This is a genomic window from Pseudomonas sp. RIT623 (genome assembly GCF_004519305.1).
GTDB lineage: Bacteria > Pseudomonadota > Gammaproteobacteria > Pseudomonadales > Pseudomonadaceae > Aquipseudomonas.
On the sequence record NZ_SOZA01000022.1, the window covers coordinates 1 to 57,671 of the forward strand.

46 protein-coding genes and 5 pseudogenes (1 of these 51 running past the window's edge) are annotated in these 57,671 nt (G+C 60.3%); 31 read left to right on the top strand and 20 right to left on the bottom strand.

Annotated elements, in window-relative coordinates; translation table 11 throughout:
- Positions 1-195 precede the first annotated feature (195 nt).
- Together E3U47_RS15535 and E3U47_RS15540 are read right to left on the bottom strand one after the other, a co-directional pair.
- Positions 196-465, bottom strand: coding sequence for a DUF3077 domain-containing protein (locus E3U47_RS15535; RefSeq protein WP_134692573.1), 270 nt, complete (start codon positions 463-465; stop codon positions 196-198).
- A gap of 140 nt (positions 466-605) precedes the next feature.
- Complete coding sequence (locus tag E3U47_RS15540) at positions 606-851, bottom strand: hypothetical protein (RefSeq protein ID WP_134692574.1); 246 nt, start codon at positions 849-851, stop codon at positions 606-608.
- A gap of 622 nt (positions 852-1,473) precedes the next feature.
- On the opposite strand from E3U47_RS15540, the gene E3U47_RS15550 reads away from it, so the two are divergent.
- The gene (locus tag E3U47_RS15550) at positions 1,474-2,049 is read left to right on the top strand and encodes a hypothetical protein (RefSeq protein ID WP_134692575.1); all 576 of its coding nucleotides are present in this window, start codon (positions 1,474-1,476) and stop codon (positions 2,047-2,049) included.
- 263 nt (positions 2,050-2,312) lie between these two features.
- A pseudogene (locus tag E3U47_RS25245) lies at positions 2,313-2,549 on the top strand (DNA adenine methylase); the annotation flags it as partial.
- Positions 2,550-2,965: 416 nt separating this feature from the next.
- On the opposite strand, the pseudogene E3U47_RS15560 reads toward E3U47_RS25245, so the two are convergent.
- Positions 2,966-3,453: pseudogene (locus E3U47_RS15560) on the bottom strand (SOS response-associated peptidase family protein); the annotation flags it as partial.
- On the opposite strand from E3U47_RS15560, the pseudogene E3U47_RS15565 reads away from it, so the two are divergent.
- The 6 genes and pseudogenes from E3U47_RS15565 to E3U47_RS15590 form a co-directional block, all read left to right on the top strand.
- Positions 3,438-3,794, top strand: a pseudogene (locus E3U47_RS15565) (LexA family protein); the annotation flags it as partial. The pseudogenes E3U47_RS15560 and E3U47_RS15565 sit on opposite strands and share 16 nt — an antisense overlap.
- Positions 3,784-3,900 (top strand): annotated as a pseudogene (locus E3U47_RS15570) (hypothetical protein); the annotation flags it as partial. The pseudogenes E3U47_RS15565 and E3U47_RS15570, both read left to right, overlap by 11 nt.
- A 117-nt stretch (positions 3,901-4,017) precedes the next feature.
- Positions 4,018-5,175: a site-specific integrase gene (locus E3U47_RS15575; RefSeq protein WP_134692576.1), complete on the top strand. Its 1,158-nt coding sequence runs from the start codon at positions 4,018-4,020 to the stop codon at positions 5,173-5,175.
- Between the two features lie 146 nt (positions 5,176-5,321).
- A complete protein-coding gene (locus E3U47_RS15580) occupies positions 5,322-6,767 on the top strand; it encodes a phage integrase SAM-like domain-containing protein (protein WP_256660292.1) in 1,446 nt (481 codons plus the stop codon).
- 22 nt (positions 6,768-6,789) lie between these two features.
- The gene (locus E3U47_RS25100; protein WP_177414242.1) at positions 6,790-8,634 is read left to right on the top strand and encodes a tyrosine-type recombinase/integrase; all 1,845 of its coding nucleotides are present in this window, start codon (positions 6,790-6,792) and stop codon (positions 8,632-8,634) included.
- Positions 8,624-9,058 carry a TetR family transcriptional regulator gene (locus E3U47_RS15590; RefSeq protein WP_177414244.1) on the top strand — a complete coding sequence of 145 codons (435 nt, stop codon included), beginning with the start codon at positions 8,624-8,626 and terminating at the stop codon, positions 9,056-9,058. Before E3U47_RS25100 ends, E3U47_RS15590 begins: the two co-directional genes overlap by 11 nt.
- 100 nt (positions 9,059-9,158) lie before the next feature.
- On the opposite strand, the gene E3U47_RS15595 is transcribed toward E3U47_RS15590, so the two are convergent.
- On the bottom strand, positions 9,159-12,062 hold the full coding sequence (locus E3U47_RS15595) for a TrlF family AAA-like ATPase (RefSeq protein WP_134692577.1): 2,904 nt from the start codon (positions 12,060-12,062) through the stop codon (positions 9,159-9,161).
- Positions 12,063-12,414: 352 nt separating this feature from the next.
- Here E3U47_RS15595 and umuC point away from each other — a divergent pair.
- Together umuC and E3U47_RS15605 are read left to right on the top strand one after the other, a co-directional pair.
- Positions 12,415-13,575: pseudogene (gene umuC / locus E3U47_RS15600) on the top strand (translesion error-prone DNA polymerase V subunit UmuC); the annotation flags it as partial.
- Between the two features lie 278 nt (positions 13,576-13,853).
- The gene (locus E3U47_RS15605; RefSeq protein ID WP_134692579.1) at positions 13,854-14,654 is read left to right on the top strand and encodes a hypothetical protein; all 801 of its coding nucleotides are present in this window, start codon (positions 13,854-13,856) and stop codon (positions 14,652-14,654) included.
- A 216-nt stretch (positions 14,655-14,870) separates the two neighbouring features.
- Here the strand turns inward: E3U47_RS15605 and E3U47_RS15610 are convergent, their stop codons facing one another.
- Positions 14,871-15,557 (bottom strand): hypothetical protein, encoded by a 687-nt coding sequence (locus E3U47_RS15610; RefSeq protein WP_134692580.1) that lies wholly within the window; start codon positions 15,555-15,557, stop codon positions 14,871-14,873.
- A 768-nt stretch (positions 15,558-16,325) separates the two neighbouring features.
- Here E3U47_RS15610 and E3U47_RS15615 point away from each other — a divergent pair.
- From E3U47_RS15615 to E3U47_RS15635, 5 genes are all read left to right on the top strand, one after another.
- Positions 16,326-17,159, top strand: a complete 834-nt coding sequence (locus E3U47_RS15615) for an aminoglycoside phosphotransferase family protein (protein WP_134692581.1) — start codon at positions 16,326-16,328, stop codon at positions 17,157-17,159.
- A 134-nt stretch (positions 17,160-17,293) separates the two neighbouring features.
- Positions 17,294-17,809 (top strand): sigma-70 family RNA polymerase sigma factor, encoded by a 516-nt coding sequence (locus E3U47_RS15620; protein WP_134692582.1) that lies wholly within the window; start codon positions 17,294-17,296, stop codon positions 17,807-17,809.
- On the top strand, positions 17,806-18,726 hold the full coding sequence (locus tag E3U47_RS15625; protein WP_134692583.1) for a FecR domain-containing protein: 921 nt from the start codon (positions 17,806-17,808) through the stop codon (positions 18,724-18,726). Before E3U47_RS15620 ends, E3U47_RS15625 begins: the two co-directional genes overlap by 4 nt.
- A 173-nt stretch (positions 18,727-18,899) precedes the next feature.
- Positions 18,900-21,311 (top strand): TonB-dependent receptor, encoded by a 2,412-nt coding sequence (locus E3U47_RS15630; protein ID WP_134692584.1) that lies wholly within the window; start codon positions 18,900-18,902, stop codon positions 21,309-21,311.
- Between the two features lie 168 nt (positions 21,312-21,479).
- A complete protein-coding gene (locus tag E3U47_RS15635; RefSeq protein ID WP_134692585.1) occupies positions 21,480-22,058 on the top strand; it encodes a hypothetical protein in 579 nt (192 codons plus the stop codon).
- Positions 22,059-22,089: 31 nt separating this feature from the next.
- Here E3U47_RS15635 and E3U47_RS15640 read toward each other — a convergent pair whose 3' ends face one another.
- Together E3U47_RS15640 and E3U47_RS15645 are read right to left on the bottom strand one after the other, a co-directional pair.
- A complete protein-coding gene (locus tag E3U47_RS15640; protein WP_134692586.1) occupies positions 22,090-22,671 on the bottom strand; it encodes a hypothetical protein in 582 nt (193 codons plus the stop codon).
- Between the two features lie 102 nt (positions 22,672-22,773).
- Complete coding sequence (locus tag E3U47_RS15645; protein WP_134692587.1) at positions 22,774-23,214, bottom strand: hypothetical protein; 441 nt, start codon at positions 23,212-23,214, stop codon at positions 22,774-22,776.
- A gap of 171 nt (positions 23,215-23,385) precedes the next feature.
- On the opposite strand from E3U47_RS15645, the gene E3U47_RS15650 reads away from it, so the two are divergent.
- Both E3U47_RS15650 and E3U47_RS15655 read left to right on the top strand, forming a co-directional pair.
- A complete protein-coding gene (locus E3U47_RS15650; RefSeq protein ID WP_134692588.1) occupies positions 23,386-23,643 on the top strand; it encodes a hypothetical protein in 258 nt (85 codons plus the stop codon).
- A gap of 60 nt (positions 23,644-23,703) precedes the next feature.
- Entirely contained in the window at positions 23,704-24,867 is a 1,164-nt protein-coding gene (locus E3U47_RS15655) for an AAA family ATPase (RefSeq protein ID WP_134692589.1), read from the top strand.
- A 2-nt stretch (positions 24,868-24,869) separates the two neighbouring features.
- On the opposite strand, the gene E3U47_RS15660 is transcribed toward E3U47_RS15655, so the two are convergent.
- Complete coding sequence (locus E3U47_RS15660; protein WP_134692590.1) at positions 24,870-25,661, bottom strand: response regulator transcription factor; 792 nt, start codon at positions 25,659-25,661, stop codon at positions 24,870-24,872.
- A 138-nt stretch (positions 25,662-25,799) separates the two neighbouring features.
- Here E3U47_RS15660 and E3U47_RS15665 point away from each other — a divergent pair, with 138 nt between their 5' ends.
- Positions 25,800-26,903: a polyamine ABC transporter substrate-binding protein gene (locus E3U47_RS15665; protein WP_134692591.1), complete on the top strand. Its 1,104-nt coding sequence runs from the start codon at positions 25,800-25,802 to the stop codon at positions 26,901-26,903.
- 172 nt (positions 26,904-27,075) lie between these two features.
- Positions 27,076-27,948, top strand: coding sequence for a contractile injection system protein, VgrG/Pvc8 family (locus E3U47_RS15670; protein ID WP_134692592.1), 873 nt, complete (start codon positions 27,076-27,078; stop codon positions 27,946-27,948).
- 73 nt (positions 27,949-28,021) lie between these two features.
- Here E3U47_RS15670 and E3U47_RS15675 read toward each other — a convergent pair whose 3' ends face one another.
- The 9 genes from E3U47_RS15675 to gloB all read right to left on the bottom strand — a co-directional run bounded on the left by E3U47_RS15675 (position 28,022) and on the right by gloB (position 39,281).
- The gene (locus E3U47_RS15675; RefSeq protein WP_134692593.1) at positions 28,022-28,495 is read right to left on the bottom strand and encodes a GNAT family N-acetyltransferase; all 474 of its coding nucleotides are present in this window, start codon (positions 28,493-28,495) and stop codon (positions 28,022-28,024) included.
- Positions 28,496-28,671: 176 nt separating this feature from the next.
- A complete protein-coding gene (locus E3U47_RS15685; protein ID WP_256660293.1) occupies positions 28,672-28,908 on the bottom strand; it encodes a DUF3077 domain-containing protein in 237 nt (78 codons plus the stop codon).
- Positions 28,909-29,468: 560 nt separating this feature from the next.
- Complete coding sequence (locus tag E3U47_RS15690; RefSeq protein ID WP_134692595.1) at positions 29,469-31,079, bottom strand: ABC transporter ATP-binding protein; 1,611 nt, start codon at positions 31,077-31,079, stop codon at positions 29,469-29,471.
- Between the two features lies 1 nt (position 31,080).
- Positions 31,081-32,100, bottom strand: a complete 1,020-nt coding sequence (locus E3U47_RS15695; protein ID WP_134692596.1) for an ABC transporter permease — start codon at positions 32,098-32,100, stop codon at positions 31,081-31,083.
- Position 32,101: 1 nt separating this feature from the next.
- Positions 32,102-33,175 carry a microcin C ABC transporter permease YejB gene (locus tag E3U47_RS15700; protein ID WP_038706480.1) on the bottom strand — a complete coding sequence of 358 codons (1,074 nt, stop codon included), beginning with the start codon at positions 33,173-33,175 and terminating at the stop codon, positions 32,102-32,104.
- Position 33,176: 1 nt separating this feature from the next.
- Positions 33,177-35,009: an extracellular solute-binding protein gene (locus tag E3U47_RS15705; protein ID WP_134692597.1), complete on the bottom strand. Its 1,833-nt coding sequence runs from the start codon at positions 35,007-35,009 to the stop codon at positions 33,177-33,179.
- Entirely contained in the window at positions 35,006-36,781 is a 1,776-nt protein-coding gene (locus E3U47_RS15710; RefSeq protein ID WP_134692643.1) for an extracellular solute-binding protein, read from the bottom strand. Before E3U47_RS15710 ends, E3U47_RS15705 begins: the two co-directional genes overlap by 4 nt.
- A gap of 189 nt (positions 36,782-36,970) precedes the next feature.
- Positions 36,971-38,401 carry a lytic transglycosylase domain-containing protein gene (locus tag E3U47_RS15715; protein WP_134692598.1) on the bottom strand — a complete coding sequence of 477 codons (1,431 nt, stop codon included), beginning with the start codon at positions 38,399-38,401 and terminating at the stop codon, positions 36,971-36,973.
- 100 nt (positions 38,402-38,501) lie between these two features.
- Entirely contained in the window at positions 38,502-39,281 is a 780-nt protein-coding gene (gene gloB / locus E3U47_RS15720; protein WP_134692599.1) for a hydroxyacylglutathione hydrolase, read from the bottom strand.
- Positions 39,282-39,365: 84 nt separating this feature from the next.
- On the opposite strand from gloB, the gene E3U47_RS15725 reads away from it, so the two are divergent.
- The 4 genes from E3U47_RS15725 to E3U47_RS15740 all read left to right on the top strand — a co-directional run bounded on the left by E3U47_RS15725 (position 39,366) and on the right by E3U47_RS15740 (position 43,872).
- The gene (locus E3U47_RS15725) at positions 39,366-40,139 is read left to right on the top strand and encodes a methyltransferase domain-containing protein (protein WP_134692600.1); all 774 of its coding nucleotides are present in this window, start codon (positions 39,366-39,368) and stop codon (positions 40,137-40,139) included.
- A 13-nt stretch (positions 40,140-40,152) separates the two neighbouring features.
- Positions 40,153-40,599: a ribonuclease HI gene (rnhA, locus tag E3U47_RS15730; RefSeq protein ID WP_134692601.1), complete on the top strand. Its 447-nt coding sequence runs from the start codon at positions 40,153-40,155 to the stop codon at positions 40,597-40,599.
- A 144-nt stretch (positions 40,600-40,743) separates the two neighbouring features.
- A complete protein-coding gene (dnaQ, locus tag E3U47_RS15735; RefSeq protein ID WP_134692602.1) occupies positions 40,744-41,499 on the top strand; it encodes a DNA polymerase III subunit epsilon in 756 nt (251 codons plus the stop codon).
- A gap of 150 nt (positions 41,500-41,649) precedes the next feature.
- On the top strand, positions 41,650-43,872 hold the full coding sequence (locus E3U47_RS15740; protein WP_134692603.1) for an arginine/lysine/ornithine decarboxylase: 2,223 nt from the start codon (positions 41,650-41,652) through the stop codon (positions 43,870-43,872).
- Here E3U47_RS15740 and E3U47_RS15745 read toward each other — a convergent pair.
- Positions 43,856-44,074 (bottom strand): hypothetical protein, encoded by a 219-nt coding sequence (locus E3U47_RS15745; RefSeq protein ID WP_134692604.1) that lies wholly within the window; start codon positions 44,072-44,074, stop codon positions 43,856-43,858. The two genes, E3U47_RS15740 and E3U47_RS15745, sit on opposite strands and share 17 nt — an antisense overlap.
- A gap of 158 nt (positions 44,075-44,232) precedes the next feature.
- Here E3U47_RS15745 and E3U47_RS15750 point away from each other — a divergent pair, with 158 nt between their 5' ends.
- A complete protein-coding gene (locus E3U47_RS15750; protein WP_134692605.1) occupies positions 44,233-44,793 on the top strand; it encodes an NADPH-dependent FMN reductase in 561 nt (186 codons plus the stop codon).
- A 78-nt stretch (positions 44,794-44,871) separates the two neighbouring features.
- Here E3U47_RS15750 and phnX read toward each other — a convergent pair whose 3' ends face one another.
- Both phnX and E3U47_RS15760 read right to left on the bottom strand, forming a co-directional pair.
- Positions 44,872-45,699, bottom strand: coding sequence for a phosphonoacetaldehyde hydrolase (gene phnX, locus E3U47_RS15755; protein WP_134692606.1), 828 nt, complete (start codon positions 45,697-45,699; stop codon positions 44,872-44,874).
- Positions 45,700-45,732: 33 nt separating this feature from the next.
- Entirely contained in the window at positions 45,733-46,839 is a 1,107-nt protein-coding gene (locus tag E3U47_RS15760; RefSeq protein ID WP_134692607.1) for a 2-aminoethylphosphonate--pyruvate transaminase, read from the bottom strand.
- Between the two features lie 113 nt (positions 46,840-46,952).
- Here E3U47_RS15760 and E3U47_RS15765 point away from each other — a divergent pair, with 113 nt between their 5' ends.
- From E3U47_RS15765 to E3U47_RS15795, 7 genes are all read left to right on the top strand, one after another.
- Positions 46,953-47,816 carry a LysR substrate-binding domain-containing protein gene (locus E3U47_RS15765; protein ID WP_134692608.1) on the top strand — a complete coding sequence of 288 codons (864 nt, stop codon included), beginning with the start codon at positions 46,953-46,955 and terminating at the stop codon, positions 47,814-47,816.
- A gap of 57 nt (positions 47,817-47,873) precedes the next feature.
- Positions 47,874-48,896, top strand: coding sequence for an AraC family transcriptional regulator (locus E3U47_RS15770; protein WP_134692609.1), 1,023 nt, complete (start codon positions 47,874-47,876; stop codon positions 48,894-48,896).
- Positions 48,897-48,986: 90 nt separating this feature from the next.
- Positions 48,987-53,348, top strand: a complete 4,362-nt coding sequence (locus tag E3U47_RS15775) for a dermonecrotic toxin domain-containing protein (protein WP_167659493.1) — start codon at positions 48,987-48,989, stop codon at positions 53,346-53,348.
- Between the two features lie 122 nt (positions 53,349-53,470).
- Complete coding sequence (locus E3U47_RS15780; RefSeq protein ID WP_134692611.1) at positions 53,471-55,117, top strand: AMP-binding protein; 1,647 nt, start codon at positions 53,471-53,473, stop codon at positions 55,115-55,117.
- A gap of 12 nt (positions 55,118-55,129) precedes the next feature.
- Entirely contained in the window at positions 55,130-55,897 is a 768-nt protein-coding gene (locus E3U47_RS15785) for an SDR family NAD(P)-dependent oxidoreductase (RefSeq protein WP_134692612.1), read from the top strand.
- 12 nt (positions 55,898-55,909) lie between these two features.
- Positions 55,910-57,103 (top strand): acetyl-CoA C-acyltransferase, encoded by a 1,194-nt coding sequence (locus E3U47_RS15790; RefSeq protein WP_134692613.1) that lies wholly within the window; start codon positions 55,910-55,912, stop codon positions 57,101-57,103.
- 8 nt (positions 57,104-57,111) lie between these two features.
- Positions 57,112-57,671, top strand: partial view of an acyl-CoA dehydrogenase gene (locus tag E3U47_RS15795; RefSeq protein WP_134692614.1) — the 5' portion only. The gene runs 568 nt beyond the window's last position; only the first 560 of its 1,128 coding nucleotides appear in the window; it begins with the start codon at positions 57,112-57,114; its stop codon lies off the right edge, out of view.

A 57,671-nucleotide genomic window follows, 5' to 3' on the forward strand; every position in this document is an offset into this window, starting at 1 on the left:
AGGATTCGTCCGGTTTGATCGGCGATCAAGTGCCGGCCGGTTCGAATGTGAGCAGCGTTACAAGCGTTACGCGTATAGAGCGGGCTTGTCCGCCAAACCAAACATCCCGCGCAAACCGTCCCTCGGTAGCCGTGGGAACCGGCTTGCCGGCAGCCGGTGCCTTGGCTTCTGGCACCGGCCGATCAGCCTTTTTGCCTAGCGGCTCATTCCCAACTCCGCATCGTCCATCAATGCCTTGGCCAGCGCGCTCAGGTAGTACGACGCCCAGAGCAGTTGGGGCTTTTCCTCCATGATGCCGGCGATGGTCAGGTCGCGTACGCAGCCCATTAATTCCGAAGCCTGGTCTCGCGCATGCTGGCAAGGGATGCCGGGTTCGATGCAGAACAGCGGGTCGGTCTGGCCTTCGCCCTGGTAGAACTTGGTCTTGCCCACAGTGGTGTGGGGCGGGGTGATAGCTGTGGTCATTGTTGAATCTCCCTGAAGTGTTCCGCTGCCTGGTCTTCCGCTATCGCGGGGCAAGCCCGCTCCCACGTCGGGACGCAACGTGGCGTGGGAGCGGGCTTGCCCCGCGATGACGTCAGCTCAGGCGTCACGTGCCTTGTGATTTAGTGCAATGGGCGCGACTGCGTGTTCTGCATCTGTACCTGGATCAATGCCGACTCCAGCAGCACGCGCAGTGCCTCCATCTCATGCATGGAAGCCAGCATCAGAATCGAGGCGGGTGACTTGGGCTGCAGCAGAACAGCCTGATGCGCCACGCTCTGCGCGCACAGGGCGTGCTCGGTGGCCTGGATAAGGGTGTCTTCGAGAGAGTGCTTGTTGTGGGGTGGGTCGGGGACGATCTTCAACATCACGATTTTCCTCAATGATGCGGTCACCTGCCTGCTGTCAAACAGAAGGGTGGCAGCTGTACGTGGGTTGACAGACCGGCGAAAATCGTAAAATTCCGGCGCACGCAAGCGTGCCCGCACGTACAGCCGCCATAAAGGCAAGCTATACACGATTTTTCGTCACAGCCTGTCAAAGCTGTGTCGTTGATGTGCAACGACAGGCCGAGACTAGAGCGCCCATAGAGCAGCCGCAACGGAAAACAGGCGGCAGAAGTATGTTTGGGAAATGGACTACAAGGAAGGGAGAAAATCTGATTGTTGATGACATTCATCGACTCTTTTCTGGCCTGTTCGCTTTGTAGGAGAGCTTGACCCTTGGGGGCAGGCAACTGCTGGCTGTGCCTGTGCTTGCAGGTTTGAAGCGCATAGCAGAAAAACAAGTCTGTCCCCGTTTTCCTTCAAAAATTCTCGCGATCACCGATCAACGCGATCGGGGGCTAATCGCGCTCAGGGCCTGCCAGGCACACGTTAATGAGATCGCCAGGTAGCGAGAGGTTTTGTTCGTCGAGGTGGCCATCTTGTACGATGGATCGCCTCAAGGGCATCACCTTGGGATTAGGGATAATTAGAAAAGGTAGGGAATGTGAAGAAGAAGCATCAACGTCCTGTTTTTTGGGCCTCTGCAGCCCTCTTGGCAACAGCGGCATTGGTCGGTTGCAATGACCAAGGCTACAAGGTCACTGGCGACAACAAGAAAGAGATCACTCAGTATCAGGAGCAACGCGGGGACGCGATCGCCTACCTCCTGAAGACTACAGTCTACGTCGGTGAAATCCGAGGGCTGGCTGCTCTGCCAGTGGGCCCAGAGTTAGTTGCTAAGAGTAAAAAGATGTTGGCTCTCAAATCAGAGGGGGATGCATTCGGTATGCTCTCTCCGCTGTCCCAGTGTCGTGGTATAGGGTACAAAGCCCAAGAGTATTGGTTGACGGTGGCAGGAACTATACGCACGCAAACGCCAGAAGACGCTTTGAATGCATACGTGAAGGAAGCGCAGGGCTGTCAGGAGCAAATTGACACGGCGCCGGCCGCAGTCACCTACATTGAAACCTCCCTCGGCAAGAATCCGCCAGTGGACGGCTGTTTGAAGGTGATTTCTTTGGGTGAGGAAGAGAAAGTACAAAATTGGAGTTGCCCTGCTCAGTTGCTTTCCAAACAGTAGGAACGTTGCGTCGAGCCAGTGCTTTTACAGTGCTGGCTTGAAATCAACCTCCGATCCAGAATGCCCGCGGCGGGGGCCTTCGCTTCGTGGCCATCTCTGCTTGCTCGCTTGAGTAGCTTTCCAGCACTTCAAGTGTGTTGTTCTTCGCCGTAAAGAGGCGATCCGGCTGGTTGTGCCAACGTCCAGCCCGGCCCGGCGAGCCCGCAGCCCATTCCTGCAAGTCCAGCTGCGGCATCTCCCTTGCACGCAAAGCGAGCTAGCGCGTTGACTTCCCGTTCGAAGAGCGCGAGCGGTTGGCCGACTGCATGAGGTGCTGCAAAGGCCGGGGCATGGTCAGCATCAACGACTACCCAGACATTCGGCGCGTCTTCGACGGCTTCCACTTCGAGTCCCTTGACATTCGCTGTAGCAGCACCAACCAGCGGCAGTGAAAGGCCGAGGTGACTGGCGAGCTGGTGAGCATGAATTGGCAGTCTTCAGTACTGGAGCAACTTTTCTAGTTGTAGTAGGTGAAGCCATCGAACAACTTCAATGCAAAGAATAAGAAGCAAGTTGAAGGTCGACATACTTTCTCCAGGATGAGCTAAAGCGCTCAGCGGTTGTGTGAGATGGTTTTATCCTGCGTTGGTGGTGGATTTAATATGAGTTTTTGATTTCTTGTCAATGGTTATTTGTTTGGGGTAGTCGGTGGCTGCGGTATTGCCGCTAGCCGCATAGCTGTGCTTCGGGGGGCTATAAAGTTAAACGGTTAAACGGTTAAACGGTTAAACGGTTAAACCGTGCTTTTCGTTTGAAAATGGTCGGGAGGTGGGTTTGAATATTTCTTCAATTCTTTAGCTAAACGTGTCGCTAGTAGGTGGCGGTATCATAATTTTAGCCGCTAAAATTTCCTGTTCGAAGTTTGGCTGCGGTTCATTCAGCTCGCAGGTATTATCAATTCAGGTCCTTGGTTACGGACACTGCCCACCTCCTTACGAACTGCATGCCACTTGAAATCACCGGCGGCTCGGCAACCGGTTCTTACTATCTCTTCTGCGCGCTCAATCGAGGTACTTGGCGAGATCCACTCACAAGCAACGTCAGGCGCGAGCACAAGCGGTTTGCGGTCGTGTATATCGACAAGGCCTTGGTCAGCTGCTGCGGTGATGATCACGAAACCATCGCGCTCATCTGGCCCGCTACCGGGGTGGACTTCAGCCAGCGTCGCGAAGAACAGCGGGGCCTCGTCCCTGCATGGATGTAGTAGGGTTGCTTGCGCTTCAGGTCCGCAGGATCGGGTATCCACTCGAACCAGCCATTAGCCGGCGCCAAGGCTCGGCCATTTAGCCAAAGCGACTTGAAGAACTTCCCCGTCATCACCGTCTCGGCCCGCGCATTGAGCGGGTCGGGCCGCTTCCCCTTCGCCGGCGGCGGATCATCTGGAGCGCCATATTTCCCTGGACGAGCTGTTCGACCTGCGTGCCCCGCACGTGTACCTGGTCCAGGTGGAGGGTGACAGCATGCAGGGAGCTGGAATTTACTCGGGCGACCTTCTCATCGTAGACCGCAGTACCGAAGCCGAGCATGGCGATATCGTGATTGCCGCGATCAACGCCGAGCCCGTCTGCAAGCGCCTGTACCGGCGCAATGGGGTGCTGATCCTGCAATCGGAGAATCCCGCCTACCCACCGCGGCACGTCATGGAAGGCGACGACCTGGTCATCTGGGGTGTGGTTCGCTACAGCGTGCGCGATCATGCCCAGTGACCAGGTGTTCGCCCTGATCGATTGCAACTCGTTCTACGCGAGCTGCGAGCGCGTGTTCCGGCCGGATCTGGCCAAGACTCCCATCGTGGTACTGAGCAACAACGATCTGAGGGGTGGTAACCGTTAGTAAATCCTGTACAGTCCGCGCCTCCTTCTGAACCGTCTGGGACAGCCGTTTCCCGCCTCCTAGAGGGAACCATTAGCACTGGCTTAAGGCAGCGGCATGAGGCTCGTATTCGCTACAAAAGACCTAACCCTGGCAGGTAGATCCTTCGAAGGCTTTCCGTTGCTGATTGGGCCTGAGGGATGGCCAGTTGAGCCAGCACAAACCTTTCTTTGGCAAGCACTCATTGAGTCAGGGGAGTCTCTGAGCGATCTGACGTGGGAAGCCTACGGACGCCGTCTATTCGATTACTTCGCCTTCCTAGACGCCAATGGTTTGGCATGGAACGAAGAAAGCCCGGCCCATGGGCTCAGCGTTCTCTCCAGGTACAGGGATTGGTCTAGCGGAGAATTATCTCTTGATCCTGGCACAGTGAATAATCGCCTCGCTTTGGTAGTGAGGTTCTACCGATGGGCCAAACAGCGCGGCCTTATCACCATTCTTCCCTTTGGAGAGAAAAGGGTGAGAGCGGCCTCTCACCACGGACTCCTTTCGCACGTTGCGAGGCCAGGAGCCGAGAATACTAAAGTGTCGGTGATGGTGCGTGACCGTAAGCGACCGACAAAATTTTTGACCAAAGATCAGGTCAAGGTATGCCTTGCAGCAGATACTGACCCTAGTCACCAAATACTGTTCCATCTCATGGTTCGTACTGGGCTTCGCTCCTGCGAGGTAAGGTCATTCCCCCTAAAGTACGTTTTCAATCCTAGATTAAAAAAGGGGCTGCGCGCTGGGCAGATGATAAGCATTGCTCTTGATCCTTCTGACATGCATATCAAGTACGACCGCCCGAGAACCATTGATGTGCCTTGGTCGCTGATGGAGGACATGTGGTCTTATTCCCTTCATCAGCGTGCGATTCGTAAATCGCAAGGTGATGGATCTGTGACGGCGCTCTTGCTTACCAATGAAGGCAGACACTACTCCAAGGATTCTGTTGTGGATGTCATGAAGTCTTATGAGCGTAAGTGCGGCTTCTATGTCCGTGCACATATGCTTCGCCACACCTATGGTACTTACACGCTGCTAGCTCTTCGGAAAAGTAAAGACTTTGAAGGGGAGCCGTTGCTGTACGTAAGAGACAGATTGGGCCATTCCGACGTCCAAACAACAATGATATACCTTCATCTAATCAATCAGCTTGAGGCTCAATCCGTCCTTGCGCATGAGGACGAGATTGACATGATGTTTATGGCTAGTTCTATGAGGCAGAACTGAGGTAGTTACATTGGCAAGGCAAAAAACTACACGGCATCGTTGAAGTCTGTCACAGAGGGATTCGAGGCTGTTGAAAACAATATCTGCATTGATCTTCCGAAAACCCTAGAAACCATAAAAAACTAGACCATGAAAAATACCTGGGCATGGGTTTTGATGCCTGGGCAATTCAGAGTCTGCATGTAATAAGGATATTGCTTCACGGAGGAAATTTCTCTGTGGCGACCTTGATAGGTTACTCTTCAAATGGGCTGCGGTATTTTTTAACGTTCTTGGCCGGTGGAACGGTCGAGCCACCTCCTGCTACACCTAATAATCTAACCAAGCGTCATTTGGAGCGTTTCGTCTCTTGGCTTAAACTGAAATATCCGAACGGATCGACAGCCAAGAACTACTACACTAGCTTCAAGTCGCTCGTGATTGTCATGGCTGATTACGGTTTCGTAGAAGGCGATCTTGATGACCTGCTGCCACCAAACCCGTTTCCAAACAATGCTAAAGTCACCAAAGATGCAGACCCCCTAACCATTGGGGAAATGCAAAGGCTGCTAGGTGCATTGAAGACCGATCTCGTCGCGATTCATAAAGGAACCTTTTTAGGTAATGGCGCCGAGGCGATGACAGTGATGTTAATAATTATCGCCGCAAGATCGGGCATCAATACTACGCCACTGCTAGAAATGAAAAGGGATGCTTTAAAGCCTCACCCATTTGTTCCTAGTCTGCGTTTGATTACTACGATAAAGCGACGGGGCAACGGTGCGCAGAGCAAAACGATACGCCAAACCAATCTGCTGGATGAGTACAGCGCTATACCACTAGATGGCGTTGCTGTCCTGAATAAAGCTCTTGAGATGAGTAAAACGCTTGTGCCGCTCGCATCGAAGGATATCTCCTCATGCGTATGGTTATACCGTTCTGGCCAGCCGGGCCGCTTTGACGAAATTGTAACTCTAACTCCAAGTGCAGTTTTTTCGTCGACCAGGAGTATTTGCGAACGACATGCGCTCCAAGATGATCAAGGAAATCGATTGAATGTCACCCTCAGCCGATTGAGAAAGACAATGGAAAGCCGTCTTTGGAAGCTAAGCGGAGGGAACATTCTCGAAGTTTCATCAGTCATGGGACATACACCACAGGTTGCAGATAACCACTATTTAAAGATCAGCGACGAAATCAAGGCTGAGGGAGCTATTTTTGTTGGTGAAGCCTTTCCTGACAAGCTACGTGGAACCCACGTTACACCTACTCCTCCTGGAGGTTGCCAAGACAGCCTGTACGGCAATATGGCACCTAAGGATGGGATAAATCATTGCTCTGAATTCATCCACTGCCTTGGGTGCCCTAGCTATGCCATCGTCGGGACACTTGAGGATTTGTATCGCCTATTCAGCTACCAGCAATTCCTCTATGCGGAGGTTGAATACTATCTGACGGATGAGTGGGAGGCATGGCGCAAGCGCCAGTTCAACTACATACAGCTAATAGATACATTTACTCTACAAAAATTTGATCCGGCTTTGGTTGCCCGAGCAAAGGTTAAGGCGGAAGTATCTCCGCATTTGTTTTGGGCAAAAAAATTGAGTTCATGAAAAAAAGAAGGGATGGCAGGGTTTGAATATCAGGAGCTCGAATGCGGTTTTGAAGGCGTATGATGTCCTCATTGCGCAGCCAGTTACAGCCAATGGCCTGAGTCCCGCAGAGCGAGACGCTATTATCGTGAGCGCAATTGTTGACGAACATGGTGAAACGCTAGTTCTCAGCAGGCTCGGGGATTCCAAGTGGGATCTTCGACCGTTTTTTGATCAGGCCAATGTTGCCGAATACTTTAAATTCATAAACTGGGATACGAACATTCCTCAAGCGCTCATTGATGATTGCAAAGCCGTGACTTATGCGTGGTTTAAAAGGGGTATGCCCAGTTCAAAACCACCTATCGCCAGAGGTATTACAACTTTGGCGGTAGGAAGCGTTATGCCGTTTTTGCGCTGGCTTAAAGAACTTGGTATCGCGAGATTCTCTGATGTCCGTCCAATCCATATCAGTAATTATATCCATCATTGTAAGCATGATCTGAAATTGAGACCGCTACCGTTGAATGGGCGACTACGTATTATTGATTTCCTTTGGGTTTTCGCTGCCGATATGCTGTTCCCGCTTCAGAGTTATCCGTGGGGTAACTCTACACTATGGCGAATATGTGGAATTGGTAAGATAAAAGGTCTTGGCGCTGCTAACAAGAACTTAGGTCGAACCAGTATAATTCCGCCTGAAGATCTATCGAAAATATTCAATTTTTCCGAGACTGTCGTTCAGGGTATGAAAACCGAGCTTTCGCTAAATGGCATTGGATACAACCCTAGCGATGATCAGCTATCAGTGCTTTGCAGAGATGCGGTACTTTTTATAGTTTCAATAACTAGCGGCATGCGTAATGATGAGGCTATTGGGATCGAAATTGGAGCTTGGCGCCGTGTTGTTAAAGACGGAGTTTTGTTTTGCTGGGTTTCCACGATAGAGCACAAAACCGGGAAAGGGCGTGTAGAGTATCTCGTCCCTGAGTTAACTCTGAACGCGCTTGAAATCTTAGCAAAATATTCAGTAACTATCAGAAAGGAACTAGATCAAGAGATCAGGCTTCTTGAAAAAGTTACCGATCCAGATGCCCCCGCCGAACACCTGCTCCGGCTGGAAAAGGCGAGAAGGGACTCGAAAAAGCTATTTCTTGGACGGCACGCTCCGGGCGGAAGACTCCAGGATCAATATGTTGAAGCCCTTAGCGGGCAAGCATCCAATTATGCATTTGATCGGTTAGCCAAAGCTGCTGGGAGCAGTTGGCCACTGAGGACGCACCAATGTAGACGAACTTATGCTCGATGCTTTGTGGAATCCCGTATGGGTCGCACCTCATTGATCTATTTAAAATGGCAGTTCAAACATACCAGCATGAGCATGACTCAACTCTATGCATCGAATCCGCAACAAGATCTAGGCCTTTTTGACGAAATCTTCCAGCAAATGACCGAATTCAAAATCGACCTGATCGAGTCATGGCTCGACGATCAGCCATTAGCTGGCGGGGCGGGCGAAAAGATCGTGGAGATGCGGGCTATCCCTATCAAAGACAGGGCCGCTCTACTTGCCCAAACGGCCCCACATGCCAACATTCGTGCAACTGGCCACGGCTGGTGCATTGCGACGGAGCGGGGCTGCGGTGGAGCTGGGCTATACGAAGCTACACGCTGCCCTGGATGCAAAAGCTCGGTGATTGATGAGTTTTTCGCTGGCACGTGGCAGGATATTTACAGCCAACAGCTGGAGCTGATCAAAATCGTAGATGCAGGCCCTGCTGTCAGGCAGCGAGCAGAGCGCGACATGCAGGTTGCACTGGATGTCATCAAAAGCTTAGGCCTATCTCCCATCAATAACGACATTAACGAGGCTGGGAATGCCTATTAAGCCGACTGAGGGGCAGGCCCCTGGCCGTTCGCGGTCAAAAACACTAGATGCGCTTGATAAAGTCATTGATGGCCTCGTCGCGGGTAACGAGAAGATTTCCATCGCGTCGGTTGCCCGAGCAGCAGGGGTTACACCTGGCCTCATTCACAACACGTACCCTGCGGTAGCGGAGAGAATTCGCACGCTCATGGGCAAGTCAGTACGCGCCCAGCGTGATTCGAAACACCAGGCGCTGATGGTTGAGAAGGAGAAAAATCGTGCCCTCCGTGCGGAAAACGAGCAGCTTTTGGAAGAGCTCGCCCGATTGGCATCTGTAAATCAGGTTTTGATACTTGAAATGGCCCACTTGAAGGGGGTCGTTGACGGTAAAGTTGTCACCTTTGTACCGAAGTCAGGGCCCCCTAACGGAAAGGCCCCTGATTGAGTGTGTTGTTCTTCCTTTTTATTTTTCCGTTTTTAAACTTAACAGATCTGCGATCAGACAAAGGTAAAGGAAAAATGCTTCACGTCTTATTTGATAATAGCTAAATTTTAAAGCCATATTTTAGTTCCCGTTCCTTGAAGGCCGTAACTCCGCCTTCCAGGATCTCGCATACATGCTGACGGATGCCCTGAGATCTCAATGGGCCGCCTGTCAGCGGTGCCTCATAAGAGCACTCTAAGCTTCCACTGAAGTATTCGAATCGATAGTTGTCTACAGTGCTGTCCGATTGTTGGCCTGCTTGGTTCGCTACAATTACGCACTCCGCATCAGCTGCTACCACTAGGTTCGCGTTGTGAGTGACCATAATTATTTGGCGTTTTCTTTTTTTCTGTCTGATAAAATCTTTCAGTTGGTCGTAAATGGTTCTGTTATCTAAGTTGTCTTCTGGCTGATCGATAAGAATTGGATGTGATGCGTTGCTTAAGTGCAAAATCAAATTTAATAGCACCAATCCACGCTTGCCTGGTGACATGGTTGCAATATCATCGCTTTTATAATGAACGACATAGTTTATATAAAAGCAATCGCTATAAAGCTTTCTAATTACCTCAATGTCTTCTATGCCTTTTCGAGTCGCGGGAATATTGATCTTTTTGATGTAGGTAGAGTGTGTGTTTGTGATGCGTTCTGCATGAGTTTCGATATTGAAGTTTAGCTCGCCCGTGGGTAGTACCAGATCACCTAATAAAGCACCCATATTACCGCGCCGATCAAATAACAGGGAGAACTCGTTGAATTTATCCTCGTTCAGCATGACTTCTGCTGATACCGCAATGTCGTCTTCAAATTGATAATCCGGCTTTGAGGTTTCTTTAGCATAATCGTAATAGGTCTGTATAAGTTGGGTGTATAGATTGGTTAGCTCTTGCTTGCAATCTAGTCCTTGTGTTTTTATTGATGTTTGTTTCTCGGCAATATCATCTAGCTGTTTTAGCTTTCCTTCCTCTACTTTTAGCTTTTTGGTTGCAAGGTCAAGTGTTGCCTGGTCAGTGATTTTAATTAAAAGAGGTTGAAGTTCTTTGTCGATTTTGCTGGATTCAGTTGCTATTTTTGTATTTAATGCTGGTATGCTTTGAATGCTGTGAGATAGTTCTTGCTTAAAGTTTTCGACTGCGCGCAAGAGTTTTTGCTCTAAAGAATCAAGAGCATTGCTTGCAAACGTTGACTCGCTTGGCAGATCTATATCAGCAAGTATCGAGTCTTTAAGGGTTTCGATTTGGGCATTAAATCTACTTGTGACAGACGCGGTTATCTGCTGACACCCAGTCTCAATTTTGGAAATAATAGCTTCCCGCTTATCAAGGCTTGATTTGCGAGTCGAAAGACGCTTGTATTTTTGCTCCTCCAAATCGGAGAAGCCGGATTTTTCGCGCAAAGTTTTAATTTCAGCCTGCAATCTTTCGATCTCGGCCGTAATAGCAGGTCGCGTTCCAATTGCTTCTGCCTCCTTATTTAGAGAGCTGTACTTGGCTCTAAGCTCAAAAAAAGAGTCGATCTTTTGATTTATATCTTTGTTGGTTGTAGCTATTTTTCTTTCTTGGTTTTCAGAAAACTGTTGAAATGTTGAGTTTTGTAGAAGTATGTCCTGAACTAGCGTGTTGAGCTGGGATCTTCCATCTTCCTCGGCGAGATGGTTAATATAGAGCTGAGGTATATATGTTATGGGCTTTTTCTCTGAGGTTTCTGAAAGCCGGCTAACATCACCGTTAGACCAGTGCACTTCAAAGTCAAGAGACGGTAATCCCGTGTAAGTCGACGCCTTGGCTAACTGTATTTTACTGTCAACTTCTTCTGCATTTACCGCTTTGGCAATATGATAGAGCAATAAAGATTTTCCGGAAGATTTTCCTCCTATGATCGTATTCAGATCTGGATTGAGTTCTTGCCATTTCTCGCTGAATAGCTTTTGCTGCCCATTGTTTAAGAAGCGAACTTTTTCAATGGTCTGGTACGGGCTTTTTTGCTGCGGTGAGAGCTCTTGTATCGCAACCCTTGAGCTAGGATCGTAAATTACCTGTTTTAAGCCTGAAAAAGTTAAATCACCTTTGACCCATGTATGTCTTTTTTTGGCGGGGTTGAATAGCTCATCCCATTTATGTGCGTCGGAGCCCCATAAACAAGCTTTAATTGCTCCAAACTCTTTTATGAAGGAGGCTTTTTCTTTGCCACCAAGAAAGAATGCTGCGGTTTTTTGATTTGACGAAAATATGAAGTGCGCCTGTTTTATAAGGTTTTTGCGTAAATTGTGTCCCTGTGAGTTCCAGTTGACATCGCTAAGGTCTTCGTCGCACGGAAGAGCTGTCAGGTACCTTTCTCTAAAAAAAGCATTCTGATTAAGAAGCTTCGAAATTTCATCTTCATCTACAGATGCGCACATCATTCCAACGAATAATGCGCTACCACTCGTTGCGAATGGTGGGTGTTCTGCAATCAGACGCTGACCGAGTTCTTCAAGATTAGATCTTGTAAGTGGACGGCGCTCAATTTGGCTGCCAACGGTAGCATTGAAAAAAATCTGGATCTGCGAAATGAAATCGCTTTCAATTTTTTCTACAGGTATTTCATCGGATAATAGAACGTGGTAGTTAACCTTTCGATTCCAGGAAAGATCGGATTCTTTGCCAATAACCAATTTGTTAATTCGGAACTCTATGTTGGGGAATACTTTGATTTCGTTAATAGCAAGAAGAGCTTGGGCATCAAAAAGTTCCTGCATCTTTTCAGGGTTGTCTAAATAATTCTGTTTAAGAATCTTGTACCCTTCTGGTAGATAATAATCGGTAACACCAATTGCGCTAACTCCGGATGCAATAGCCCGCGTGAAGAGTTCAGTTACATATCTGTCCCAATCTTGGCCAAATTCATTTCTGAGCACAGAGGCAGGGGTGTGCACGTGAAGATCCCATTTGCGCCATTCCGATCCTTTTGGGTAAGTCTTATTCACTTCAAATCATCCATTTTAGAGTTGCAAGCTTTCGAGTTTGGCTGTTTTCTACTTCCGGTGCGGGTGGCATTGAGCCATCAATGCTATTGAAGCCGATTTCGAGGCGCCTGCATATGTGAACGTTGTTTGGATGGGCATTTCTCTAGAGATGGGGAAGCATGATCCGTTCGACAGGAACACGGGTTGGCAGGCGTCTGCTACCCACCTGTAGAAACATTGCGCGAGCTCTTACTCCTTCGAGCGCGTCACCTAGACGGTAGCGTCGATACTAAATTCTTGAAACTGTTAGATAGACAATTTGTATATAAATCAATGACTTATATGTTGCTAACTGTTAGTGTCATTCAGATATTCAGACGGCTGTGTGATCGCCCGGTCATATGACGCCAAGCCCTACGTGAAGATGGGCGAGCCCTATTTCCAGGCCAAGGAGAAGCTGCGTCGGCATAGCATCGTGGCATTCTCTTCGAACTACGCGCTTTATGGCGACATGAGCGAGCGAGTGATGTCGCTGATCGAGTCGATGGTACCCGCAGCCGAGGTCTACTCGATCGACGAATGCTTCGCTGACCTCACTGGCGTGCGTGGGAGCCTGACACAGTTCGGCCGGGATGTCCGTGCCAAGGTGCTGCGTTGCACCGGCATCCCTGTAGGTGTGGGGATCGCCCGCACTAAGACCCTTGCGAAGCTCGCCAACCACACGGCCAAGCGCCTGCAGGCGCATACGGGCGGGGTGGTCGATATCACTGACGATTTCAAGCGAGATTGGGTACTGCGCAACACCGAGGTGAAGGAGGTGTGGGGCATTGGCCAGCGGATGACGGTGCACCTCGAGGCGATGGGCATCCGCACGGCCATGGACCTGGCGAAGGCAGACCCGCGGGTGCTGCGCGACAAGTTCAGCGTGGTGGTGGAGAAGACTGCGCGCGAGCTCGCCGGGACCCCTTGCCTCGAGCTGGATGAGGCTGACCCTCCGAAACAGGAGATCTGCTGCAGTCGGATGTTTGGCAAGCGGCTGACGGCGCTGGCACCGATCAAGCAAGCGGTGGCCACCTACACGGCGCGAGCGGCGGAGAAGCTGCGCGCCCAGGGATCGGTATGCAAGCGCATGCGGGTCAGCATCCGCACCGGGATGTTCAATCCGGACGAAGCCAAGTATGCCAAGGGCGCCTTGGTCGAGCTGCCATATCCAACCAACGACACGCTGCTGCTCACCAGGGCGGCCACCGAAGCGGCGGCGCAGGTCTACCGCTCGGGTTTCCGCTATAGCAAGGCCGAGGTATTGCTGATGGATCTGCGTCAGCCGGGGGAGTTCAGCGATGATCTGTTCGCAGTGACTCAGCCGGCGGCTTGCGATCGGTTGATGTCGATGCTGGACGAAATCAACGGCAAGTACGGCCGAGGAACGATGCGCACGGCCAGCGTCCCCGGCACCCCTGACTGGGGGATGCGGCGCGAGATGATGAGTCGTTCTTATACAACGCGGATCGATCAGCTATGGCGAGTCAGGTAGAAGGGCCAGATCATGGGGCAAAAATGGGGCAAACTGGGCGCCATTCCATGCCCCTCTATGCCCTTTAGGATCTTCACCAGCAGGTATAGAAAAGCGCCCAAGCCCTTTGTACGTGGGGCTTTGGCGCTTGTTCTCGTCAATACTCCAGCACAATCGGGGTGTGGTGTGAATTACTGGCTGCACTCGTAATATGAAAAGCATGATGGCAAAATGCCTATCTGCTTGTAGGGGTGCGTGGCTTTAAATCCACATTATTTATAAATTTACGTGAGTGAATCATGAAGGCTTATTTGGAAACCAGTTTCAAAAAAGGTTTTTTATTAGAGGAGGAAGGCCTGATAAAGCTTGATGATATTGTCAGGAAGCGGCTTTTTTCCACTGAGCCTTCTAGAACTCTCAAGTATAAAGTGTTTCGTGTTGATGGGATGTTGCTTGAGTTTGATACTCCGGCTGAAGTGGTGTCAGAAGAGAACTCTAGTAGAAATGCCATTAGTAGATTGGAGGTGTCATATTCAGAGGGGAGTAAGTTCCAGCTGATTTTTGATCCAAAAAAAGCGGTTGAGCTAGAGATTGAATCTGATGATCGTGATTTGGCCTATCTTCTTTTTTCTGATATTAAAGAGTATCTGAATTCGGAAATTCTTAAGTTTCGGTCGGCAAGTTTTGAAAGCTTGCTGGGTTCGAAGCTTATGGCTCCATTGTTTATGATGTTGATTATGGTGGCAATGACGTTCGGCGCGGTCTCTGGAAGTCACGAAAATGAGGCTGCTAGAGTTGTTGCTTCAGATGATATAGCAGGTAAGCTCAATTACATTATTGAGTCGAGGCAGCAGCTAAGCGCCGGTCGTATGCTCTACCCTATGCTGGGTGTCCTTGGTCTATTTCTTTGCGTAATTTTCTCAGGTTCATTTTTTGATAAAGTTTTTCCTAGAAATATCTTTTGTTGGGGAAAGGCGGCTTCTTCCCACCATAGCCTTGTGAGAGTTCGTGAGAAATGGCTGTGGGGTGTTGCGATAGCCTTTGTTATTAGTGTTTTGGCTACATTCGCAACCGACGGTTTCAAGCGTTTTATCTCTTGATTAATCGCTATTGATACGTGCCGCCTTACATTGTCTTCGCTTTGTTATAAGCATAGCACTAGTATTGCGGCGGAAGTGGGGAGAGCCGCATGCCATCCTATGCCGGTCGACGTCCAGTTATGAAATTATGCTAAAGTGTAGATGTCGCCCAAGCCCGACGAGTTCCAGGGCTTAGGCGCCATTCTTCACATGCAGCAGCACAATCGTGGTAGGCAGTCAGATTCCTAAGCTCTGTTTGACAATTTCTCCGAGAATTGGCCACATTACTGGTTGTGCTGCGTCCCATGCAGGGCCGCAGACTTTTTCTAGTAGCGACTTAGCAGCTTTGCCGTTGCCGTCTTTCGCCTGTTCTATCGCTGTGAGTAAATCGCGCTGCTGCTCTTCGGTTACTGAGCGGCCATGGCCTTCTAGAATAGATATGAGCTTAACTAAAGTTTCCGAATCAGTCTCGGAGGTTATTTGTAATTTTTGTGAGATTACTTCACCTGCAGCAAGCTGCATATTATTAAAGTTTCCGCCTGAAATGTGTACGTTGTTGACTATTCGCTGAGATTTGGTTGGGCGATTAGGCGGTTGCTTGGCAGTTTTGTACCCTTGTTCAGTAAGGCTGGCATATTCTCTTAGGCTGTAACCTCCCATAATGAACATCCCGCTACCAGGTTTGTTGCTATATGCTTGATAAGGCCCGGTTTTGATTAGTTTTTTCTTTTCTAGATCTTTGATTGCTAGGTCAAAGTCGACGCTAGTTATTTCTTCTCCGGTGCAGATGGCATTAGATAGATCGGAAACTTTGGGGCCTTCATAGAGTCTTTTAAGTGATTCGGCACTAAGTGCGCGCTCGGTGAAGTCTGCAAGTAGAGCTCCGAGAATCTGTTTTTCGGCTTCATCTAAATGTACAGCCATATCATGCCCCATGTGTGAATATTTGTTGGTTTGATTCGATGGCTTTGGCAGTGTATTTGACGCCGGTTAGAGTGCGAAGCTTTGAGCATCGCCTCCAAGGATGTCGATTATCAGTGAGTGCGCAGTGCCAGTCAGGCCATTGACGTGATGCGTCTGCCAGGGGCCGATGGTAACCGAGCGGACGAATGAGCGGGCATTCTTAGGGCAAATTTCGGGTAATAATTGGGTCGCTCAAGGCCATAATAGGCCGATGAGCAAGCGCCGGAATAACGGCAGAAAACTGATTGTTCTCCCCGTTGTTAAAGCAGTGATTGGTACATAATTGGTACTGACTGATATGCAGTGTGCTAGAGGCCTTGTAAATCAAGGGGGGGTGGTAATGCCTGCCCAATCCATCATCGGCGCCACGGAGAAGCGGCGGGAGGGCCCGGGGCGCGGGGCTGTGGGTGTAACGGCTTGAGAATGCATAAGTGTGCGGGACGAACTCAGCGAAGCCAGGCGGCGGGGCGCTGGCAGGCGATGGGAAGAGTGAATGGTCGCCAGTTTACCAAGCGTGGCGTGATTCGTCCGAACCGATCGACGATAAGGCGTTGTCATGCATCGGCACCAGGGGCCAATTGCCATGCGGCGTTCGACTACTGCCCCGAAATGCCAGGTTATTGGCCCGCGCCCGCGTGGAATGGTGTCTTGCGCTCGGCATGTCGTTCGATCTGTGCTGCAATGCTTCGGTAGCGAACAGTCGTTGGGCATAAGTGAGTAATAGCAGCCATGTTTGAGCAATACCTGAAACGATGGCGGCTCACCGTCGATGGGGAAGCGTTCGTTTCGTTGAACGGCAATCTTCTCCCCGTACGCCAGGGCGACACGCCCGCCATGCTGAAAATCGCCCAATCTGCGGAAGAGAGGGCCGGTAACCAGTTGATGGCCTGGTGGGCAGGCGAGGGTGCGGCGCCCGTGCTGGCTCACGATGACGAAGCGTTGTTGATGGTGCGCGCGCAAGGCTCGGCATCGCTTGCACAGAAGGTCGCAGGTGGCCGGGATGACGAAGCCACTCGCATCCTCTGCGCGGTGGTGGCCCGTCTTCATGCGCCACGCCCGGCATCACCGCCGGTGCTGGTGCCGCTGGCACAATGGTTCGAAGCACTGTGGGGCGCGGCGGCGGCTCACGGTGGGGTGCTTGAATACAGCGCAAGGGCGGCGAGGGCGCTTTTGGCTGCTCCGCGCGATATGGTGGTGTTGCACGGTGACATGCATCACGGCAATGTCCTGGATTTCGGGGCGTGCGGTTGGCTTGCCATCGATCCCAAGGGGCTATGCGGCGAGCGAGGTTTCGACTACGCCAATATCCTCTGCAACCCGGACGATGCAAGCGCGCTGGCACCGGGGAGCTTCGCGCGGCGGATAGCGATCATCTCGGACGCTGCCGACCTTGATCGCCACAGGCTCTTGCAATGGGTGCTGGCATGGGCTGGGTTATCGGCAACCTGGATGATCGAGGATGGTCTCGAGCCGGGCAGCAGGCTTGAGGTAGCCAGGCTAGCGGCTGCGGCGCTTGATAGCGGTGTTCATGCTGCCTCTGATTGTCGAAACCCTGGCCTGTAGGGGTATGGCTCACCCACATGGGGTTACAAATCAGTTCACGCACGAATTGCGGCATTCCCAATTTGCTCCTCTCTGAGTACACTTGCGATACATTCTTATTTGCATCTGTAAATCTTTCGAGGGGAAGCGGCACGATGTCCACCGTTGCTACCGACGGCGCTGCGCACAAAGGCCTGGAAACGCTCTACCGGGAGCACAACAGCTGGCTTCATGGCTGGCTGCGGCAACGCCTGAACAACGCTGCCGATGCCGCCGACCTGGCCCAGGACACCTTTATCCGGGTACTGCTGGCCCGCACTGCCGCCACCCTCAACCAACCCCGTCACTACCTGGCCACCATCGCCCGGGGCCTGGTTATCGATCTTTACCGCCGGCGCAGCCTGGAAACCGCCTACCTCGACACCCTGGCCCTGCAGCCGGAGCACTACGCGCCTTCCGCCGAAGCCCGCGCGGCCATTCTCGATACCTTGATGGCCATCGACCGCATGCTCGATGGCCTCGGCCCGCGTACGCGAGCGATTTTCCTGGCGGTGCAGCTCGATGGTCTGAGCTACGAGAAAGCCGCTGAGCGTCTGGGCGTGTCGGTGAGCACGGTGCGCAAGCACTTGGCGCGCGGGCTGATGCACTGCCTGTTGTTCGAGGACGCATGAAGGCGATTCTCAGCGATGCCGTGGACTGGTACGTGCGCTTGCACGACAGCCACGTCGACGTCGCTACCCACGCCGCCTGGCAGGCCTGGCATGGCGCCGACCCGCGCCATGCCGCGGCCTGGGCGCGGCTGGAGCAGTTGCAGGGTCGGCTGGACAATGCCCCCAGTGGCGCCGCGCGCACATTGGCGAGCGCCCGACGCGATCGCCGCCACGCGGTCAAGGCCTTGGCCCTGTTGCTTGGGGTCGGGGTGGTGGGGTGGCAGGGCTACCGGGTTTCGCCCTGGAGTGCCGATTACGCGACGCGTATCGGCGAGCGCCGGCAACTCACCCTGGCCGATGGCACGCGCCTGGACCTCAACACCGACAGCCGTGTGGATATCCGCTATGACGCGAGCCAGCGCCTGATCCACCTGCGCCGGGGCGAGATCCTGGTGGAAACCGCCAAGGATCCGCGCCCTCTTAGCGTGCGCACTGGCGAAGGCGAGGTCCTTGCCCTGGGCACGCGCTTCAGCGTGCGCCAGGGCGCCGGGGTGAGCCAGGTCGCGGTGGCCGCCCATGCCGTGCAAGTGCGGCCCAGTGGCACCTCGCAGGTGGTGCGCATCGATAGTGGCTACGGCTTGCAATTCAGTGCTGACGCGGTGGGCCCGCTGCTGCCCTTGGCGCCGGGAGCACAGGCCTGGGCGCAGGGCATGCTGGTCAGCGTCGACTGGCGCCTGGGCGATGTGGTCGAGGCGCTGGCGCGTTACCGCCCCGGTTACCTCGGCTGCGCGCGGGAGGTGGCTGGGCTGCGGCTGTCTGGCGCCTTCAACCTTGACGATACCGATATTGCCCTGGCCAGCCTGGAAGATGCCTTGCCGGTGCGTGCGCGGCGGCTGACCCGTTATTGGGTGCGGTTGGAGCCTGTCGAGGTCGGTTGAAACCGCCATTGCATCGAAGGCAAGCCCGCTGCCACGGCAAACCGCGCTCGCCACTGATTCAACTTTTCGAGAATTTTTCGCATTTGGGGTAGCAGATTTTCTGTCCTGCTTCGGCTCTTCAGGGCGCGCGCATCAGCCGTGCCCAAGCCCACCCAGTACAGGAACCCCTTTTCATGTCCGCACGCCGTACTTCGCTAGCCTGCTGCATTCGCCAGGCGACCCTCGCGCTGAGCCTTTGCGGTACCGCGCTGGCGACCACCACTGCCTGGGCCGCCGCGCAGCGCTACGATATTCCGGCCGGTAGCCTGGCCGCCGCGGTCAGCCAGTTCGCCGCCGCCAGTGGCGTCACCATCAGCTTCAGCCACAGCGAAACCAGCGGGTTGCAGTCGTCCGGGTTGCAAGGCAGCTTCGAGCTCGAGCAAGGCTTCGCTGCCTTGTTGCGGGGCAGTGGCTTGCGCGTGCTGCAGGTGGGGGAGAAGCGCTATGTGCTGGACAAGGTGCAAAGCGGCGATGCCATCGAACTGGGTGCGACCAGCATCGATGCCACAGGCCTGGGCAGTACCAGTGAAGGCACTGGCAGCTACACCACCGGCGCTGCCAACACCGCCACCGGCTTGCGCCTCTCTGCCCGCGAAACGCCGCAGTCGGTCAGCGTGGTCACTCGCCAGCAGATCGAAGACCAGAACCTCACGGATGTGACCCAGGTCCTGGAGCAGACGCCGGGCGTGGTGGTCGACAGTATGGGGCCGGCGGGTAGCGATGCCAACCACATCTATGTGCGCGGTTTCGAGGTCAGCAGCATCCAGGTCGATGGCCTCAACCGTCCCGACTCCTTCGGCTTTCGCGACGACCTGGCCGACATGGTGTCCTATGACCGGGTGGAGGTCGTCCGTGGGGCCACGGGCCTGATGTCGGGCACCGGCGACCCGGGCGCGACCATCAACCTGATCCGTAAGAAACCGACCTTCGACACCCAGCGCAAGCTGACCCTCAAGGCCGGCTCCTGGGACAGCTACCGCACCGAACTGGATGTGTCTGGCAAGTTGTCGCAGAGCGGCCATGTGCGCGGGCGTTTCGTCGCCTCGACCACCGACAACAAGAGCCACATCGATCGCCAGTCGCTGGAAAAGCAGGTGGCCTATGGGGTGGTTGAATGGGACCTCAGCGACAGCACGATGCTGACCGTGGGCGCGGAATATTCCGAGATGGACAACGACGGGGCCGGCAACCATGGCTTCCCGCTGTTCAATACCGATGGCAGCCACTTCAAGCCGTCGCGCTCGTTCAACTCGGCGGCGGACTGGAGCTACCACAAGCGCCGCAGCAAAACCCTGTTCACCACCCTGGAGCACCAGCTGGACAACGGCTGGCAACTGAAGCTGAACGCCGAACACAGTCGCCGCCACTACGACGACACCTTCGCCACTGCCGCCGCCGGTACCGTCAACCCCGACGGCAGTGGCCTGAAGACCTGGAGTGGACGCTGGGCTGGCGACCCGCGGCAGACCTCGTTCGATCTGTCGGCTGCCGGCCCGTTCGAGCTGTTTTCCCGGGAACACCAGGGCTATCTTGGGGCCAGCCACTATCAGGCGTACTACCGTAACCCCGGTTACCACCTGTGGACGAGCCAGGCTATCGACAATATCCATACCTGGGACGGCTCGCTGGCGATCCCGGATGCCATCTACAACAAGACCACCGAAGATGCCCTGGATGAAACCCAGGACGGCCTGGTGGCCTCGGTGCGCTGGAGCCTGACCGACGACCTGTCGCTGATCACCGGCGCGCGGGTGATCGACTGGAAGCGCGACGAGAGCCATACCACCTTGGCCACAGGCGCCACCACGCGCACCTCGCGTAGCGAGAGCGGGGTGGTCACGCCGTACCTGGGGCTGGTCTATGACATCGACGAGCACTGGTCGGCCTATGCCAGCTACACCACCATCTTCAAGCCACAAAGCAAGCAGGATGCCACGGGGGGCTATCTTGAGCCGCTGGAGGGCGTGAACTATGAGTTGGGGGTCAAGGGCGAGTTCTGGGACAAGCGCCTGACCACCGGGCTGAGTGTCTTCGAAGTGCAACAGGACAATCTCGCGGTGGCTGACGGTGACAAGCTGGCGCCAGACGGCAACCAAGCCTTCCGCGCCGAGTCCGGCACCACGACCCGTGGTTTCGAGATGGAAATGGCCGGGCAGATCCTGCCCGATTGGCAGGTCTCCGCCAGCTACACCTATGCCCAGGCCGAGGACTCCGACGGCAAGCGCCTGCTCACCGAAGTGCCGCGCGATACCTTCAAGCTGTTCACCAGCTATCGCCTGCAATCCTTGCCGCAACTGAAAATCGGCGGTGGGGTGCGCTGGCAGGGCATGGAGTACAAGAAGGACGCTGGGCCGCATGGCGAAACCTTCAGCCAGGGCGCCTACAGCGTGGTCGATGCGATGGCGCAGTATGCGTTCACGCCGCAAACCAGCGTGTCGCTGAACCTCAACAACCTGTTCGACGAGAAGTACTACACCGCGATCGGCGCGCGTGGCTGGTACGGCACCCCGCGCAGCGCCACGGCCACCTTGGTCTACGCGTTCTAGCACCGGCCCATCCAGCGCCTCGCAGGGGCTGTAAAGCACGGTTTCTGGCTCCGGGCAATAGCTGATAGTGGCTATGGGAGCGGCGCTGGGTGGGTTGCTATGCTGCATTGGGTCTGGGCACGGGGATGCCCCAGCGCTGGCAAGCGCTGCCAATACAAGGAGGTTCACATGCAGATCACATTACCCTTGAGTGTCAGCGACTGGAGATACAAGACGGCCAGCGGTGGCGGGCTGACCGTGATGTGCGCCGCTGGCACCGCGGGTTTGCTGACCCTGACCGATCCCAGCAAGGTCGAGCAGCAGTTCCGCTACGGCTCGCTTGGCCTTGGCGCGGGCGCTGGCGCGCGTCTGCCGCGTATCGGCAAGATCAACTTGCAGGTGCGGGGGCGCAGCGTTGGCGTGGCGGGGGCGAACGAAGACTTCCCGGCGATCGGTGCGGTGCTGGTGGCGGACTCGGTCGCTGCGCGCGGAGGCTTGACGCGTGACGACTTCAAGGGCGGCTGTGTGTTCTTCGAGGCCGGCTTGGGCCTGGTCGGCGGTGGTGCTGGCTCAGGCGTCTTGTTCGGCCTCGACCCCAAGCTGCTGATCCTGGGGACTGCGGCGCTGGGTAGCAGCGGGGCAATCCCGCCCCTGGAAATCTATCCGCGCCTGTTGCGCTCGGCCAAGGGCGTGATCTTTTCGCTGGGGTTCAACGCTGGGGTGCAGGCCGGCGGCGGGGCCACATTGACCGTGGGCGGGCTGTTCTGAGAACAGCCGCGAGCGGATTGAAAGCCGCCAATCACTCCGGCGGTAGCGTCAAGCCAAAGCATGCCAGCGCCAGCAGCGCGGCCCCCAGCACGATGAAGACATAGTTGAGCACCGTGAAACGGGCGTTGCTTTGGCCCTGCGGGTCACCTGCGGCGGCGTTCAGGCCCTGCTGGCCGAGCCAGGTGATCCAGCCCATGACCGGAAGCATTGCCAGGCTGACGGCATCCAGCATCGGGTAGCCGATATTCTTGCGCACCAGGCTGTCGATGATATTGCTGATGATCAGCATCACCACGAACAGGGTCGCCAGGCTGCGGTGCGGCCAGTGAATGTCGCGGCCATCGCGCTTGAGACGGGCATCGGCCGCGCGGTACAGCGCATGGGTGAAGAAAATGGCGAAGATCGCCCGGGCGACCGGCCACAGGTTTTCACCGCTGCTGAGCTTGTACTGCTTCCAGTTCTTGTAGGCCCAGTACAACTGGTAAAGGCTGAAGGTGAGAATGAACAGGGTGAGGAACTTGCCGCGAGAAACCACGTAGAAAGGCGCTTGTTCGGCTTCTTGCGTGGGGAAGGTGCGCTCTGTTTGCGGCGCGTTGTAGAAGGTGTCAGACACGGGCTCTCCTTGGATGGTCTGCAAAGGGGGCGCCACGTTAACCTAGTCTGTACGGTAAAACCATGCAGGCCTGCGCGCATGAGCGCCCGGATCAGGATGGGGTCATTTGCCAAAGGCGCTGGCCGCACTGTTGATGGCAACAAAAAGCCCAATGATCGAAGCAAGATAAATGCCCAGCACGAGTAGTACAGATTCAAAAAGGGCGAGTTTGCACTGCTTGACGAGGAACAGGGCGCAACTTTTGAACCGTGCTCCGCGCGGCATGTCCGGCAAACTTGCCTTGTGCGCGTGAAAACCGGCGGCTTCATCGTGGATGAAGGCGGCGAAGAACGGCTTCAAGTTGGCGATGACGGCCAGTCCCAGGATCGCGCTCAACACCGACAGCACAAAGATCAACACCCATCCATCGGCACTTCTGTGGGTATCGAAGGCGTGTCCGGCTTTGTATGCCAGCAAGGCAATGAAACTGGTGATGATGAACTGTATGGACAGGTTTCGTAAAAGCTCAAGGAAGGGTTTTTGTCCTTTGCCCAGTACCCACATGCGTTCTGCTCCCTGTACGTTCCGCCCGGCAATGAGAGGGAAGTTGCGGGGGAACAATATCGCTGATGAACAGGCCCTGTCCATGCAAGGCAGAGGCTTGGCGTACTGGCTCCGGGCGCTCTAGCGCAATTCACGCTGGTATTCGTGTCGATGGGGCGGCTGTAGTGCATCGTGATCAAGAGCTGCAAGGTCCACAGCATGCGCGCGGGCCTGGCGGTCTATGCCGGCCTGGTGTCGCTCGAGACGCTGGCAGCGTTGATTACAGGGTTGGGCGGGCTGTTCACCCTGGCCAGGGTGCTGCATGCATCGACCTGCCTGGCGCAACGGCAGCGGTGGCGTACCCATGAGTCATGGCGTGGTTGCCCGGTGGTTGCCCGGTGGTTGCTCGGGTTGGCGGGTTGGATCACCGTGCAGGTGTGGCAACCGTGACTTTACATGGAATTATTCCACGCCAATAATTATTGGCAACGAATAATTTGGGGTAATCCAATGGCTGACATCTTCCTGCGCCCTGAACTGGCCGCCGACATGGCGCGACAGCTGCTCGAGCCGTCCGCGTTGGATATCGGCCTGCGCTCCGGGTTATTCCTGTCTGGCCTACGGCGCACGGGCAAGACCACTTTCCTCAAGAACGACCTGATCCCCGCGCTGGAGACCAGGGGCGCGCTGGTGATCTACGTCGACCTGTGGAGCGATACCCAGACCAGCCCGGTCAAGTTGGTGCTGGCCGCCGTGCGCAAGGCCCTGCACGAACTGCAGACCCCTGCCTCGTCGTTCATGCAGCGGCTACGGGCCCTGCGCGGCGCCGAGGTGGAACTGGCCGGCTTCAAGTTCGGTTTCAACCTCGACACCCTGGGCGAAGCGGGCGGCGTGACGCTGGCCCAGGCGTTGGGCGAGGTGGTGGACCAGGCCAAGGCCAATGTGGTGTTGATCGTCGACGAAGTGCAGCACGCCATCACCACCGAGGACGGCCAGCAGATGATGCTGGCGCTCAAGGCCGCGCGTGACGCCATCAACCCGCGGCCAGCCCCGGCGGGGCATTTCCTGTTCATCGGCACCGGCTCGCACCGGGCGATGGTCAACGAACTGACTGCTCGGCGTAACCAGGCGTTCGCCGGCGCGACCAACGTGGCCTACCCGGTGCTGGGCGAGGACTATGTCGCGTTCTGGCTCGAACGGCTTGCGGCCGATGGCCTGGATAACCTACCGTCGCTGGCGGTGGCGAGCGAGGCGTTCGCCACCCTGGGCAGCCGGCCCGAGGAATTCATCCGTGCCTTGCGCCAGTTGATTCATTCGCCAAGCCTGAGCTCCGGCGCGGATCTGGTGCTGCCAGTGATCGCGGCCACCCTGCGTTCGGCGGCGGCGGACCTGGAGCTGATGAAGGTCGAGGAGCTGGGTGTGCTGGCCCAGGCCATCTTCGCCCGCATCGCCTCGGTAGATGGCGAGACCCGCGGGGTGTTTTCCAGCGAGGCGGCGGCGGAGTATTCGAGGTTCGTCGGGCGCGAGGTGCGCGTGGAGGAGGTGCAGCCGGTGGCCAATGACCTGCTGGCCGCCAACCTGATCATCCGCCGCGGGCATGGCCTGTACGGCGTCACCGATCCGTTCGTGCAGGAGATCTGGCGCGAGCGCCAGGCCCTGCTGGGCAAGCGCTGAGGTCAACTGGCCGGGTGCGTTTCCTGCCTGGCCATGAAGAAGCGGGCAAACAGCTCCGACTGCGACTTGATGTTCAACTTCGCGTAGAGGTTGCGCCGGTGGACCTTGATGGTTTCCGTCGACAATGACAGCTTGCCGGCGATTTCCTTGTTGGAAAAACCACTGAGCAACAAGCGCAACACATCGCTTTCGCGGGTGGTGATCTGGGTGCCGAGCTGGGCGAGTGTTGCTTGCCAGGGCGGCGGTTCACCGAGGTTCTTCTCGCCATCGACTTCAAAGTTCATGCGCTGGCGCATGAGCGCGGTCACCCAGGGCTTGATCAGGTCGAGCACGGTGATCTGCTCCTGGCTGAAGCGGGTCTTGCTGCCAATGGACAGGCACAGGGTTCTGTCCGCGTCGAGCTGGACGTTGTACTGCGCTTCGTCGGTGGAAATATATTGGGCGAAATACTGGTGGTAGTACTCGGTGTCGAGAAAGTATTCCGGGGCGATATCCAGCAGGTGGAAAAAGCCGCTCTGCGGCTGCTCGCGGTTGGCGATGTAGAACGGGTCGAGCAGGTACAGCCCCTTCACGTAGCGATGAATGAGCGCATCGACCTCTTGCGCATCCGCCACTTCGGGAAAGCTCACCACTTCCACTTGCTGGTGGCTGAAGATCAGCACCACCCAGTTGTCGATCTGCACGTACTCGTTCAAGACCCGCACCAGTGAACTCCAGAATGCGGGGCGGTCCAGTTGCAGGATGAGTTTGCCGATCGATCGGTGCCAGGCCAGTCCATGTAGGTCGAACGGCATTTTCTACCCCTTTTGGGTTAGGGAGTCGTGGGTCAGGGCTAAGTATTCTTGGGTATTTACTCTGCGAGCATGCCCGGTATAGTCGCTGTCTGGGCCCAGGAAGGGCCAGAAGATACATGCTTTGGATAAGGATGTTGCATGAGAAGATCACGTTTGCGAACCCTTTTTGCGGCTTCGCTGCTCGGTACGGCCATCAGCACCACGGCCGCCGCCGCGCAGCCGGCGATGCACCTGTACAACTGGTTCGGGCTGCTCGCGCCAGAGACCCCCAAGGCCTTCGAGCAGGAAACCGGCACCCGCGTGCACATGGATGCCTTCGACAGTGCCGACATCATGCAGAGCAAGGTGATGGCCGGGCGCACCGGCTATGACGTGGTGGTGGCCACCTCCAATGTGCTGCCCAGCCTGATCCAGGCCGGCGTGCTGCAACCGCTGGACCGCGAGCAACTGGGCAACCTCGCGCATATCGACCCCGATATCCTCGCCCAGCTGGCGGTCAACGACCCCGGCAACCGCTACGCGGTGCCTTACCTGTGGGGCACCACCGGCATCGGCTACGACGTCGACAAGGTCAAGTCGGCCCTGGGCGACCAGGCGCCGGTGGATAGCTGGGACCTGATCTTCAAGGAAGAGAACATCAGCAAGCTGAAGTCGTGCGGCGTGGCCATGCTCGACTCGCCCAGCGAGATCATCTCGATTGCCCTGAACTACCTCGGCCTGCCCAGCAACAGCACTAACCCGGAGGATTACCAGAAGGCCCAAGCGCTGCTGCTGAAAATCCGCCCCTACGTGCTGTATTTCGACTCATCGCGCATCGACACCGACATGGCCGACGGCAATATCTGCGCGGTGGTGGGTTGGGCCAACGGCGCGCTGGCCGCGCAGGCGCTCAACGAGAAGAACAACACCGGGCGCAGGATCAGCTACAGCCTGCCGCGCGAAGGCGCGCTGGTGTGGTCGGAAAACCTGGTGTTGCTCAAGGATGCGCCGCATCCCAAGGAAGGCATGGCGTTCATCAACTACATGATGCGCCCGGAAGTGATCGCCAAGACCTCCAACCACACGCTGTACCCCAACGCCAACAAGGACGCCACCCAGTTCGTCGAGCAGGTGCTGCGGGACAACCCGTGGATCTACCCCGACAAGAAGACGGTCGCCACGCTGATTCCGCTCGAGCCGCTGCCGTTGAAGCTGGAGCGGATCCGTACCCGGGTCTGGACCAAGGTCAAGAGCGGCGTTTGAGCTGAGCCCAGGTGCCGCCAGCTGCTCGAGGCCGGTATGGCCCGGGCAGCGCGTGCGCGGCCTGTTGATTCAAGCATCCCGCGAAGCATCGCCCCTCGGCGCCCGGCTGTCCTGCGCGGCGGGGTGCTGGTTTCGCGTGCCTCACCCATCTTATGCAGGAGGAGAACAGCGGATGTTCAGCCCAGCCCATAAGACCCACTTGAGTTTGACCATCGAAGGTGTGGCGCATGCTTTCCAGGTGCTTGGCTACACCGGGGAAGAGGTGGCCAACAGGCCGTACTTCTTCAACCTGGAGCTGGCCAGCGAGTGGCCAGAGGCGAAGCTGCAAGGCTATGTCGACCGCGCGGCGTATTTCAGCTTTGACCCGCGTGGCCAGGGCATTCACGGACGGATCTACCATATCGCGCAACGTCCTCGGGGGGCGCGTTCGACACGCTACCACTTGGCCCTCGTGCCGCACTTGTCCTATTTGCGCCACCGTATCAACCGCAGGATCTATCAACGGCTGTCGGTGCCGAAGATCGTCGCCTTGATCCTGGAGGAGCACGGTATCGTCGGTGATGCTTATCGCTTCGAGCTCGGCGCGTGCTACCCCGAGCTGGACTACTGCACCCAGTATGACGAGACCGATCTGCATTTCATGCAGCGCTTGTGCGAGCAAGCAGGTATCCGTTTTTATTTCCAGCACAGCCCCCAGGGCCATGTGCTGGTGTTGGCCGATGGCCAGGCGGTGTTGCCGTGGGGCGTGCTTTACCGCCCGCCGGTGGTGCACAGCAAGCCCCAGGTGCCGGATGGGCAGACCGCCGTGGTGCTGGCGTTGGAGGATGAAGTGGCCCGCAGGGAGAGGGGCCTGGCAAGGGTCAAGGTGCAGTTGCCCTGGGACCCCGATGGCTGGTTCGATGACAAGAGCAGTTGCTGGCTGCCAGTGGCGACCGATTGGCAGTGCGCAACCCCGCAGTTGCAGGTGGGCATGGGGGTGGTGGTTACCTTTGTCGATAATGATCCGGATCAGCCATTGGTGACGGGGTGTTTGTGTTGTGGTTGACGGCCTTGGGGCTATGGTCTGCATCGAGGCGGGCGATTTGGGGGTTGCGGCATACGGTAATGCCCCGGGAATACTAGGTGGGTGCGCCCTGCTGGGATAGATCGGGCTTTTCCATGATGATGGTGCGCTCCCCACCGTGGAATTCGTCGCGTAGCTTCTGATAACCCAAGCGTGCGTAGAACCCCTCGGCAGTAATGGACGAAGGCACGCGCAACGCCGTGACGCCTGCCTTGATCGCCGCTGTATGGATGGTCTCCATCAGTAGTCTGCCGATACCTGTCCCATGGTGGGTGGGCGCGACAAACACTGTCCTGACAACCTCGCCATCGAGGCTTGCCGTCCCCAGCAGATGGTTCTGCTTGACCGCCACGAATACCACTCGGCTATCGAGCAATACACTGACCGCCGCTGGTGAAAAGCTCTGTTCTACCTGGGCTATCACCTCTGCCGGGTAATCCTGCGAGTTGGATTCGCGCAGCGCCGCGATCACGAGGCGGCTGATGGCTTCTGCGTCTTCGCGCTGAGCGCGGCGGATATGACATGCCATGGATATATCCCGAATTTATGCCGCCAAGCCTAGCCCGTGTAGGAGCGGCCTTGTGTCGCGAAAGGGCCGCAAGGCGGCCCCTGGTTTCTGGTGTGTTGCGAAGAGTGCTGGGGCTGCTTCGCACCCCTTTCGCGACACAAGGCCGCTCCTACACAGGACCCGCGTTACTTGTGAAGTCAGTGCTTCATCCCCAACTCCGCATCATCCATCAGCGCCTTGGCCAGCGCGCTCAGGTAATACGCCGCCCACAGCATCTGCGGTCGTTCCTCCATGATCCCGCTGATGGTCAGGTCGCACACGCAGCCCATCAATTCCGAGGCCTGGTCCCGCGCATGCTGGCACGGGATGCCGGGCTCGATGCAGAACAGCGGGTTGGTCTGCCCTTGGCCCTGGTAGAACCGGGTCTTGCCCACTGTGGTGTGGGGCTTGCCCCGCGATTGCGTCAGCCCTGCCAACAAATGACTAAAGCCCTAGTGCAACGTCCGAGGCTCTACCGGCGGTATCTGCACCTGAATCAACGCCGATCCGCGTAATGCGAACAAGGCGCACAGCCGCGGCGGCGCAGACATAACTGGCCCGAAACTAACGTAGGAGCCGGCTTGCCGGCGAAGCGCCGCGCGGGCGGCGCTCGATCTCATGGGCGCTGCAAACCTGTCGGCAGGCACTTGGTGGCCGTCATGCGGTCCCAAGACAGGCTCCTAAGCGCCACACTGCTGGATGTGCATAAGCAGAATTGCGCGCTGACCTGGTGGCACATGTCTGGATATCGAGTGAGGGCCACCAGGTGCTTGCCGGTGTTTTTATAGCGTTCTTGAGATCGAGCGCCGCCCGCGCGGTGCTTCGCCGGCAAGCCGGCTCCTACAGTTTGTTTCGGGCTAATTATGCCTGTGAGGTCTCCACTGTCCGTTTTGGTGCATGTCTATAAATCGGTGATATACCGGCCACTCCCAGGCAGGTCGTAGCCCATGCTGCTTCAGACAACCGAGCTCGTGCCCAAGAACGCCGCCTCCAGCAATTGCCGCGTATACCCATGCCGCGGCTCATGAAATATAGCCCCCGCATCCCCCTGCTCAACCACCTGCCCATGCTTGATCACCATCAACTGATGACTCAACGCCTTGACCACTGCCAGGTCATGGCTGATAAACAGATAAGTCAGGTTGTACTTAACCTGCAAATTCCGCAAAAGCTCCACCACCTGCCGCTGCACCGTCCGGTCCAGCGCCGAGGTCGGCTCATCCAGCAGAATCAACGCCGGCTTCAACACCAACGCCCGCGCAATCGCAATCCGCTGCCGCTGCCCGCCGGAAAACTCATGGGGATACCGATGCCGCGTCCGCGGATCCAGCCCCACTTCCTCCAACGCCGCGATAATCGCCGCTTCCTGCTCGGCCGGCGTGCCGATCTTGTGAATCCGTAACCCCTCGCCAACGATATCCGCCACGCACATGCGCGGGCTCAGGCTGCCAAAGGGGTCCTGGAACACCACCTGCATCTCTCGCCGCAGAGGCCGCACTTCCTTCTGGTTCAGCCCCTCAAGATTCTGCCCGTGGAAGCGAATCCCGCCCTGGCTGGAAATCAATCGCAAGATGGCCAGCCCCAAGGTGGACTTACCCGAGCCACTCTCGCCAACGATGCCCAGCGTCTGCCCCTGGGGCAGGCTGAAGTTCACCCCGTCCACGGCCTTCACATGGTCCACGGTGCGGCGCAGCAGCCCCTTCTTGATCGGGAACCACACCTTCAGGTCCTTCACCTCCAGCAACGGCGCGCCTTCGGCATTCGCAGCCGGTGCGCCGCTGGGCTCGGCGTTGATCAGCATCTGCGTATACGGATGCTGCGGCTTGCTGAACAGTGTGGCGCAATCGGCCTGCTCGACGATCTTGCCGCACTGCATCACGCACACGCGGTGGGCGATGCGGCGCACCAGGTTGAGGTCATGGCTGATCAGCAGCAGGGCCATGCCGAGGCGCGCCTGCAGCTCCTTGAGCAGGTCGAGGATCTTCAACTGCACGGTCACGTCGAGCGCCGTGGTGGGTTCGTCGGCGATCAGCAGTTCGGGTTCGTTGGCCAGGGCCATGGCGATCATCACCCGCTGGCGCTGGCCACCGGACAGCTCGTGGGGCAGGGCTTTCAGGCGCTTCTGCGGCTCGGGAATGCCGACCAGCTCCAGCAGCTCCAGGGTGCGCGCCGTGGCGGCCTTGCCGGTGAGGCCCTTGTGCAGCAAGAGGATCTCGTTGATCTGCTTCTCGATGCTGTGCAGCGGGTTCAGCGAGGTCATCGGCTCCTGGAAGATCATCGCGATGCGATTGCCGCGAATGCGCTGCATGGGCTTCTCGCCCAGGTGCAGCAGGTCCTTGCCGTCGTACTGGATGCTGCCGCTCGGGTGCCGCGCCAGGGGGTAGGGCAGCAGGCGCAGGATCGAGTGGGCGGTCACCGACTTGCCCGAACCGCTTTCGCCGACCAGGGCCAGGGTCTCGCCCTTGCGGATGTCGAAGCTGATGCCGTCGACCACGCGGTTGACCTGCTCGCCAGTGACGAACTCCACCGCCAGGTCGCGGACTTCGATCAGGGTGTCTTGGCTCATGTCATTTCCTCGGGTCGAAGGCGTCGCGGGCGGATTCGCCGATGAATACCAGCAGGCTCAACATCACCGCCAGCACGGCGAAGGCGCTGATGCCCAGCCAGGGGGCTTGCAGGTTGGACTTGCCCTGGGCCACCAGCTCGCCCAGCGAAGGGGAGCCGGCGGGCAGGCCGAAGCCGAGGAAGTCCAGGGCGGTGAGGGTGCCGATGGCGCCGGTGAGGATGAACGGCATGAAGGTCATGGTCGAGATCATGGCGTTGGGCAGGATATGCCGGAACATGATCGGGCCGTTGCGCATGCCCAGCGCGCGGGCGGCGCGCACGTACTCAAGGTTGCGCCCACGGAGGAACTCGGCGCGCACCACGTCCACCAGGCTCATCCATGAGAACAGCAGCATGATGCCCAGCAACCACCAGAAGTTGGGCTGCACGAAGCTGGCGAGGATGATCAGCAGGTACAGCACCGGCAGGCCGGACCAGATCTCCAGGAAGCGCTGCCCGGCCAGGTCGACCCAGCCGCCATAGAAGCCCTGCAAGGCGCCGGCGATCACGCCGATGATCGAGCTGGCGATGGTCAGCGTCAGGGCGAACAGCACCGAGATGCGGAAGCCGTAGATTACCCGGGCCAGCACATCGCGGCCCTGGTCGTCGGTGCCCAGCAGGTTGTCGGTGGAGGGCGGCGCGGGGGCGGGCACCTTCAGGTCGTAGTTGATGCTCTGGTAGCTGTAGGGGATCGGCGCCCACAGCACGAAGGCGTCTTTCTTGGCCAGCAATTCGCGGATGTACGGGCTTTTGTAGTTGGCCTCCAGCGGGAACTCACCGCCGAAGGTGGTCTCGGGGTAGCGCTTGAAGGCCGGGAAGTACCACTCGCCGTCGTAGCGCACGGCGATGGGTTTGTCGTTGGCGATGAACTCGGCGCCTAGGCTCAGGGTGAACAGCACCAGGAACAACCACAGCGACCACCAGCCACGGCGGTTGGCCTTGAAACGCTCGAAGCGCCGGCGATTGAGGGGAGAGAGGGCCATGTCAGTGCTCCCGGCTGGCGAAGTCGATGCGCGGATCGACCAGGGTGTAGGTGAGGTCGCCAATCAGCTTCACCACCAGCCCGAGCAGGGTGAAGATGAACAAGGTGCCGAACACCACCGGGTAGTCGCGGTTGATCGCCGCTTCGAAACTCATCAGGCCCAGGCCGTCGAGGCTGAAGATCACCTCGATCAGCAGGGAGCCGGTGAAGAAGATGCCGATGAACGCTGAGGGGAAGCCGGCGATCACCAGCAGCATGGCGTTGCGGAACACATGGCCGTAGAGCACGCGGGTGCGGCTCAGGCCCTTGGCCTTGGCGGTGACCACGTACTGCTTGTTGATCTCGTCGAGGAAGCTGTTCTTGGTCAGCAGGGTCATGGTGGCGAAGTTGCCGATCACCAGGGCGGTGATGGGCAGCACCAGGTGCCAGAAGTAGTCGAGCACCTTGCCGGTGGTGCTCAGCTCGTCGAAGTTGTTGGAGGTGAGCCCACGCAGCGGGAACCAGTCGAAGTAGCTGCCACCGGCGAACAGCACGATCAGCAGGATGGCGAACAGGAACGCGGGGATGGCGTAGCCGACGATGATCGCCGAGCTGGTCCACACGTCGAAGTGGCTGCCGTGGCGCACGGCCTTGGCGATCCCCAGGGGGATCGACACCAGGTACATGATCAGCGTGCTCCACAGCCCCAGCGAGATGGACACGGGCATCTTCTCGGCGATCAGGTCGATGACCTTGGCGTCGCGGAAGAAACTGTTGCCAAAGTCCAGCTGGGCGTAGTTCTTGACCATGATCCACAGCCGCTCGGGCGCCGACTTGTCGAAGCCGTACATGCGCTCGATCTCGGCGATCAGCGCTGGGTCCAGCCCTTGCGCGCCACGGTAGTTGGAACCGGCCACCGACACCTCGGCGCCGCCGCCGGCGATGCGGCTGGTGGCGCCGTCGAAGCCTTCGAGCTTGGCGATCATCTGCTCCACCGGGCCGCCGGGGGCGGCCTGGACGATGATGAAGTTGATGATCAGGATGCCGAACAGGGTGGGGATGATCAGCAGCAGGCGCCGCAGGATATAGGCCAGCATGTCAGTGGGCCTCGTCCGCTGCGGCGGCTTCGCTTACCGCGGGAGTGACATCGGGCTTGATCCACCAGGTGTCGATACCGACGTCGTACTTGGGCGACTTGGCCGGGTGGCCGATGTGGTTCCAGTAGGCCACGCGGGAGGTCTTGATATGCCAGTTGGGGATCACGTAGTAGCCCCACAGCAGCACGCGATCCAGGGCGCGGCAGTGGTCGATCAGGCTCTGGCGCGAGTCGGCGTTGATCAACTGCTCCACCAACTGGTCGATGGCCGGGTCGCGCAGGCCGATGAAGTTGCGGCTGCCGGGGTTGTCGGCGGCGGCGCTGGACCAGAACTCGCGTTGCTCGTTGCCGGGGGAGTTGGACTGGGCGAAACCGCCGACGATCATGTCGTAATCGCGCGAGCGCAGGCGGGTGATGTACTGCGACACGTCCACCCGGCGGAGCTCGAAGTTGATCCCCAGGTCGGCGAGGTTGCGCTTGAATGGCAGCAGCACGCGCTCGAACTGGGTCTGGGCAAGCAGGAATTCGATGGTTACCGGCTTGCCGTTCTGGTCGACCATCTTGTCGTCGACGATCTTCCAGCCGGCCTCCTGCAGCAGCTTGTAGGCCTGGCGCTGCTGCTCGCGGATCATGCCGCTGCCGTCGGTGACCGGGTTGTGGAAGGCGCCGTTGAACACCTCGTCGGGCACCTTGCCGCGCAGTGGCTCGAGGATCTTCAGCTCGGCCGGGGTGGGCAGGCCGCTGGCGGCCATCTCGGAGTTCTCGAAGTAGCTGTCGGTGCGGGTGTAGGCGCCGTTGAACAGCTGCTTGTTGGTCCATTCGAAGTCCATCAGCAGGCTGATGGCGTGGCGCACACGCACGTCCTGGAACAGCGGCTTGCGCAGGTTGAAGATGAAACCCTGCATGCCCACCGGGTTGCCATTGGGGATCTCTTCCTTGATCAGGCGGCCGTCGCGCACGGCAGGCACGTCGTAGGCGGTGGCCCAGTTCTTCGCGCTCACCTCCAGGGCGTAGTCGAACTGCCCGGCCTTGAGCGCTTCGAGGGCGACGGTGTTGTCGCGGTACGAATCGAAGGTCATCACGTCGAAGTTGAACAGGCCGCGGTTGATCGGCAGGTCCTTGGCCCAGTAGTCCTTGACCCGTTCATAGCGGATCGAGCGACCGGCCTTCACTTCGGTGACCTGGTAGGGACCGCTGCCCAGCGGGATTTCCAGGTTGCCGCGGTTGAAATCGCGGCCTTCGTACCAGTGCTTGGGCAGTACCGGCAGTTGGCCGAGGATCAGCGGCAGCTCGCGGTTGTTGCCGTGCTTGAACTTGAACAGCACCCTGAGCGGGTCTTCGGCGACCACTTCGGCGACATCGCCGTAGTACTGGCGGTATAGCGGCGCGCCGTCCTTGATCAGGGCGTTGAAGGTGAATACCACGTCTTCGGCGCGCATGGGGTGGCCGTCGTGGAAGCGGGCCTCGGGGCGCAGGTAGAAACGCACCCAGCTGTTGTCCGGGGCCTTTTCGATCTTGCCGGCCACCAGGCCGTACTCGGTGAACGGCTCGTCCAGGCTCTGGCGCATCAGGGTGTCGTAGATGCTGCCGATGTTTTCGGCGGGCACGCCCTTGTTGATGAACGGGTTGAGGCTGTCGAAGCCGCCGAAGCTGGACTGGCGGAAGGTGCCGCCCTTGGGCGCGTCGGGGTTCACATACTCGAAGTGCTTGAAGTTGGCCGGGTACTTCGGCGGCTCGTCGTACAGGGTCAGGGCGTGTTGCGGGGCGGCCACGGCCGGGAGCGTGAGGCAAGCCAGCAGCAGGCTGGCGGCCAGGTGGCGCAGGGTGGGCGTCATTTGGCTTTCTCCGAAGTCTTCTTGATCCACCAACTGTTCAGCCCCAGCGTGTAGGGCGGGGTGGCGACGAAGGCGAACCGGTTGCGGTAGGCCAGGCGGTGATTGTCGAGGTACCAGTTGGGAATCATGTAGTACTGCCATGAGAGCACGCGGTCCAGGGCGCGGGCGGCGGCCACCTGGTCATCGCGGCTGCGGGCGGCGAGTAGGGTGTCGAGCAGGTGGTCGACCACCGGGTCCTTCACGCCAGCATAGTTCTTGCTGCCCTTGGTGGCGGCTTGGCTGGAGTGGAAATACAGCCACTGCTCGAGGCCCGGGCTCAGGGTCTGGTTGAGGGTCATCAGGATCATGTCGAAATCGAACTGGTCGAGCCGTTGTTTGTACTGGGCCCGATCCACGGTGCGCAAGCGCGCATCGATGCCGATGCTGGCCAGATTTTCGACATAAGGTTGCAGGATGCGTTCGAGGTTCGGGTTGACCAGCAGCAGCTCCATCCTGAACGGTTGGCCCTTGCTGTCGGCCAGGCGTTGGCCGTTGAGCTTCCAGCCGGCTTGGGCGAACAGGTCCAGGGCCTGGCGCAGGGCCTGGCGGCTGATGCCGCTACCGTTGGTATGGCTGACCTGGTAGGGCTGGGTGAACAGTTTCTCGGGCAACTGGTCGCGAAACGGCTTGAGCAGCAGCCACTCCTTGCCGGTAGGCAGGCCGCTGGCGCTGAACTCACTGTTGGGGTAGTAGCTGGTGGCGCGGCGGTAGGCGCCGTTGAACAGGGCGCGGTTGGTCCACTCGAAGTCGAGCATCAGGCCCAGGGCCTGGCGCACCCGTGGGTCGCTGAACGCGGCGCGGCGGCTGTTCATGAACAGGCCTTGGGTTTGCGTGGGGATTTGGTGCGGGATCTGCGCCTTGATCACCTCGCCCCGACGCACGGCGGGGAACTGGTAGCCGTTGGCCCAGTTCTTGGCCTGGTGCTCGATGTAGATGTCGAATTCACCGGCCTTGAACGCCTCGAAGGCCACGGTGGCGTCACGGTAGAACTCGTACTCGACGCGGTTGAAGTTGTACTTGCCGCGGTTCACCGCCAAGTCCTTGCCCCAGTAGTTCTTCACCCGCTCGAACACCAGCCGCCGGCCCGGCTGCACCTCGGTGACGCGGTAGGGGCCGCTGCCCAGCGGTGGCTCGAAGGTGGTGGCCTTGAAGTCGCGCTTGGCCCAGTAGTGCTTGGGCAGCACCGGCATCTCGCCCAGGCGCAGGATCAACAGCGGGTTGCCGGCGCGCTTGAACACGAAGCGAATGCGCAGCGGGCCGAGGATATCGACCCGGGCTACCTCCTGCAGGTTGGTGCGGTAGATCGGGTGGCCGTCCTTGAGCAGGGTGCGGTAGGAAAACGCCACATCCTGCGCGGTGATCGGCACGCCGTCGTGGAAGCGCGCCTCGGGACGCAGGTTGAACACCACCCAGCTGCGGTCCTCGCTGTACTCGACCGAGCGGGCGATCAGGCCGTAGCTGGAGGTGGGTTCGTCGCCCGAGGGGTCGTACATGCCGGTGCCGACCATCAGCGGCTCGTTGAGCTCGTTGATGCCGTACTGCAGGAAATTAGGCGTGGTGACTGGGCTCGAGCCCTTGAAGGTGTAAGGGTTGAGCGTGTCGAAGGTGCCGAAGGCCATGGCCCGCAAGGTGCCGCCTTTGGGGGCTTGCGGGTTGGCCCAGTCGAAATGGGTGAAGCTGGCCGGGTACTTGAGCGTGCCGAACTGCGCGTATCCGTGGCTTTCGCTCACCATCGCGACGGCGGGGAAGCTCAAGGCCAGGCTGAGTGACAGCAGGAGGGGACGTATCAAGTCGGCATCCGATCCAGAGGGCGTTGGGCTTGGTTCGGGGTACAGTAACAGCTTGTCTGGAATGGAAAAAGGGTGCGAGTCGGTCAGATGGATGTGACTGATTGGGGCGCGAAGCGCCCCCCAGGATTCACATCAACGCGACAGGTAGACGGTCAGGGTCTGGCCTGGCTTGAGCGCATGCCCGGTGCGCGGGTTCCAGCGCTTGAGGTGCTTCATCTCGACGTTGAAGCGCTTGGCCACCAGGTAGTACGAGTCGCCCTTGCGCACTTTGTACTGGGTGGAGCGCTGCTTCGAGTCAGCCACGCGGTTGGCCGCCGTGCTCGGCGCGCTGCCGCCACGCAGCGCCAGCACCTGGCCGACCTTGAGGTTGTTGCCACGGATGCGGTTCCAGCTTTGCAGCTGCTTGACCGACACCCGGTTGGCCTTGGCGATGCTGCCCAGGTTGTCGCCACGCTTGACCCGGTAGCTGCGCGCCGCCGGTGCCTTGGCCTCGGCCAGGGCGGCCTGGAACACGGCCTTGTTCGGTTGCAGGCTGACCAGTTCCTCGGGCTTGAGGTTGGACATGCGGTCGCTGAGCAGTTGCGCCTTGGCGGTGGGCACCAGCAGTTGCTGTGGACCGTCCACGGTCATGCGCTTCTTGAACGCGGGATTGAGCTGGATCAGTTCGTCTTCGTCGATGTCGGCGAAGGCGGCCACGCGGGACAGGTCGAGGCGATCGTTGATGGCGACGGCTTCGAAGTACGGCTCGTTGGCGATCGGGTTGAGGTTGACGCCGTAGGCGTCGGGGGTGTTGACCACCTGCGACAGGGCCAGCAGCTTGGGCACGTAGTCGCGGGTTTCCTGTGGCAGCGGCAGGTTCCAGTAGTCGGTCGGCAGGCCCAGGCGCTCGTTGCGCTCGATGGCCCGGCTGACCGTGCCTTCACCGGCGTTGTAGGCCGCCAGGGCCAGCAGCCAGTCGCCGTTGAACATGTCGTGCAGGCGGTTCAGGTAGTCCAGCGCGGCGTTGGTCGAGGCGGTGACGTCGCGCCGACCGTCGTAGAAGTTGGTCTGGCGCAGGTTGAAGTGGCGCCCGGTGGACGGAATGAACTGCCACATGCCGGCGGCATGCGCGCGCGAGTAGGCCATGGGGTTGTAGGCGCTCTCGATGGCCGGCAGCAGAGCCAGCTCCAGTGGCATGTCGCGTTCTTCGAGGCGCTCGACGATGTAGTGCAGGTAGAGGCTACCGCGCTCGCCGGCGTTCTCGAGGAACGACGGGTTGCTGGCGAACCACAGGCGCTGTTGCTCGATACGTGGGTTGACGTCCATGCCGTCCTGCAGGGCGAAGCCCTGGCGCATGCGCTCCCAGACGTCCTGGGGCGGTGCCTGCTCCTTGGCCTTGACCACCAGCGGGGCGGGCTTGTGCTTGATCCGCGCCTGGTAACTGTGCGCGCGAACGCTGTCGGATTCGTCGAGCTGACGGGTGCTCTGGCAGCCGACCAGGGTGGCGGCCAGCGCCAGTGCACTGATCTGTGCCAGTCGCGTCAGGGCGACCGAATGAGCGGTTCTGCGGCTACGTGAAGACATCGGCGGGAACGGTTATCCGGGCAAAAAAGTTGGGCGATTCTAGAAACCGGCCCCGGCCGGGTCAACCTTTAGGGTCACATTGCGATATATCGTGAGGTTATCAGAACACGTCTTTCCAAGACCTCAAGGCAGCAAAAACAGTGGCTTGGCTTGGCTTGGAATGTCCCTTCCATTCGTCTGCTTTTTGTTTAACGGATGTTTCGGCAGTGCGCAGGAAGGGGTTGGTCAGGCGCTCCATGCCGATGGTTGACGGCAAGGTGATGCGATTGTCGGCGCGCAACCGGGTAACGTCCTCGAAGCGTTGGCGAACGTGTTCGCTGTCGGGTTCCACGGCGCGGGCGAAGCGCAGGTTGCTCAGGGTGTATTCGTGGGCGCAGTACACTTCGGTAGCGACGGGCAGCGCGGCCAGGCGTTGCAGCGAGCGGTGCATCTGCTCGGGCGTGCCTTCGAACAGGCGCCCGCAACCGGCGGCGAACAGGGTGTCGCCACTGAACAGTAGCGGCGTGGCCGATTGCGCAGTGTAATAGGCGATGTGCCCCAGGGTGTGGCCGGGCATGGCCAGGACCTCGAAGGCCAGGCCCAGCACCTCGATGCGGGCGTCGTCTTCCAGGGCGATGTCGCGACCCGGAATACGTTCGCTGGCCGGGCCGTACACCTGGGCGCCGGTGGCCTGTTTCAAGGCTTCGACGCCGCCGACGTGGTCATGGTGGTGGTGGGTGACGAGGATAGCCTCCAGCACCCAGTCGCGATGCTGGCCGAGCCAGGTCAGCACCGGCCCGGCATCACCGGGATCGACCACCGCGCAGCGGCGATTGGCAGTATCCTGTAACAACCAGATGTAGTTGTCGGAGAAAGCGGGTAGGGCATCGATCTGTATCATGTGCGGATCCGTATCGCCAAGCCTGGACATTGAAGGCATCTTAGCCGCGATGGCGCGCGCGGAGAACCTTCGAGGGAGAACGCAATGACCGACCAAGCCTTCGCCCAGGCCGACCCCGACTGGGTCGAGCTGATCCGCCTGGCCCGCGACTGGTTCGAGGGGCCTCTTGGGCAGTTGATGCTCAAGGAAGAGGAAAAGTTGCTCGAAGAAGAACTGCGACGCTTCTTCGGTGGTTACCTGGTGCACTACGGACCCTGCGCCGAAACCCCGCCCAGCGCCCCGCAGGTGCAGCGCAACGTGCGCCTGGGCGCGCCGTTGCCGGGGGTGGAGATCGTCTGCGAGGAGCAGGCCTGGCCGCTGTCGGAGCACGCCGCCGACGTGGTGGTGCTGCAGCATGGCCTGGACTTCAGCCTGTCCCCCCACGGGCTGTTGCGTGAGGCCGCCAGTTCCGTGCGCCCGGGTGGCCATCTGCTGATCATCGGGATCAACCCCTGGAGCAGTTGGGGCGTGCGCCATTTCTTCAGCCATGGGGCCTTGCGCAAGGCCCGTTGCATCTCGCCGTCGCGGGTCGGCGACTGGCTCAACCTGCTGGGCTTCGCGCTGGAGAAACGCCGCTTTGGGTGTTATCGTCCGCCGCTTGCCTCGCCGGCCTGGCAGCAGCGCCTGGCTGGCTGGGAGCGCGTGGCCGGAGGTTGGCAGGCTGCCGGTGGCGGGGTTTACCTGCTGGTGGCGCGCAAGATGGTGGTGGGCCTGCGGCCGCTGCGCCCGGAGCGCCGTGAACCGATGGGCAAGCTGCTGCCGCTGCCGCTGGCCAAGGTCAACCGCAGTGCCACCCATCCCGATTCCGAAAAGCACTGAACACGAGTGGTACATGAGCGATAGCGTCGAGATCTACACCGATGGTGCCTGCAAGGGCAACCCTGGCCCGGGCGGCTGGGGCGTGCTGATGGTTTTCAAGGGCGTCGAGAAGGAGCTGTGGGGCGGCGAGCGCGAGACCACCAACAACCGCATGGAGCTGATGGCGGCGATCGAGGGCCTGAAGGCACTCAAGCGCGAGTGCGAGGTGGTGCTGACCACCGACTCGCAGTACGTCATGAAGGGCATCAACGAATGGATGGCCAACTGGAAAAAGCGCGGCTGGAAAACCGCGGCCAAGGAACCGGTGAAAAACGCCGACCTGTGGGTGCAGCTCGATGAACAGGTCAACCGGCACAAGGTGACCTGGAAGTGGGTGCGCGGGCATATCGGCCACCCAGGCAACGAGCGCGCCGACCAGTTGGCCAACCGTGGCGTCGACGAGGTTCGGGCCCAGCGCTGAAAGCAGTTACAAGCTTCAAGCGGCAAGCCACAAGTAACAGCGGGTCTGATGTGTGGCTGCTCTTTCTTGTGGCTTGAAGCTTGAAGCTTGCCGCTTGAGTTATACTCCCGCTCCGAATTCAAGCCCCGCCAGTTGGAGTCACCCGTGGAACAGCAGCAAGACCAGCGCCTGGTCATCCTCGATACCGAAACCACCGGCATGCCGGTGGGCGAAGGCCACCGCATCGTCGAGATCGGTTGCGTCGAGGTCATGGGCCGGCGCCTGACTGGGCGGCATTTCCACGTCTACCTGCAACCGGATCGCGAAAGTGACGAGGGCGCCATCGGCGTTCACGGTATCACCGACGCCTTCCTGGTTGGCAAGCCGCGTTTCGGCGATGTGGCGGACGAGTTCTTCGAATTCATCCAGGGCGCCACCCTGGTCATCCACAACGCAGCGTTCGACGTTGGCTTCCTCAACAACGAATTCGCCCTGCAGGGCCAGCACGACCGGGCCGACATCACCCAGCACTGCACCATTCTCGATACCCTGATGATGGCGCGCTCGCGCCACCCAGGGCAGCGCAACAGCCTCGATGCGTTGTGTAAACGCTACGGCATCGACAACTCTGGCCGTGAACTGCACGGCGCGCTGCTCGACTCGGAACTGCTGGCCGACGTCTACCTGGCGATGACCGGTGGCCAGACCAGCCTGTCGCTGGCCGGCGAGGGGGCCGGCGGCGAGGATGGCCAGGGCAGTACCGGCAGCGAGATCCGCCGCATCAGCGGGCGTGCGCCGGGGCGGGTGATCGTGGCCAGCGAGGAAGAGCTCGCAGCCCATGCCGAGCGCTTGGCGGCCATTGCCAAGTCGGCCGGTGGGCCGGCGATGTGGCAGGTGCTGACCGAGCCAGCCGCCAGCTGATGCACTGAACAGTACCGGCCTTATCGCGGGTCCCCCCCCCAGCCCTTGGTGACAGTCCAGGGCTTGTGGGAGCGGCGGTGCGCCGCTGCGACTTGCCCCGCGACTGCATCGACTACCCTGAGGGAAATTACCCGCAGAGGTAGCCGCCCGATGTACAAGGACCTCAAGTTCCCAATTCTTATAGTCCACCGGGCGATCAAGGCCGACAGCGTTGCTGGCGAGCGAGTGCGCGGCATCGCCGAGGAACTCGCCCAGGACGGCTTCACCATCCTCGCCGCCGCCGACCAGGCCGAAGCGCGCCTGGTGGCCGCCACCCACCACGGCCTGGCCTGCATGCTGATCGCCGCCGAGGGCGCCGGCGACAACAGCCGCCTGCTGCAGAACATGGCCGAGCTGATCCGCCTGGCCCGCCTGCGCGCGCCCAACCTGCCGATCTTCGCCCTTGGTGAGCAGGTCACCCTGGAGAACGCCCCGGCCGAAGCCATGGGCGAGCTCAACCAGTTGCGCGGCATTCTCTACCTGTTCGAAGACACCGTGCCGTTTCTCGCCCGCCAGGTGGCGCGGGCTGCGCACAACTACCTCGACGGCCTGCTGCCGCCGTTCTTCAAGGCCCTGGTGCAGCATACCGCGCAGTCCAATTATTCCTGGCATACCCCGGGCCACGGCGGTGGCGTGGCCTATCGCAAGAGCCCGGTAGGGCAGGCGTTTCACCAGTTTTTCGGCGAGAACACCCTGCGCTCGGACCTTTCGGTGTCGGTGCCGGAGCTGGGTTCTCTGCTCGATCACACCGGCCCCCTGGCCGCCGCCGAAGCCCGGGCGGCACGCAACTTCGGCGCCGACCACACGTTTTTCGTCATCAACGGCACCTCCACCGCCAACAAGATCGTCTGGCACGCCATGGTCGGCCGCGACGAGCTGGTGCTGGTGGACCGCAACTGCCACAAGTCGGTGGTGCACGCGATCATCATGACCGGCGCCATTCCGATCTACCTGTGTCCTGAGCGCAACGAACTGGGCATCATTGGGCCGATCCCGCTCAGCGAGTTCAGCCCGGCATCGATCCAGGCGAAAATCCAGGCCCATCCGTTGGCTCGAGGACGTACGGCGAAGATCCGCCTGGCGGTGGTGACCAACTCCACCTACGACGGGTTGTGCTACCACGCCGGGCTGATCAAGCAACTGCTTGGCGCCAGTGTCGAAGTGCTGCACTTCGATGAGGCCTGGTTCGCCTACGCCGCCTTTCACGAATTCTTCGCCGACCGCTATGCCATGGGCACGGCACGGGCGGCAGGCGACCCACTGCTGTTCAGCACCCATTCCACCCACAAGCTGCTGGCCGCCTTCAGCCAGGCGTCGATGATTCATGTGCAGGACGGCGCGGCCCGGCAGCTGGATCGCGACCGCTTCAACGAAGCATTCATGATGCATATCTCGACTTCGCCGCAGTACAGCATCCTTGCTTCGCTGGATGTGGCTTCGGCAATGATGGAAGGGCCGGCGGGCCGTTCGCTGCTGCAAGAGATGTTCGACGAGGCCCTGAGCTTTCGCCGCGCCCTGGCCAACCTGCGTGAGCACCTCGCTGGCGATGACTGGTGGTTCAGTATCTGGCAGCCACCGGCGATGCAAGGCATGGATGCGGCGGATTGGCTGCTGCATCCGGGCGCGCCGTGGCATGGCTTTGCCGAGGTCAGCGACGACTATGTACTGCTCGACCCGCTCAAGGTCACCCTGGTGATGCCCGCGCAGGGCGAGCATGGCATCCCGGCGGCGGTGGTCAGCAAGTTTCTCTGGGAGCGTGGGCTGGTGGTGGAGAAGACCGGGCTGTACAGCTTCCTTGTGCTGTTCTCGATGGGTATCACCAAGGGCAAGTGGAGCACCCTGCTCACCGAACTGTTGGAGTTCAAGCGCCACTACGACGGCAATACCCCATTGAGCGAAAGCCTGCCCAGTGTGGTGGCGCAGCAGCCAGCGCGCTACCAGGGCCTGGGGTTACGCGACCTGTGCGCGCAGTTGCACGGTTTTTACCAGGGCAATGCCACGGCCCGGCAGCTCAAGCCTGTGTTCACGGTGCTGCCAGAGGTGGCGATGACCCCGGCCAGGGCTTACGACCAGATGGTGCGCGGGGAGGTGGAGGCGGTGCCGATCGAGCAACTGCTGGGGCGTGTTTCAGCGGTGATGCTGGTGCCGTATCCACCGGGCATTGCGCTGATCATGCCGGGTGAGCGTTTTACCGAGGCAAGCCGGACGATTCTCGACTACCTGGCCTGTGCCCGGGCTTTCGACCAGGGCTTCCCAGGCTTCGTCGCCGACGTGCACGGCCTGCAACGCGCGGGGCAGTTGTATACGGTGGACTGCGTCAAGGAATGCGAATGATCTCGACGCCGGTCTGGGCCAGTTCGAAGCGATCCTCGCCCAGGTGGTTGACACGGTCGCCGATGGCCAGCCGGTAACTGGTGATCGGCGCGCCCAAGGTGCTGCCATCGGCCTGCAGGGTCGACTCCTGAAACTCATGCACGGGATAGATGCGGCCTTCGGCGTCGCGGGCGTGGAACTGGCCGACCATTACTGCTGCCATTTAGGTGGAAACCTCTGAAACGTGTAGGAAATGTCTGTACCCATAGACCAGCGAAACGCCCGGGAAGTTTTCCGCCGGGCGGAAAAAAAACCTGGGGCCGAGGAACGGTCATCTATAACTACTAGGTCCCAATCCCCCAGTAGAGGTTGCAAAACGCCATGAGCCAGGTCTATTCGGTAGCGGTTGTCGTCGGCAGCCTGCGCAAGGACTCCTACAACCGCAAGGTGGCCCGCGCGTTGGCCGAGCTGGCGCCGTCCAGCCTGGCCCTGAGGATCGTCGAGATTGGCGACCTGCCGTTGTACAACGAGGATGTCGAGGCCGAGGGCGCCCCCGAGGCGTGGAAGCGTTTTCGCGACGAGATCCGTCGCAGTGACGCGGTGTTGTTCGTGACCCCGGAATACAACCGTTCGGTGCCGGGCGGGCTGAAGAACGCCATTGACGTCGGCTCGCGGCCCTATGGCCAGAGCGTTTGGAGCGGCAAGCCGGCGGCGGTGGCCAGCGTCTCGCCGGGGGCGATCGGCGGCTTTGGCGCCAACCATGCGCTGCGCCAATCGCTGGTGTTTCTCGACATGCCGTGCATGCAAATGCCCGAGGCGTATATCGGCGGGGCCGCGACGCTGTTCGATGACAGTGGCAAGCTGAATGACAAGACCCGGCCGTTCCTGCAGGGGTTCATCGACAAGTTTGCCTCGTGGGTGAAGCTGAACCGGGCGGTCTGAGCCGCCAGGCATCGCGGGGCAAGTCGCAGCGGCGAACCGCCGCCGCGACTTGCCCCGCGCTGATTCTCGACATCAGGATCAGGCGCCCTGCGGCATCTCCCCCTTGGCCAGCCGCCGGTTGATATCGGCGATCACCTCGGGTAGCTCGTTGATGGTGTCAATCAGGTAGTGCGGGCGCGACCCTGCAAACATCGCGTGAATACGCTTGCGCTCGCTCTCCAGCTTTTCCGCGCTCAAGGCGCGGTAACCTTCCCAGGTCAGCCCCAGGGCATTGCCCGAGCACACCAAGGCCACGGTCCACATCCCGGCACGGCGGCCTTCGAGAATACCCGGCACGGTGTCGTCGACCTTCACGCAGGCCGCCACATCGTCTATCCCCAGGGCAATCACGTTGGCCAGGGCCTGGGCCGGCCATGGGCGGCCGTTCGGAGTCTCGTCGGTGGCCACCACGTGGTCGGCCACATAACCGTTTCGCGCCGCCAGTTCCACCACCTTGTCCATCACCACCTTGGGGTAGCCCGAGCACGAGCCGATCTTCAAGCCGTCCTGGCGCAGCCCGGTCAGGGTCTCCAGGGCGCCGGGGATCAGCGCCGAGTGCAAGGCGATTTTCTCGATCTGCAGTGGCATGAAGCGTTCATAGATGGCGGTGACGTCGTCGTCGGTCGGCGTGCGGCCGAACACCTGGCGGTAGCGCTCGGCGATTGCCGGCACGTCGCACAGGGTGCGGATGTGGTCCCACTTGCCCATGCCCATGGGGCCGCGGGCTTCTTCGATGGACACCTGCACGTCGAACTCGGCGAAGGCCTCGACGAAGATCTGCGTGGGGGCGAATGAGCCGAAGTCGACCACGGTGCCGGCCCAGTCGAGGATGGCGGCTTGTAGCTGGGTGGGGTTGTTGTAGTTCATGGGCGCAGTTTCCTTGAATTGGCTAGGCAGGGGTCAGATATCCAACACTTCCATTTCCCGCAGCACGTCGGCCACGGCGTCCACGGCGGCTTGCATGCCGGCGGCGCCGACCACGCCGATGCAGCCGACGCGGAAGGTCTCGACTTGGGTCAGCTTGCCCGGGTAGAGGATGAAGCCCTTGGCCTTGACCCGCTCGTAGAAGTCCTTGAACTGATAGCGGGGGTCTTTCGGGGCATGGAAGGTGACGATGATCGGTGCCTGGATCGCGGTGGGCAGGAAACTGCGCAGGCCGATCCTGGCCATGCCGTCGAGCAAGGTCTTGCAGTTGTCGGCATAACGTTGGTGGCGGGCGGGCAGGCCGCCTTCCTCGTTGTACTGCAGCAATGCTTCGTGCAGGGCGGCGACCACGTGGGTCGGTGGGGTGAAGCGCCATTGGCCGGTCTTGGCCATGTAGGCGTGCTGGTCGTGCAGGTCCATGGCCAGCGAGTGGGCGTTACCTTCGGCGGCGGCCAGGGCGGTTTTCTCGGCGAAGACAAAACCCATGCCCGGCACGCCTTCCAGGCACTTGCCGGAGGCGGCGATCAGCGCCTCGAATTGCACCTCGCGGGCATCGATCGGCAGTGCGCCGAACGAACTCATGGCGTCGATGATCAGGCGCTTGCCATGGGCCTTGATCACCTGGGCAATTGCCGGTAGCGGGTTGAGGATGCCGGTACTGGTTTCGCAGTGGATCAGCGCGACGTGGGTCACGGTCGGGTCGGCGGCTAGCAGACGCTCGACATCCTCGGCGGTGGTTGGTTGGTCCTCGGCGGTCTCGAAGGTGCTGTAGGTGCGGCCCAGGACCTTGCAGATCTTCGCCAGGCGCTGGCCGTAGGCGCCGTTGATCAGCACCAGCACCTTGCCGTCGCGCGGCACCAGGGTGCCGATGGCCGCTTCCACGGCGAAGGTGCCGCTGCCTTGCAGGGGCACGCAGTGATGGCTGGCGGCGCCGTCGACGATTGCCAGCAATTGCTCGCACAGGCTGGCGGTCAACTGGTTGAAGTCGCGGTCCCAGGAGCCCCAGTCCATGAGCATGGCCTGGCGGGTGCGCAGAGAAGTGGTCAATGGACCGGGGGTCAGCAGGATCGGGGCGTTGCTCATTCCGTGGTTCCTCACTTGCGGTGGGCTGGAAACTAGTGGGGCTAGGTTGCAATTCGCTGAATCATCAATCAAATTGTTTGTAGATATGCCAGCCATAAGCAGGGCCGATAGATATGAACCTGTTCCAGCTCCGTGCCTTCGATGCCGTTGCCCGCGAGGGCAGCTTTACCCGCGCCGCCGAGCGCCTGTTCATCAGCCAGCCGGCGGTCACCGGGCACGTCAAGGCACTGGAGGAGCACTACCAGATCACCCTGCTGCGGCGCACCGCGCGGCGGGTCGAGCTGACCGCGGAGGGCACGCGCCTGGCGGCTATCACCCGGGCGATGTTCAGCCTGGCCGAGGAAGCCCAGGCGATGCTCGAGGCCAACCGCCAGTTGCTCACCGGGCGCCTGGAGGTCGCCGCCGACGGACCGCACCGGGTCATGCCGATGCTGGCGCAGTTGCGTGAGCGTTACCCTGGTATCACCGTCAACCTGCGTTTGGGCAACGCCCAGGAAACCCTTGCCGCACTATTGTCGGAACATGCCGACGTGGCGGTGCTGACCGAGATCGAGCCGCGCAAGGGCCTGCATTTGCAAAGCCTGTGCGAGTCGCGCCTGTGTGCCTTGCTGCCGGTGGGGCACCCTTGGGCCAGCGCCACTGGCGACTTACCGCTGATGGCGCTGGACAAGCAGATCATGGTGTTGCGCGAGCCCAGCTCCACTACCCGGCGCACGTTCGACAAGGCCTGCGCCGATGCCTGCGTGCAGCCGCGGGTGCTACTGGAGTTGGACAGCCGCGAAGCCGTCACCGAGGCGGTGGCGGCGCAACTGGGCATCGGGGTGGTGTCGTCCACCGAGGTGGCCCATGACCCGCGGGTGGTAGCGCGCCCCTTGGCTGGGGCCGGCCTGGTCAACCAGCACCTGGTCGGATGCCTGGAGCGACGTCGGGAGCTGCGGCTGATCCAGGCCTTCCTGGGTTTGGCGACAGGCCTGTGATGGTTGTTTATAAAGGCCCGGCCTAAGATGGCCGGCACTGCAACGACAGGACCATCGATGAGCGAGAAAGACACCATTTCCATGCAGCTGGTGCGTGAAGCCTTGTTGCAGACCTGCCCGCACGGCGAGCCCGATGCCGGCTTGTTGGCCCGCGCCGGCATTGCCGTCGAGCAGTTGCACCTGCCCGCGGCGCGGGTCAGCGCCGAGTCCTATGCCCGGCTCTGGCGCTTGCTGGCGCGGCGCTGCAACGACGAGTTCTTCGCCATGGACCCGCGCGGCCTGCGCGGCGGCAGCCTGGCATTCCTGTGTCGGGCGAGCATGGCCCAGCCAACCCTGGGCGCGGGGCTGGAAACGGCGTTGGCGTTCCTGTCGCTGATGCTCGACGACCTGCAGCCTGGCCTGCTGCGCCAGGAGGGGCTGGCCGAGATCGTCATCAATGAGCCGCGCGATGAACCGCGCCGCGCTTTCACATACTTCACCTTCTGGATGATCGTGCATGGCGTGGCCTGCTGGCTGGCAGGGCGGCGCATCCCGATCCTGGCCATCGACCTGCGCTGCGCCGAGCCGCCGTTCTGCGACGACTACCGGGTGATGTTTTCGGAAAACCTGCAGTTCGAGCGCCCGCGCACGCGGATGATCATCGCCGCCGATTGCCTGGACTTGCCGCTGCGTCGCAGTGAGGAAGAACTGCAGCGTTTTCTCGCCGAGGCGCCGGGTAACATCCTGGTCAAGTACCGCGACCCCGCCAGCCTGGGCCGGCGCATCCGTACCGACCTGCTGCGCCTGGACCCAGGCAGTTGGCCGGATGCCGATGAGCTGGCGCGCCAGCTATGCCTGTCGCCTTCGACCCTGCGTCGGCGCCTGGCCGAGGAAGGGCAAAATTACCAGGGCCTTAAGGATAGCGTGCGGCGGGAGTTGGCAATCGCCTGGCTGAGCCAGGACCACCTGGCCATGGGCGAGATCGCCGAGCGCTTGGGCTTTGCCGATAGCAGTTCGTTCTACAAGGCCTTTCGCAAGTGGTTCGGCTGTAATCCGGGGCACTACCGCGCGCTGATTCAGGCGCGCGATGGCGGGCGTTGAAGGTAGGGTGTCGGCTGGTGGGTTTCCCGCTGATGTGTCACGTCCAAAAGCAGCAGCATGGTGGACCGACCATTGGCCAAGGATCATGCCATGCACCTGTTGGACTCCCCGTCCCCGCAAACACCGCCCCCTGAAACGGACAATGCCCTCGATGATTTCATCGGGACACGCTTGCCAGACTGGCTCAAGCGTGCCTCCAGCAACCAGATCAGGCGCCTGCGCGAAGCGTTGAGCGCACACCAGGCCAGTCAGGCACGCCTGCGCGGGCGCACCCTCCAACTGCCGCCGTTGCAGCGCTTCGCCAAACAGCACTTCGCCACGCTGTTGGCCAAACCCTTGCCTGACGGCGTGGCTTTCGAGCAACTCGAGTGGCTGACGGTGCTGCCCGAGTTCACTGATCTCCCGCTACAGGGCATGCCTGCGTATGGGCCGCGCGAAACGCGCGAAAGCGGTCTGCTGCGGTTGATGCACAACTTCGCGGACGGTACCTCTTTCTACGACGGCTCTGGGTTGGTAGCGGCGGGCCAGAGCGAGGTGCTGTCCAAGCCCGGCAACGAGCTGGTTCAGGCATGCCGCCAGCTGGACGTGGGCCGCCTGTATCAGCTCGAACTTGCGCGAACCTACGATGCGGCGACCCAGGAGTTGTTGGCGCAGGACAAACGCTCCGGGCTTCGCCTGGCAACGGAAATGGCCGCCCTCAATGGCCAGATCAGCGCCGCCGAGCAACTCGCCCTGCGGGAATTGCTCGATACCGAGCAGGTCCATACCCAATACGAGCTCAAGGGGTACCCGGGCTTGATGCAGATGCTCGGGCAACCGGTTGCCGATGGCGTGCTGATCCACCTGCGTGACCGTCATGGCGCCGAGCGGGGCGTGCTGGCCTACCTGCCCAGCGATCCTATCCAGCCGTTGCGGCGCTATGCCTCCAGCGCGGCGATGAACGCGGCGCTGGCCGTCGAGCTGAAAGCGCCAGGCTATCGGGCTCACTTCACGCGGCTGATCAGCCTCGAACGACGGGCCGAATTCGTCGACACCTTGGCCAAGCGCTTGCAGGATAACGTTGCGGACTTGCAACTGGAGGGCCGGGTGCAAACCGGCGATGTGTTCCAGGCCATGGCCTCCGAGCAGGTACAACGCTTGCAGGACGATGCCCGGCTGCTCCTGGTGCCCACCGCCAATGCCGATGCGGTGGCCGCCAAGGCACGCCGCGATGCCTGGAAAGCGGCCGGCCTGGATCTGCTGAACCTGAGCGGGCTGTTCCTGCCAGCGGTTGGCGCGCTGCTCTTGGCCGGCGTCGTGACGCAAACCCTGGGCGCGGTATTCGAAGGCGTGTCGGAGTGGTCCCTTGGCCACCAGCACGAGGCGCTGGAGCATCTGCTCGGGGTGGCGGCCACGCTGGTCGCCACGGCTGGCACGGTCGCGGCGGTAGCCTTCGTGCGCTGTGCCTATCTGGAGGCCATGGAATGGGTCAGCAGCGATGGCGAAACGCTGCGGCTGTGGCCGAACGACCTGGAAGCCTTCGCCGTGTCCCCTGAGCATGTCACGTTGCAGGCCGACGGGCGTTTCAGCGATGGTCAGCGCCATTGGATACGCGTTGGTCAGCGTCTGCACGAGCTATACCAGGCCGAGCCCAACGGCGTGTACCGTTTGCGCCACCCGTCACGTCCTGGGGCCTACGAGCCTGTGGTGCTGCACAATGGCGAGCGTTGCTGGCAGCTGTTGTACCACCGTGCGCAGGCCGAGACAGGCGCGGCGCGGATGCTCGATACCTTGTGGCCAGAAGCGCAGTTGCGCAGTGCCGCGCAGGCGCGCTGGATCATGCGCGCGGCGGATGTCGATGAAGACGCGTTGCGCGGCCTGCTGGTCGAGAACCGGCGCACCCCGATCAACTTGCGCGACACGCTGGAGCGTTTCGCCGCCGATGCCCGCATCGAGGCCTTCTTCCAGAGTTTGCGGCAGCTACCGGCTAGCGTGAGTGATCAAGCGCTGCTGCGTGAGTGCCTGGCGCGCCCCGAGGTTGCCGATGCGACGCAGATCCTGGCCAGGCAGTCTGAGTTGCGGGGCGCATTGTTCGAGCATTTGACGCAAGCGCCTGCCGGGGATGATGAACTGGTCCAGCTGTTGAGCAAGACGATTGCGAGCCTGCCGGAGGCCCATGCCCAGGCATTGGCCAGCGAACTCAGCGCTTCACAGCGTGAGCAAGCCTTGGCCCAGGACCGTCTATCCCTGGAGACGCAGACTCGCGCGTTGGCTCTGGCGCGCATGGCCCGTTTCAATCGGGCCATGACAGGTCTGTATGCGCCCAGCGCCTATACCGATGATACTGGCGTGTTGGCCATGACGTTGCTCGACAAGCTGCAGGTTGCTGGCCTACGGTTGACCTTGGGCAAGGATATCGAGCAGTCCGTAGCGCTGGCCGCCGTCGGGGCCGAGGACGACAGTGCCGAACACTGGTTGTTGGTGCGCGACCAGGGTGTGTTCAAGGTGTTCGACGACACGGGGGCACAGCGCGAGGTGGCGGCGAGCGATGACATTTTCGCGGCATTGGTGGGCGTGCTCGATGCACGCCAGTTGTCGAGCACCCTGCAGCTTGAGGGCGAGCAGGCCGCGGCACAGTTGCGTGACAAGCTCCTGGCACAGTTGCCCGAGACGCGACAGGGGGTTGCCAGCCTGCTCGGCTGGCCCGGGCAGCACACCTGGTTCAATCCCGGGCGGCGCTTGGCTGATGGGCGTGTCGGTTACCCGCTCAGTGGGCGGGGGGCGGGGCGATTGTCGCAGCGAGCGATATTGCGTGATGGTCTGCGCCAGTATTTCCCTGGGCTCAACGATGCCCAGCTGGAGCTGGAATTGCAGATCAGGTGGCGTCGAGGCGTGCGGGTAGAAGCGGTGCTGGGGGCGCTGGAGGATGACCTGGCGCAGTTGACCCGGAGCGTCAATGATTGGGTCGGCTTTGCCCTCGATGACGTTTCCCGGCATACCCGCCAGATGTTCGCCGAGCGTCTGCTGCGGGCATGGCGAGGCGTCGGCGATATGCCCATGCACGGCGCGGCGGAGCAACGGTTGGGTTTGCGGCTGTCGTTCTCCGACCTACCGGTTGCCACTTTGCCGGAGCTGCCCCTGCAAGTCGATTTCTTCCATGTGAAAGCACTGGTGATTACCGACGCTCCACTTAGCCATGTGCACGCGGGGTTCATCCGCGCCTTCACCGACGTACAGCGGCTCGACCTGAGCCACAATCACCTGCTGCGATGTCCGGATGGGTTGGGCTATCTGATCAATCTGCGCCGCTTGCGGCTGGTAAGCAACCAGATCCACCTCGATGCCAATGCGGTGGAGGCCCTGAGCCGCCTGCCCATGTTGAGTCATCTCGACCTGAGCGACAATCGCGCGGTCGGCGCATTCGCCCTGCCTTTTCAGCACCTGTCGCAGTTGATCGAACTGCGCATGCGTCGTTGCGGATTGAGCTCCTGGCCCAAGGATATCGCGCTGTGCGATCAGCTTACCTTGGTGGATTTGCGCAATAACGCATTGCGGGGCGCGCCACGGGAGATCCTGAACATGCCTCAGGCGTTTCGCGAGGGGTTCCTTGTGGAGGGCAACCGCATGAGCATGACCGAGCTTGCCAACCTGGCTGCATTCGATCCTATCCGCGAGGCACCGGAGTACGAGCAAGGTCGTGCTGGATGGGTCGGGACGGGGTCGCGCGGGGTGGCTCGCGGGAAAATTTGGGACGCATTGCAAGCACAGGCGGGAAATGTTCCTGTGTTCAACTTGCTCGAAGGGTTGGAGCAGGTTGCAGAGCATAGCTGGCCGAAAGCCTTCCTCGACGAACATGTCTGGCGCATCCTCGCGCTGATGCACGCGGACGCCGGGTTTGCGCAGACGGTTCATGGTTTGCTGCAGCCTGAACCGGTGGGTAACAACCGCGTCATCGAGCAGTTCAGCCGGTTGTTGCAGCGGCACGCCGAGAGCCAGGCAGAGGCTCCCAATACCTCGCTGTCCGGCGCGCAGTTGCTGGCGCTCGGCAAAGGGTTGTTCCGCCTGGCACGGCTGGAGTCCTTTGTGCGGGCAGATATCCCGGCGCGTGGTGTGAACCTCGCGCAGGACGTGCAGGGGATGTTGGCCCTGCGCTACCGGGTCCGGCTGCGTCGCGCGTTGGCCTTGCCGTTTCAGCCTTATCGCCTCTATGAGGTCGGCGTGCCGAGCGTCGAGCAGGCACAGTTGGACGCGGCTCGTAATGCCGTGGAGGCCGCGATCACACCACAGGTCCTGGCCCCGCACCTGTGCCGCTATCTGTTCTGGCAGCGCTTCGTCGAGCGATACGACTCGGCGGCGTTCGCCGCCCTTGCCCCGGCAGCCGATCGCCAGCCCCTGCGCGAGCGTCTGACCCTGGAGTTCATGCAGCGCATGGCGCGTATCGAAGACGATAGCGAGCGTGGCGTGGGGCGCTAGCGGGTAGCGGCCAAACCGGTCATCCAGATTGACAGCTTTGGCCATTGCCGCGACGTAGACGCGGCGCGAACATCGTCGGACCGATGGTTCCACTCCAAAAACAAGAAACCAGGAGTCCGACGATGCGTGATTACGCCGAGGCCGCTCGTGCGTTCGACCCTGCCCAGGCCGCCGCGGCGGCGCTGCATGGCAACCTCGAGTCCCTCAACGCCTGTGTCGAGTGCTGTGACCGGCACATCGGCAGTAACCGGCCCGCCTTGATCTGGGAGGGCCAGGACGGCCAGGGTGATCGCTACACCTTCGAGCAGCTTCAGGCCCTGTCTGCCCGTTTTGCCAATGTCCTCAAAAACCAAGGTGTTCAGGCCGGTGATCGGGTTGCCGGGCTGATGCCGCGCACGCCCGAACTGTTGGTCACCATTCTTGCCACCTGGCGCCTGGGTGCGGTGTATCAGCCACTGTTCACGGCCTTTGGCCCCAAGGCCATCGAGCACCGCCTGCAGCAGTCTCGGGCCAAGGTGGTGGTCAGCGACCGTAACAACCGGCCCAAGCTGGATCAGGTGGCTGGCTGCCCCATTCTCGTCACGGTCGGCGCCGACGCTGGTGAGCTGGACTTCCAGCGGGCGCTGGAGGCGGCGCAGGCAGTTTGCGCGCCGGTCATGCGCCGTGGTGACGATCCGTTCTTGCTGATGTTCACTTCCGGCACCACTGGTCCTGCCAAGCCGCTGGAGGTGCCGCTGCGGGCCATCGTCGCCTTCCAGGGCTACCTGCGCGATGCGGTAGGCCTGCGTCCGGACGACAACTTCTGGAACCTGGCCGACCCGGGGTGGGCCTATGGCTTGTATTACGCGGTTACCGGACCGCTGTCGCTGGGCCATGCCACCACCTTTTACGACGGCCCCTTCAACGTGGAGAGCTGCGCGCGGGTCATCGCCAAGCTGGGCATCACCAACCTGGCTGGGTCACCCACGGCCTATCGTCTGCTGATTGCCGCTGGCGATGCCTTCTCGACACCGGTCAAGGGCCGCTTGCGGGTGGTCAGCAGCGCCGGTGAACCCCTGAACCCCGAAGTGATTCGCTGGTTCGCCGACGAGCTCGGCGTGACCATCCACGATCACTACGGCCAGACCGAGCTGGGCATGGTGCTGTGCAACCACCACGCCCTGCAGCACCCGGTGTTGCAGGGTTCGGCTGGCTTCGCCATTCCCGGCCACCGCATCGTGGTGGTGGACGAGCAGGGCAACGAACTGCCTGCCGGCCAGCCGGGGATCCTCGCGGTGGACCGTGAACAGTCGCCGCTGTGCTGGTTCGCGGGGTACCACGGCCTGCCGACCAAGGCGTTCAAGGGCAAGTACTACCTCAGTGGCGACACCGTCGAGCTGAACTCGGACGGCAGTATCAGTTTCGTCGGTCGCAGCGATGATGTGATCACCACTTCCGGCTATCGCGTCGGTCCGTTCGACGTGGAGAGCGCGCTGATCGAGCACCCGGCGGTGGTCGAGGCGGCGGTGATCGGCAAGCCTGACCCGCAGCGCACCGAACTGATCAAGGCCTTCGTGGTGCTCGGCCAGGGCTATCAAGGGAGTGCCGAGCTGGAGGAAGCCCTGCGTCAACACGTGCGCCAGCGCCTGTACGCCCACGCCTACCCGCGTGAAATCGAATTCGTCGGCGAGCTGCCCAAGACCCCGAGCGGCAAGCTGCAACGCTTCATCCTGCGCAACCAGGAAATCGCCCGACAACAAGCCGCGCAGCCGATCGCTGCCGGCGCCTGAAGGAAAATCACCATGCAAATCCAGAACAGACACTTCATCGTCAGCGGCGCGGCCTCGGGCCTGGGCGCCGCCACCGCGCAGATGCTCATCGAGGCCGGCGCCAAGGTCATGCTGGTCGACCTGAACGCAGAGGCAGTTGAGGCCAAGGCCGCCGAGCTGGGCACAAATGCCCGATTCGCGGTGGCCGACATCAGCGACGAACAGGCGGCCAAGGCGGCCGTCGATGCCGCCGTCAGCGCCTTCGGCGGCCTGCATGGTCTGATCAACTGCGCTGGCATCGTCGGTGCCGAGAAGGTCCTGGGCAAGAACGGTCCGCACGCCTTGGGCAGCTTCGCCAAGGTCATCAACGTCAACCTGATCGGTAGCTTCAACCTGCTGCGCCTGGCGGCAGCGGCCATGGCCGAAGGCGTGGCGGACGAACAGGGCGAGCGCGGGGTGATCATCAATACCGCGTCCATTGCTGCCTATGACGGCCAGATCGGTCAGGCCGCCTACGCCGCCTCCAAGGGCGCCATCGCCAGCCTCACGCTCCCAGCCGCCCGCGAGCTGGCACGCTTTGGCATCCGCGTGATGACCATCGCCCCTGGCATCTTCGAAACCCCGATGATGGCCGGCATGACCGAGGAGGTGCGTGCCTCGCTGGCCGCCGGGGTGCCGTTCCCACCACGCCTGGGCCGTCCGCAGGAGTACGCCGCGCTGGCCCGCCACATCATCGAGAACAGCATGCTCAACGGCGAGGTGATCCGCCTCGACGGCGCGCTGCGCATGGCTGCCAAGTAAGGAGAAATGCACATGACCCTCGCCAATGATCCGATCGTTATCGTCAGCGCCGTGCGTACGCCCATGGGCGGCCTGCAGGGCGACCTCAAGAGCCTGACCGCCGCGCAGCTAGGCAGCGCGGCGATTCGTGCCGCCGTCGAGCGCGCCGGTATCGATGCCGCCAGCGTCCAGGAAGTATTGTTCGGCTGCGTGCTGCCTGCAGGTCAGGGCCAAGCTCCGGCACGCCAGGCGGCACTCGGCGCCGGGCTGGACAAGCACACCACCTGCACCACGCTGAACAAGATGTGCGGCTCGGGCATGCAGGCCGCTATTCTGGCCCACGACCAGTTGCTGGCCGGCAGCGCCGAGGTGATCGTCGCCGGTGGCATGGAGAGCATGACCAACGCCCCGTATCTGCTTGATAAAGCCCGTGGTGGCTATCGCATGGGCCACGGCAAGATCATCGACCACATGTTCATGGACGGCCTCGAGGACGCCTACGACAAAGGGCGGCTGATGGGAACCTTCGCCGAAGACTGCGCGCAGAAAGGCGATTTCAGCCGCCAAGCCCAGGATGCCTTTGCCATCGCCTCGCTGACCCGGGCGCAGGATGCGATCAAGAGCGGCCGTTTCGCAGCCGAGATCGTCCCGGTGGAAGTTACCGAGGGCAAGGAGAAGCGCGTCATCAAGGATGACGAGCAGCCGCCCAAGGCGCGCCTGGACAAGATCCCTCAGCTTAAACCGGCCTTCCGCGAAGGCGGCACCGTCACCGCCGCCAACTCCAGCTCCATCTCCGACGGCGCCGCGGCGCTGGTGCTGATGCGCCGCTCCGAGGCCCAGAAGCGCGGCCTCAAGCCGCTGGCGTTGATCCATGGTCACGCCGCCTTCGCCGACACTCCGGCGCTGTTCCCCACCGCGCCGATTGGCGCCATCGACAAGCTGCTCAAGCGCACCGGCTGGAACCTGGCCGAGGTGGACCTGTTCGAGATCAACGAAGCGTTCGCCGTGGTCACCCTGGCGGCCATGAAGCACCTCGACCTGCCCCATGACAAGGTCAACATCCATGGCGGCGCCTGCGCCCTGGGCCACCCGATCGGCGCCTCGGGCGCGCGTATCCTGGTGACCCTGCTGTCGGCCTTGCGCCAGAACAACCTGCGCCGTGGCGTGGCGGCCATCTGCATTGGCGGTGGCGAGGCCACGGCCATGGCCATCGAATGCCTGTACTGAGGTGAAGCATGCTGGTAACTGACGAGCAACAACAGATCGCCGATGCGGTGCGGGCGTTCGCCCAGGAGCGGCTGAAGCCGTTCGCCGAGCAGTGGGACAAGGAACACCGCTTCCCTAAGGAGGCCATCGAGGAGATGGCCGGGCTGGGCCTGTTCGGCATGCTGGTGCCGGAGCAATACGGTGGTAGCGACACCGGCTACGTTGCCTATGCCATGGCCCTGGAAGAGATCGCCGCCGGCGACGGTGCCTGTTCGACCATCATGAGCGTGCACAACTCGGTGGGCTGCGTGCCGATCCTCAAGTTCGGCAGCGAGGCGCAGAAGCAGCAATTCCTCGCGCCGCTGGCCAGCGGCGCGATGCTCGGCGCGTTCGCCCTGACCGAACCGCAGGCCGGCTCCGACGCCAGCAGCCTGAAGACCCGCGCCCGCCTGGATGGCGACCACTATGTGCTCAACGGCAGCAAGCAATTCATTACTTCCGGGCAGAACGCCGGGGTGGTGATCGTCTTCGCCGTCACCGACCCGGACGCCGGCAAGCGCGGCATCACGGCCTTCATCGTGCCCACCGA

Coding starts and splice junctions, on each gene's coding strand:
- E3U47_RS15745 (WP_134692604.1), bottom strand. CDS start 44,074: ATGGCAGCAGTAATGGTCGGCCAGTTCCACGCCCGCGACGCCGAAGGC.
- E3U47_RS15775 (WP_167659493.1), top strand. CDS start 48,987: ATGCACCTGTTGGACTCCCCGTCCCCGCAAACACCGCCCCCTGAAACG.
- E3U47_RS15535 (WP_134692573.1), bottom strand. CDS start 465: ATGACCACAGCTATCACCCCGCCCCACACCACTGTGGGCAAGACCAAG.
- E3U47_RS15610 (WP_134692580.1), bottom strand. CDS start 15,557: ATGGCTGTACATTTAGATGAAGCCGAAAAACAGATTCTCGGAGCTCTA.
- gloB (WP_134692599.1), bottom strand. CDS start 39,281: ATGATACAGATCGATGCCCTACCCGCTTTCTCCGACAACTACATCTGG.
- E3U47_RS15695 (WP_134692596.1), bottom strand. CDS start 32,100: ATGGCCCTCTCTCCCCTCAATCGCCGGCGCTTCGAGCGTTTCAAGGCC.
- E3U47_RS15760 (WP_134692607.1), bottom strand. CDS start 46,839: ATGAGCAACGCCCCGATCCTGCTGACCCCCGGTCCATTGACCACTTCT.
- E3U47_RS15630 (WP_134692584.1), top strand. CDS start 18,900: ATGTCCGCACGCCGTACTTCGCTAGCCTGCTGCATTCGCCAGGCGACC.
- E3U47_RS15620 (WP_134692582.1), top strand. CDS start 17,294: ATGTCCACCGTTGCTACCGACGGCGCTGCGCACAAAGGCCTGGAAACG.
- E3U47_RS15750 (WP_134692605.1), top strand. CDS start 44,233: ATGAGCCAGGTCTATTCGGTAGCGGTTGTCGTCGGCAGCCTGCGCAAG.
- E3U47_RS15580 (WP_256660292.1), top strand. CDS start 5,322: ATGGGTTTTGATGCCTGGGCAATTCAGAGTCTGCATGTAATAAGGATA.
- E3U47_RS15715 (WP_134692598.1), bottom strand. CDS start 38,401: ATGTCTTCACGTAGCCGCAGAACCGCTCATTCGGTCGCCCTGACGCGA.
- E3U47_RS15765 (WP_134692608.1), top strand. CDS start 46,953: ATGAACCTGTTCCAGCTCCGTGCCTTCGATGCCGTTGCCCGCGAGGGC.
- E3U47_RS15780 (WP_134692611.1), top strand. CDS start 53,471: ATGCGTGATTACGCCGAGGCCGCTCGTGCGTTCGACCCTGCCCAGGCC.
- E3U47_RS15655 (WP_134692589.1), top strand. CDS start 23,704: ATGGCTGACATCTTCCTGCGCCCTGAACTGGCCGCCGACATGGCGCGA.
- E3U47_RS15590 (WP_177414244.1), top strand. CDS start 8,624: ATGCCTATTAAGCCGACTGAGGGGCAGGCCCCTGGCCGTTCGCGGTCA.
- E3U47_RS15615 (WP_134692581.1), top strand. CDS start 16,326: ATGTTTGAGCAATACCTGAAACGATGGCGGCTCACCGTCGATGGGGAA.
- E3U47_RS15770 (WP_134692609.1), top strand. CDS start 47,874: ATGAGCGAGAAAGACACCATTTCCATGCAGCTGGTGCGTGAAGCCTTG.
- E3U47_RS15635 (WP_134692585.1), top strand. CDS start 21,480: ATGCAGATCACATTACCCTTGAGTGTCAGCGACTGGAGATACAAGACG.
- phnX (WP_134692606.1), bottom strand. CDS start 45,699: ATGAACTACAACAACCCCACCCAGCTACAAGCCGCCATCCTCGACTGG.
- E3U47_RS15575 (WP_134692576.1), top strand. CDS start 4,018: ATGAGGCTCGTATTCGCTACAAAAGACCTAACCCTGGCAGGTAGATCC.
- E3U47_RS15710 (WP_134692643.1), bottom strand. CDS start 36,781: ATGGTGAGCGAAAGCCACGGATACGCGCAGTTCGGCACGCTCAAGTAC.
- E3U47_RS15540 (WP_134692574.1), bottom strand. CDS start 851: ATGTTGAAGATCGTCCCCGACCCACCCCACAACAAGCACTCTCTCGAA.
- E3U47_RS15790 (WP_134692613.1), top strand. CDS start 55,910: ATGACCCTCGCCAATGATCCGATCGTTATCGTCAGCGCCGTGCGTACG.
- E3U47_RS15700 (WP_038706480.1), bottom strand. CDS start 33,175: ATGCTGGCCTATATCCTGCGGCGCCTGCTGCTGATCATCCCCACCCTG.
- E3U47_RS15740 (WP_134692603.1), top strand. CDS start 41,650: ATGTACAAGGACCTCAAGTTCCCAATTCTTATAGTCCACCGGGCGATC.
- E3U47_RS15705 (WP_134692597.1), bottom strand. CDS start 35,009: ATGACGCCCACCCTGCGCCACCTGGCCGCCAGCCTGCTGCTGGCTTGC.
- E3U47_RS15675 (WP_134692593.1), bottom strand. CDS start 28,495: ATGGCATGTCATATCCGCCGCGCTCAGCGCGAAGACGCAGAAGCCATC.
- E3U47_RS15625 (WP_134692583.1), top strand. CDS start 17,806: ATGAAGGCGATTCTCAGCGATGCCGTGGACTGGTACGTGCGCTTGCAC.
- rnhA (WP_134692601.1), top strand. CDS start 40,153: ATGAGCGATAGCGTCGAGATCTACACCGATGGTGCCTGCAAGGGCAAC.
- E3U47_RS15645 (WP_134692587.1), bottom strand. CDS start 23,214: ATGTGGGTACTGGGCAAAGGACAAAAACCCTTCCTTGAGCTTTTACGA.
- E3U47_RS15660 (WP_134692590.1), bottom strand. CDS start 25,661: ATGCCGTTCGACCTACATGGACTGGCCTGGCACCGATCGATCGGCAAA.
- E3U47_RS15725 (WP_134692600.1), top strand. CDS start 39,366: ATGACCGACCAAGCCTTCGCCCAGGCCGACCCCGACTGGGTCGAGCTG.
- E3U47_RS15670 (WP_134692592.1), top strand. CDS start 27,076: ATGTTCAGCCCAGCCCATAAGACCCACTTGAGTTTGACCATCGAAGGT.
- E3U47_RS15605 (WP_134692579.1), top strand. CDS start 13,854: ATGAAGGCTTATTTGGAAACCAGTTTCAAAAAAGGTTTTTTATTAGAG.
- E3U47_RS15690 (WP_134692595.1), bottom strand. CDS start 31,079: ATGAGCCAAGACACCCTGATCGAAGTCCGCGACCTGGCGGTGGAGTTC.
- E3U47_RS15785 (WP_134692612.1), top strand. CDS start 55,130: ATGCAAATCCAGAACAGACACTTCATCGTCAGCGGCGCGGCCTCGGGC.
- E3U47_RS15665 (WP_134692591.1), top strand. CDS start 25,800: ATGAGAAGATCACGTTTGCGAACCCTTTTTGCGGCTTCGCTGCTCGGT.